48 protein-coding genes (2 of these 48 only partly in view) are annotated in these 56,948 nt (G+C 58.1%); 24 read left to right on the top strand and 24 right to left on the bottom strand.

Features of this window, described 5'->3' with window-relative positions; translation table 11 throughout:
- Positions 1–358, bottom strand: the start of a protein-coding gene (locus IEN85_RS17660) for an acetylxylan esterase (RefSeq protein ID WP_191618431.1). Its footprint begins 938 nt before the window's first position; only the first 358 of its 1,296 coding nucleotides appear in the window; it begins with the start codon at positions 356–358; its stop codon lies beyond the left edge, outside the window.
- A 94-nt stretch (positions 359–452) separates the two neighbouring features.
- Positions 453–1,481 carry a 23S rRNA (adenine(2503)-C(2))-methyltransferase RlmN gene (gene rlmN, locus IEN85_RS17655; RefSeq protein WP_191618430.1) on the bottom strand — a complete coding sequence of 343 codons (1,029 nt, stop codon included), beginning with the start codon at positions 1,479–1,481 and terminating at the stop codon, positions 453–455.
- A gap of 207 nt (positions 1,482–1,688) precedes the next feature.
- Here rlmN and IEN85_RS17650 point away from each other — a divergent pair, with 207 nt between their 5' ends.
- Complete coding sequence (locus IEN85_RS17650) at positions 1,689–2,069, top strand: SpoIIAA family protein (protein WP_191618429.1); 381 nt, start codon at positions 1,689–1,691, stop codon at positions 2,067–2,069.
- Between the two features lie 46 nt (positions 2,070–2,115).
- Here the strand turns inward: IEN85_RS17650 and IEN85_RS17645 are convergent, their stop codons facing one another.
- From IEN85_RS17645 to IEN85_RS17630, 4 genes are all read right to left on the bottom strand, one after another.
- Complete coding sequence (locus IEN85_RS17645; RefSeq protein WP_191618428.1) at positions 2,116–3,756, bottom strand: agmatine deiminase family protein; 1,641 nt, start codon at positions 3,754–3,756, stop codon at positions 2,116–2,118.
- Positions 3,757–3,903: 147 nt separating this feature from the next.
- The gene (locus IEN85_RS17640; RefSeq protein ID WP_191618427.1) at positions 3,904–8,139 is read right to left on the bottom strand and encodes an FG-GAP-like repeat-containing protein; all 4,236 of its coding nucleotides are present in this window, start codon (positions 8,137–8,139) and stop codon (positions 3,904–3,906) included.
- Positions 8,140–8,395: 256 nt separating this feature from the next.
- The gene (gene ppk2 / locus IEN85_RS17635; RefSeq protein ID WP_191618426.1) at positions 8,396–9,169 is read right to left on the bottom strand and encodes a polyphosphate kinase 2; all 774 of its coding nucleotides are present in this window, start codon (positions 9,167–9,169) and stop codon (positions 8,396–8,398) included.
- A 114-nt stretch (positions 9,170–9,283) separates the two neighbouring features.
- A complete protein-coding gene (locus IEN85_RS17630; protein WP_191618425.1) occupies positions 9,284–10,444 on the bottom strand; it encodes a glycoside hydrolase family 5 protein in 1,161 nt (386 codons plus the stop codon).
- Between the two features lie 258 nt (positions 10,445–10,702).
- On the opposite strand from IEN85_RS17630, the gene IEN85_RS17625 reads away from it, so the two are divergent.
- Positions 10,703–11,119: a YeeE/YedE family protein gene (locus tag IEN85_RS17625; RefSeq protein WP_191618424.1), complete on the top strand. Its 417-nt coding sequence runs from the start codon at positions 10,703–10,705 to the stop codon at positions 11,117–11,119.
- Positions 11,116–11,535, top strand: a complete 420-nt coding sequence (locus IEN85_RS17620; protein ID WP_191618423.1) for a DUF6691 family protein — start codon at positions 11,116–11,118, stop codon at positions 11,533–11,535. Before IEN85_RS17625 ends, IEN85_RS17620 begins: the two co-directional genes overlap by 4 nt.
- Here the strand turns inward: IEN85_RS17620 and IEN85_RS17615 are convergent.
- From IEN85_RS17615 to IEN85_RS17600, 4 genes are all read right to left on the bottom strand, one after another.
- Positions 11,519–12,511 carry a lipid A deacylase LpxR family protein gene (locus tag IEN85_RS17615; protein ID WP_191618422.1) on the bottom strand — a complete coding sequence of 331 codons (993 nt, stop codon included), beginning with the start codon at positions 12,509–12,511 and terminating at the stop codon, positions 11,519–11,521. The genes IEN85_RS17620 and IEN85_RS17615 overlap by 17 nt on opposite strands.
- Before the next feature lie 118 nt (positions 12,512–12,629).
- Positions 12,630–13,148 carry an RNA polymerase sigma factor gene (locus tag IEN85_RS17610; RefSeq protein WP_191618421.1) on the bottom strand — a complete coding sequence of 173 codons (519 nt, stop codon included), beginning with the start codon at positions 13,146–13,148 and terminating at the stop codon, positions 12,630–12,632.
- 449 nt (positions 13,149–13,597) lie between these two features.
- Complete coding sequence (locus IEN85_RS17605) at positions 13,598–14,089, bottom strand: TlpA family protein disulfide reductase (protein WP_191618420.1); 492 nt, start codon at positions 14,087–14,089, stop codon at positions 13,598–13,600.
- 6 nt (positions 14,090–14,095) lie between these two features.
- Positions 14,096–14,668: a TetR/AcrR family transcriptional regulator gene (locus IEN85_RS17600; protein ID WP_191618419.1), complete on the bottom strand. Its 573-nt coding sequence runs from the start codon at positions 14,666–14,668 to the stop codon at positions 14,096–14,098.
- Between the two features lie 192 nt (positions 14,669–14,860).
- Here IEN85_RS17600 and IEN85_RS17595 point away from each other — a divergent pair, with 192 nt between their 5' ends.
- Complete coding sequence (locus tag IEN85_RS17595) at positions 14,861–16,405, top strand: arylsulfatase (protein ID WP_191618418.1); 1,545 nt, start codon at positions 14,861–14,863, stop codon at positions 16,403–16,405.
- 527 nt (positions 16,406–16,932) lie between these two features.
- On the opposite strand, the gene IEN85_RS17590 is transcribed toward IEN85_RS17595, so the two are convergent.
- Together IEN85_RS17590 and IEN85_RS17585 are read right to left on the bottom strand one after the other, a co-directional pair.
- On the bottom strand, positions 16,933–17,589 hold the full coding sequence (locus IEN85_RS17590) for a redoxin domain-containing protein (protein WP_191618417.1): 657 nt from the start codon (positions 17,587–17,589) through the stop codon (positions 16,933–16,935).
- Between the two features lie 127 nt (positions 17,590–17,716).
- On the bottom strand, positions 17,717–19,372 hold the full coding sequence (locus IEN85_RS17585; RefSeq protein WP_191618416.1) for an ABC-F family ATP-binding cassette domain-containing protein: 1,656 nt from the start codon (positions 19,370–19,372) through the stop codon (positions 17,717–17,719).
- A 92-nt stretch (positions 19,373–19,464) separates the two neighbouring features.
- On the opposite strand from IEN85_RS17585, the gene arfB reads away from it, so the two are divergent.
- The 3 genes from arfB (at position 19,465) to IEN85_RS17570 (ending at position 26,299) form a co-directional block, all read left to right on the top strand.
- Positions 19,465–19,884, top strand: coding sequence for an alternative ribosome rescue aminoacyl-tRNA hydrolase ArfB (gene arfB, locus IEN85_RS17580; RefSeq protein WP_191618415.1), 420 nt, complete (start codon positions 19,465–19,467; stop codon positions 19,882–19,884).
- Between the two features lie 290 nt (positions 19,885–20,174).
- Positions 20,175–24,770 (top strand): glutamate synthase large subunit, encoded by a 4,596-nt coding sequence (gene gltB, locus IEN85_RS17575; RefSeq protein WP_191618414.1) that lies wholly within the window; start codon positions 20,175–20,177, stop codon positions 24,768–24,770.
- A 38-nt stretch (positions 24,771–24,808) separates the two neighbouring features.
- Positions 24,809–26,299, top strand: a complete 1,491-nt coding sequence (locus IEN85_RS17570) for a glutamate synthase subunit beta (RefSeq protein ID WP_191618413.1) — start codon at positions 24,809–24,811, stop codon at positions 26,297–26,299.
- 221 nt (positions 26,300–26,520) lie between these two features.
- Here IEN85_RS17570 and IEN85_RS17565 read toward each other — a convergent pair whose 3' ends face one another.
- Positions 26,521–27,222, bottom strand: coding sequence for a GDSL-type esterase/lipase family protein (locus tag IEN85_RS17565; RefSeq protein ID WP_191618412.1), 702 nt, complete (start codon positions 27,220–27,222; stop codon positions 26,521–26,523).
- Positions 27,223–27,362: 140 nt separating this feature from the next.
- Here IEN85_RS17565 and IEN85_RS17560 point away from each other — a divergent pair, with 140 nt between their 5' ends.
- Positions 27,363–27,914: an RNA polymerase sigma factor gene (locus IEN85_RS17560; RefSeq protein ID WP_191618411.1), complete on the top strand. Its 552-nt coding sequence runs from the start codon at positions 27,363–27,365 to the stop codon at positions 27,912–27,914.
- Positions 27,911–28,282, top strand: a complete 372-nt coding sequence (locus tag IEN85_RS17555; protein ID WP_191618410.1) for a DUF6768 family protein — start codon at positions 27,911–27,913, stop codon at positions 28,280–28,282. The genes IEN85_RS17560 and IEN85_RS17555 overlap by 4 nt, the downstream gene beginning before the upstream one ends.
- A gap of 238 nt (positions 28,283–28,520) precedes the next feature.
- Here the strand turns inward: IEN85_RS17555 and IEN85_RS17550 are convergent, their stop codons facing one another.
- The 8 genes from IEN85_RS17550 to IEN85_RS17515 form a co-directional block, all read right to left on the bottom strand.
- On the bottom strand, positions 28,521–30,014 hold the full coding sequence (locus IEN85_RS17550) for a pyruvate carboxylase subunit B (RefSeq protein WP_191618409.1): 1,494 nt from the start codon (positions 30,012–30,014) through the stop codon (positions 28,521–28,523).
- 220 nt (positions 30,015–30,234) lie between these two features.
- Complete coding sequence (locus IEN85_RS17545) at positions 30,235–31,428, bottom strand: ABC transporter permease (RefSeq protein ID WP_191618408.1); 1,194 nt, start codon at positions 31,426–31,428, stop codon at positions 30,235–30,237.
- A gap of 88 nt (positions 31,429–31,516) precedes the next feature.
- Positions 31,517–32,266: an ATP-binding cassette domain-containing protein gene (locus tag IEN85_RS17540; protein ID WP_191618407.1), complete on the bottom strand. Its 750-nt coding sequence runs from the start codon at positions 32,264–32,266 to the stop codon at positions 31,517–31,519.
- Between the two features lie 440 nt (positions 32,267–32,706).
- Positions 32,707–33,666, bottom strand: coding sequence for a calcium/sodium antiporter (locus IEN85_RS17535; protein WP_191618406.1), 960 nt, complete (start codon positions 33,664–33,666; stop codon positions 32,707–32,709).
- 141 nt (positions 33,667–33,807) lie between these two features.
- Positions 33,808–34,752, bottom strand: a complete 945-nt coding sequence (locus IEN85_RS17530; RefSeq protein ID WP_191618405.1) for an FAD:protein FMN transferase — start codon at positions 34,750–34,752, stop codon at positions 33,808–33,810.
- A 4-nt stretch (positions 34,753–34,756) separates the two neighbouring features.
- Entirely contained in the window at positions 34,757–35,548 is a 792-nt protein-coding gene (locus IEN85_RS17525) for a PepSY-associated TM helix domain-containing protein (RefSeq protein ID WP_191618404.1), read from the bottom strand.
- Positions 35,545–36,084, bottom strand: a complete 540-nt coding sequence (locus tag IEN85_RS17520) for an FMN-binding protein (RefSeq protein ID WP_191618403.1) — start codon at positions 36,082–36,084, stop codon at positions 35,545–35,547. The genes IEN85_RS17525 and IEN85_RS17520 overlap by 4 nt, the downstream gene beginning before the upstream one ends.
- 81 nt (positions 36,085–36,165) lie before the next feature.
- Positions 36,166–37,440 carry a porin family protein gene (locus tag IEN85_RS17515; protein ID WP_191618402.1) on the bottom strand — a complete coding sequence of 425 codons (1,275 nt, stop codon included), beginning with the start codon at positions 37,438–37,440 and terminating at the stop codon, positions 36,166–36,168.
- A 481-nt stretch (positions 37,441–37,921) separates the two neighbouring features.
- Here IEN85_RS17515 and IEN85_RS17510 point away from each other — a divergent pair, with 481 nt between their 5' ends.
- The 7 genes from IEN85_RS17510 to IEN85_RS17480 all read left to right on the top strand — a co-directional run bounded on the left by IEN85_RS17510 (position 37,922) and on the right by IEN85_RS17480 (position 44,134).
- Entirely contained in the window at positions 37,922–38,350 is a 429-nt protein-coding gene (locus IEN85_RS17510; RefSeq protein WP_191618401.1) for an RNA recognition motif domain-containing protein, read from the top strand.
- Between the two features lie 506 nt (positions 38,351–38,856).
- Positions 38,857–39,624, top strand: coding sequence for a DUF3450 family protein (locus IEN85_RS17505; RefSeq protein ID WP_191618400.1), 768 nt, complete (start codon positions 38,857–38,859; stop codon positions 39,622–39,624).
- Between the two features lie 13 nt (positions 39,625–39,637).
- Positions 39,638–41,026 (top strand): MotA/TolQ/ExbB proton channel family protein, encoded by a 1,389-nt coding sequence (locus tag IEN85_RS17500; RefSeq protein WP_191618399.1) that lies wholly within the window; start codon positions 39,638–39,640, stop codon positions 41,024–41,026.
- A gap of 26 nt (positions 41,027–41,052) precedes the next feature.
- A complete protein-coding gene (locus IEN85_RS17495; RefSeq protein WP_191618398.1) occupies positions 41,053–41,661 on the top strand; it encodes a MotA/TolQ/ExbB proton channel family protein in 609 nt (202 codons plus the stop codon).
- 6 nt (positions 41,662–41,667) lie between these two features.
- On the top strand, positions 41,668–42,069 hold the full coding sequence (locus tag IEN85_RS17490) for an ExbD/TolR family protein (protein ID WP_224772701.1): 402 nt from the start codon (positions 41,668–41,670) through the stop codon (positions 42,067–42,069).
- A 13-nt stretch (positions 42,070–42,082) separates the two neighbouring features.
- Positions 42,083–42,748: an energy transducer TonB gene (locus IEN85_RS17485; RefSeq protein ID WP_191618397.1), complete on the top strand. Its 666-nt coding sequence runs from the start codon at positions 42,083–42,085 to the stop codon at positions 42,746–42,748.
- Positions 42,749–42,772: 24 nt separating this feature from the next.
- Positions 42,773–44,134, top strand: coding sequence for a tetratricopeptide repeat protein (locus IEN85_RS17480; protein WP_191618396.1), 1,362 nt, complete (start codon positions 42,773–42,775; stop codon positions 44,132–44,134).
- A 54-nt stretch (positions 44,135–44,188) separates the two neighbouring features.
- On the opposite strand, the gene IEN85_RS17475 is transcribed toward IEN85_RS17480, so the two are convergent.
- On the bottom strand, positions 44,189–45,103 hold the full coding sequence (locus IEN85_RS17475) for a helix-turn-helix transcriptional regulator (protein ID WP_191618395.1): 915 nt from the start codon (positions 45,101–45,103) through the stop codon (positions 44,189–44,191).
- 118 nt (positions 45,104–45,221) lie between these two features.
- Here IEN85_RS17475 and nagB point away from each other — a divergent pair, with 118 nt between their 5' ends.
- From nagB to IEN85_RS17440, 7 genes are all read left to right on the top strand, one after another.
- A complete protein-coding gene (gene nagB, locus IEN85_RS17470) occupies positions 45,222–47,123 on the top strand; it encodes a glucosamine-6-phosphate deaminase (protein WP_191618394.1) in 1,902 nt (633 codons plus the stop codon).
- Positions 47,124–47,127: 4 nt separating this feature from the next.
- Positions 47,128–47,964 carry a PIG-L deacetylase family protein gene (locus IEN85_RS17465; RefSeq protein WP_191618393.1) on the top strand — a complete coding sequence of 279 codons (837 nt, stop codon included), beginning with the start codon at positions 47,128–47,130 and terminating at the stop codon, positions 47,962–47,964.
- Between the two features lie 29 nt (positions 47,965–47,993).
- Entirely contained in the window at positions 47,994–49,982 is a 1,989-nt protein-coding gene (locus IEN85_RS17460) for a beta-N-acetylhexosaminidase (protein WP_318186630.1), read from the top strand.
- Positions 49,983–50,060: 78 nt separating this feature from the next.
- Positions 50,061–51,842: a sodium:solute symporter family protein gene (locus tag IEN85_RS17455; RefSeq protein WP_191618391.1), complete on the top strand. Its 1,782-nt coding sequence runs from the start codon at positions 50,061–50,063 to the stop codon at positions 51,840–51,842.
- 7 nt (positions 51,843–51,849) lie between these two features.
- Entirely contained in the window at positions 51,850–53,040 is a 1,191-nt protein-coding gene (locus IEN85_RS17450) for an acyltransferase family protein (RefSeq protein ID WP_191618390.1), read from the top strand.
- Between the two features lie 105 nt (positions 53,041–53,145).
- Positions 53,146–53,499: a hypothetical protein gene (locus IEN85_RS17445; RefSeq protein ID WP_191618389.1), complete on the top strand. Its 354-nt coding sequence runs from the start codon at positions 53,146–53,148 to the stop codon at positions 53,497–53,499.
- Positions 53,500–53,589: 90 nt separating this feature from the next.
- Positions 53,590–54,657 (top strand): transporter, encoded by a 1,068-nt coding sequence (locus tag IEN85_RS17440; protein ID WP_191618388.1) that lies wholly within the window; start codon positions 53,590–53,592, stop codon positions 54,655–54,657.
- A gap of 117 nt (positions 54,658–54,774) precedes the next feature.
- On the opposite strand, the gene IEN85_RS17435 is transcribed toward IEN85_RS17440, so the two are convergent.
- A complete protein-coding gene (locus tag IEN85_RS17435; protein WP_191618387.1) occupies positions 54,775–56,253 on the bottom strand; it encodes a hypothetical protein in 1,479 nt (492 codons plus the stop codon).
- 160 nt (positions 56,254–56,413) lie between these two features.
- Between IEN85_RS17435 and IEN85_RS17430 the strand changes: the two genes are divergently transcribed.
- On the top strand, positions 56,414–56,593 hold the full coding sequence (locus IEN85_RS17430; protein ID WP_191618386.1) for a hypothetical protein: 180 nt from the start codon (positions 56,414–56,416) through the stop codon (positions 56,591–56,593).
- A 32-nt stretch (positions 56,594–56,625) separates the two neighbouring features.
- Here IEN85_RS17430 and IEN85_RS17425 read toward each other — a convergent pair whose 3' ends face one another.
- On the bottom strand, positions 56,626–56,948 hold the 3' portion of the coding sequence (locus IEN85_RS17425) for a BamA/OMP85 family outer membrane protein (RefSeq protein WP_191618385.1). Its footprint extends 1,864 nt past the window's final position; the window shows 323 of its 2,187 coding nt (coding positions 1,865–2,187); the start codon falls outside the window, past its right edge — the gene reads right to left on this strand; it ends in the stop codon at positions 56,626–56,628.

Raw genomic sequence — 56,948 nt, 5'->3', positions numbered from 1 at the left:
GCGGGCTGCCGGGTTGAAGCGTGTCGGCTGCGATCAGGATGCCTATGCTGTCGGAGGCGTCGCCGTGGCTGACTTCGAAAATGAGGCTGCCGGGGTCATTGAAGGAGTAGGAGAGGGTGTGGGTGGCGGAATCTGCGGAGAAGGCGAGTTTTTGGGAGAGGATCTCTTGGTTGTTCTTTTGGATCGTGAGCTGAAGCGGGGCCGAGGAAAGACCTTCTCCTTTAATGGTAAGAGCCACTTCCTCGCCCTTGTCGTAGAGTCCGGAGGGCTGGTTGAGACTGAGCTCGATCGAGGCAGCGGAAAGGACTGCGGGAAAGGAGAGAAGGAGGGAGCGGAGCAGGGAGTTTGGTAACTTCATAGCTGGGTGGGGCTGAAGCTAAGGCTCGGTGTCGACGGGTCAAATGGAGAGGCGAGGCCTATCGCTCTCCCTGTTTAGTGGAGCGAGCTTCAGCCTACCCTTTGTTGGCCAGCTGGCCGCAGGCGGCGGCGATGTCTTGGCCGAGGGAGAAGCGGCGCGTGACCTTGTAGCCGGCGGCTTGCAGGCGGCTCTTGAAGGCTTCGATGGTTCCGGTGTCGGAGGGGAGGTAGGACTTGTTGAGCGAGTAGTCCGGATTGTAGGGAATCAAGTTTACGTGGGCGTCGAGTCCCTGCAGGAAGGCGGCCACTTCGTCGGCGGCTTCTAGGCTGTCGTTGAGGTCCTTGAACATGATGTACTCGATCATGGCGCCGGTGCCGCGTATCTCCTCGAGCTCCTCCAGCATGGCCCGCAATTGGGACATGGGGTGGCGGTCGTTGATGGGCATTACGGCGCTGCGGCCTGCGTCGTTCGAGCCGTTGAGGCTGAGGGCGAATCCGACCTGGGGGAAGCGGCGGGCGAACTTGAGTATAAGTTCCGGTATCCCCAAAGAGGATACGGTGATGCGTTTGGGGGCGAAGTTGAAGACGTTTTGGGTGGTGAGCAGCTCGAGGGCTCCCATCAGGTTCTGGTAGTTGCGCAAGGGTTCGCCCATGCCCATGAAGACGATGTTGCGCAGGCTGCGCCCTTCCTCGGCGAGGATGCGGCCGGCCTGTACCACTTGGTCGAGGATTTCCTCGCGTTTGAGGTTGCGGAAGAATCCCAGCTCGCCGGTGGCGCAGAAGCGGCACTTCTCGGTGCAGCCGACTTGGGAGGAAACGCAGATGCTGGTGCGTCCGGTGGCGATGCGCAGGATTACGGTCTCGATCTTCTTTCCGTCTCGCGTTTCGAAGAGCAGCTTGCTGGCTCCGTCGATGTTGGAATCGATACGGGAGACGAGGGTCAGGTAGGAGGTTTCGAAGGCTCCTTTTATTTCCTCCAGAATGTCGGAATCCCAGCCGATGGCTTCGAGCGGCTTGAATTCGCGGAAGAGCAGTCGGTTGCTACGACGCAGCTCGCGATCTCCCAAGCCTTTGCGGCTGAGGTGCTTCGTGAGTTCTGGTAGGTCGTAGAGTGAGTGTTTCATGGCGTTGTCTCTTTCGCGTCGCGGTTTCGAGTGTGCTTGGGAATAGCTAGGAGGGAGTCGGGGGCAAGTTTGTTTCCCATAAGGCGTCGTTTCGCGCTTGAAGGCGGAGCTTATTTTCTCGCGGGCAAATTTGCGATTCGCCGGTGCTGCAGTTATAGTTTCAGCAATCGGAAGGAGAGGCTTTCCGGATCTAAACGAAGGATACTCATGGCAACAAATACGCATGACCTGCAAGTGCGTACCGCGGCGGACGGCAGGATCGTAGAGGTGAAGGTTTGCGGAAAGCTGACGCAAGCGGACTGCGAAAAGTTCATACCGGTCATCGACGAGGGAGTGGAGAAGTTCGGTCAAGTGCGGCTGCTGTTCGACTGCGCGGATTTCGAAGGCTGGACTTTGGATGGCATGCTGGAGGACGCGAAGTTCGGGCTGCATCACTACAACGCCATTTTCCGCATGGCGATCGTGGGGAACAAGACTTGGGAAAAGGCGATGGCGACCTTGTGCAAGCCCTTTACCAAGGCTGCGGTGAACTACTACGACGTTTCCGAAATCGATACCGCTCGGGCTTGGTTGCGCGAGGGGACTTGATTTTTGGGTTGTAGTTGAAAGTTGGTTACGTCGTTTCGCCTCCTCCCTAGGGGCGATGCTGCGGCAAGGTGAGGGTCATGCAGTGCACGGCCCCCATGCGGTCGATGATATTGCTGCAATTGATCCATTCCAGCTGGGCTTGAGGCCGCGCGATCCGGTAGGCGGCTAGAGTCTCCGCTTCCATGCGTTCGAAGACCTTCGGATCGTCTCCGGGCAGGGGATCGTAACGGGGAATGAGGATGAGCTCCTTGCCGTTGGGCAGGACGATTTGCAGGGAATTGAGGTAGCTCCGGTAGTGGGTGAGCGGTTCGGAAGTGGCGCGGCGAAGGTTCTCGTAGGGTTCGCCCATGTAGTGGGAGACAATGGTCTTTTGGTCTTGGGCGAGGGAGAGGGAGCGAACCGAAGGCAGGTCCTTGCGGATGCGTAGGGCGATGGCTTCGTGCAAGGTTCGGGTCAGCTGGCCGCGTTCGTTGCGTTTTTCCACGATAACTTCCTCCCCTTCGATCCCCGCCTCTTCGGCGAGCAGGATAAGCGCGTCGGTGAAGGCGGCTTCGAGAAGATCGGCTTCGCTGGGCAAAAGTGGCGGCGGGGTGGGGACGGGCAGGAGCCTGGCTTTGGGGAAGTGTTTTTGCAGGTAGGCCTTGTTGCGAGTCATGCGTTGGGCGGCCTCGCGCTTGAGAAGCTTGAAGCTGGTGATTTCGCGGTCCTCGAATTCGGGTGGCTTGGCGACGAGGATCGTTTGCGAATCGAGGATTTGCATGACGAAGTCCAGGTGCTCGATGGTTTCGCCGGGGAAGGGGGCGAGGTAGTGCACGTTCTGGATGCCGAGGTACTTGCGAAAGAGGGATTCCAGAAAGTCGGTGCGACCACCGTTTGCCTCCAAGGTTGATTGGGATACGAAAGCCGTACGCGAGTCGAGCAATTGGAAATCTCCGCCTGCTAGCAGGAGCGGAGGACGAACCAGCAAGGTCGGCAAGGAGCGGTTGACCTGGAGGTGTCCGGCGAGGATGGAGGGCGATATGTCCGATCCGCGAAGGTTTTCCACGTCTGCGTAGATGCCGGCTTCGATGCGTTGCACGTCGCTGGGGTCGGGAGAGGTGCGGGCGTTCAGTATATTAGAAAATTGGATACGCGGATCGATATAGGCTGTGTCGAAAAGGATGAGCTTGCCGGAGCGGTCGTAGCCGAAGAGGGGACCGTAGTCCCGTATCCAGGGAGAACCGATTTCCGAGGGCACGAACTCGATTCTTTCGACGAGGTCTCCGATCCGGCTATCCTTTTCGGCGAGGGATACGAAGCGGGAAACCAGTGGACGATCGCTGCGGTGGTAGAGGGCGATGGCGTCGGTGTGGGGAAGCACTTTGCTAAGGATCTCGATGTAGAGCTCGGCGAGCTCCGGCTCGTTCAGCATGATTTCCAGCTGCATGGAGAGAATGATGGCCTCGGAAGGCTCCCAAGGCGCAACCATGCGCTCGATACGTGGTGGCGGGGTGGCGGCGTGGAGAATGCTGTCGTTTTGGGCGGCGATCTGTTCCCAAATGCCGAGCTCGGCCTGCGAAACGAAGCGGGGCGAGCTGCTGGGGCTTGGCTCCTCCGCAAGGTTTCCCTTTTGCAGGGAGATGATGCTGACGATGGTTCCCGCGAGCAAGGCCCCAGCAAGGAATGAGAGAAGAACTTGTTTTTTCATGCGTAAACCTCGAAGGGGGGAGGCGATGCAATCAGGGCAACTTCTCAGGTTTTGCGGCCTGTTTGGGGTGCTTGATTGTGAGGGTTAGATGAAAAAATCCAACGGGTGCAGCAAGTTCATTTTTCCTTCGACTAGAGCGATAGAGCGCTACTGGTCGCGCACTAATTCCAGGCGGAGCTGGGCAGGGGCCGTTTCGCTTGATTCGCTGGCTAGGGTGAGTCGGTAGTTGCCTTGGCTGAGGATCAAGGGAAGGGCGGAATCCGTGCTTGCAAGTTCTTCGCCGGCGAGGTCTCGACGGTTGGCAAAGGTGGAGGCGAGCGAAGCGCTGGGGTGATCGATCCAAGTCTGGTTGGCGGAGTGGAACTGATAGGTGTCTCCGTCCTTGGCGTGTAGCGTCAAGCTAGCGGCATGCTCGCAGGTTCCCGTAGCGAGGAGGGCCACGGGCTCGGTGGTATCTATGCTGAAGTCGAGCGTTACGGTTTCGCTAGGGCTTACCTGGCTCAGGATTTCAATTCGCGAAAGAGCCTCTCCCCTGACGACGAACTGGATTTCCCCGTCTCCGGCGGGCGTGGCGTACACTGCTTTCTCGTCGCTTGCGAGCGCCTCTTCGAGCGTGCTGGCGAGACGGGTGAGGAGCGGCGCTGGAGCCTGATAGGAAACGAGAAGGGCATCGCCGTGGTTTGTAAGGGGCGCCTGGATACGCGTGTCAAGCACGCCTGCGGGCGCGCTTGCCCCTTGGCGTAGGGCTAAGGTCTTGAGAACGGCGTCGGCGCCGACTCGGGCACCGACCTTGCGGCCCACGAAGTCGTCGGCGGCGATGTGAACGCCGCAGTAGATACGCGCTACGCCGGTTAGGTCGGCGGCATCGTAGTAAGTGGCGACTTGGATGGTGAGGTCTTCTCGGGGGCCGTATTCAACTTGTAAATACTTGCCTGCCTCGAAGTTGAATTCCTTGAGCCCTCCGGGAAAGAAGGGCGATCCGGTCAGCAAGGCCATGACTTCGGCTCCAGCCCGTGAAAAGGTAGAGTGTCCGGAAACGTAGCCGGCGAAATTGGGGGTTGGGAAGGTGCGCAAGTGGTAGGGACCCCAGTCGGCAGCTCGTACCCAGCCGACCCCTGCGATGTCCTCGTCGGGTTTGTTGGGCACGCCTCTCCAGGAGTAAATGGCGAGCTCGTCGATGTAGTCTTTCAGGTGGGCGTGGCGTTGTCCGGCGGCGGAAGACTCGGCGGTTATCAGTTCGATGAGGCCGGGCTCGAGCGGAAGTCCGGAGGCGTGGTAGTTGGGGAGTTGGGGATCGCTGGATTGGCCGAGGGAGGCGAGGTAGCGGATCATGGAAATCGGGCGGATCGAGTCGTACTTTGACTTGATGGTCCAAGCGGCGATGGCGGCGTCGTGCAGAGCGCCGTTTAGGGCGAGGTAGGCGTGCACGTCCCATTCGAGCGGAGAGAGCTCGGGGCCGACTCCGCCTAGCTTGCGCGTGAAACGCGGATCGTCGGTGGTTTGGTTGTGCAGCATGTTCCAGACGCCGGGAGGGCCTTCGATGCCAGGTCCGTCGGACCAGAACTCTGCGGTGAGGCGGAAGTAGTCGCCTTGATTGACGGGGTTGGGAGCGTAGGGCTGGCCGGTGAAGGGGTTGAGGGCGTGGCCTTGGCCGTCTTGCGTCAGCCAGGGATTGTTTTGCTGCAACCCGCCGGGCGAGGCGTCGATGATGACCTCTTGGGTGGGGTCCATGATGGAAGAGGCACGAATGACCTCGACCATTTCGGAGATGAGCTGAGCCTCCGTTTCCGTACCGAATAGGGGCTGAGGGCCGGGATCGATCAGGATGGTGCTGTCGGTCGGCTTTTCCAAAGCGAAGGGCGTGACCCAGTTCCAGCCGGGGGTGAGGAACTGTTGCACTTCCGGCCCGAGGTCGATGCCGTTTTTGGTGATGGAGCGGGCGAGGTTGAGTGGTTGCCAGCGATTGGGGTCGCTCAGGGTGACGCCGGAATTGCCATAGATGAGCGGCTCGTTGACGGGGGCGTAGCCGGTGGTGTCGGCGTAGCCGTTGGCCTCGTTTGAGCCGTCCTCGAGGCTGATGCTAAGGATGGCTTTGCCGATGCGGTTGCCTACGGCGGCCGGACTGCTACCTTCTATGCTGAGGTCGTCGGGGTCGTAGCCGTTGTCCGTCATGAAGTCGCGTAGGGCGAGCAGGATGGCTTCGTGGTTGAAAGCTTTGCGGTAGCGTTCGGTGGCGACGGTGAATACGGCGTGGGAGAGAGCTTCCGCTTGCTGGGCGGCGCGGGTGGCTTCGTCGGCGGGCAGGTTGGGCGTCTCTTTTTGGAAGAGGGCTTGCGCGTGGCTCCAACCTTCGGGCTGGTAGGCCCAATAGGCATCCCACATGGCTGCGGAGCAGTGAAAGAAGGTACGGGCTACGATGGGGGGATCCGGAAAGTTGATACGGGCTGAGTCGAGCACGAGTTCGTTCCAGCGTCGGGCGATATTGCGATTGGAGAAGTCGGAACGAACCCCCACCACGAAGCTGCTCGTCTCGGTGGAGCCTGCCGCGTTGGTGGCGACGGCGTGGTAAGTGCCTGCCTTGTTTGGCTGCATGTCGGGCAAGGTGATTTCGAGTCCCTCGTATCCAGCCAGCAATACGCCGTTGCGGAACCAAGTGATGGTGGGGCGGAAGCCGCCTTCAATTTCTACGGAGAGGGTGAGGGGCTGACCGCGGGTAGCAACTTGGTCTTGGGGTACCTTGGAGAAGACGGGGATGGTGTTTCCTGCGAGAAGGGATTCGTCCTCGACGATGGTTAGTAGTTGGCTGGGTGATACGTCGTGGAGCTCTTGGACGATGGAGCTTGGCCAGCGAACGGTGACTTTGTGTAGTTTGGTGGCTGCGGGAAAGCCGAAGTGGAGGTAGGGACTGAGCTGGGCGAGGTAGGCGTTGGTGGGGTTGAACTCGCGAACGTAGCTCTGGCCGTTGGGGTTGGGTTGCACGGTGACGAACGCCCCGATGCCAGCTGGGTTGGAGAGGGTGCCTTCCAGCTTTATCTTCAGCCATGCGTTGGCCCGCGTTTTTTCGTTCTTGAGCAGCGTGGGCCGGGAATGCTGGTTGACGTAAAAGAGGTCGAGCGCGCCGTCGTTGTTGTAGTCGAAGTTGACGAGTCCGGCGCCGCGGGAGAGCTCGTAGGCGTTCTCCTCTTGGGAGACGTCGGTGAACTTGAGGTCGCGGTCGTTGCGCCAGAGGAACATGTGGCCTTCGTTGACCGGCCCTTCCGGAGTGACGTCTTCCTGGTTGACGTCTACGATGTCGAGGTCGCCGTCCAGATCGTAGTCGAACATGTTGGTACCCCAGCCCCAGCCGGAAAAGGCGACGCCGGCGGCGACGGACTTGTTGTCGAAGAGGCGGTTGCCTTGGTTGATGTAGAGGGGGTTGACCTCGCCGTTTATGTCGCGGGTATTGGCGATAGTGGTGACGAACCAATCGAGGTCTCCGTCGTTGTCGATATCGCCGATGGCTGTACCCATGGCGTGGTTTGCGAGGCCTACGCCGGAGGCTGCGGTGGCGTTGGTGAAGGTGCCGTCTGCATCGTTCCAATGCAAGGCGGAGTCGCCGAAGTCGACGGTGGTGGCGATGTCCGGCCAACCGTCCTGGTCGAGGTCGGTGATGGCGGGCGAGAAGATGTTGATGCCAAGGCCGAAGAAGAGGTACTCGGCGGTTTGCGTGACGTTGGTGAAGTGGCCGGGATTGCTGGCTCCTTGGTTCAGGAACAGGGCGTAGTGCTCATAGCGGGTTTCGTCGGTGAGATCGACGCCCCAGCTGCCGGTGATGACGTCGAGGTAGCCGTCTCGGTTGATGTCGCCCACCGTGACGGCCGTGGATTGGTGGTCCTCCAGGGTCGCGGTGAGGTCGAGACCGCGGGCGGCGGCGGACTCGGTGAAGGTGCCGTCACCGTTGTTGAGGTAGAGGAGGTTGGATTTGGCGTCGGCGACGCCCACGATCATGTCGTTGTCTCCGTCGTTGTCGATGTCTGCCCAAGCTCCCACGTTTCCGCCGTTTTTCGTATCGAGGCCGAGGGGGTTGACGGTCTTGGTGAAGACGCCGTCTTGGTTGAGGTAGATGATGTCGTCGAGCTGGTAGCGGATGATGTAGAGGTCGAGCCAACCGTTGCCGTCGAAGTCCATGACGATGGGCGTGCCGCCGCGCACCACGAAGTCGGAAAAGAGTCGGGTGACCCGCTCGTATTCGTCGATGCCGACGCTTTCGGTTACGTCGGTAAACTTTCCGCGCAAGGCGGGGCTCGCCAAGCAAAAGGCCCAGAGCGTCATCAGGAACGCTAATGGTAAACGACCGAAGGGAAGTGCCCGGGGAAGCACTTCCGAAGAAGTTTGGGTGTTCATTGTTTGCGGTAGCTAGGCTTGGCTCAAAGGGGGTGGCCAAGGGGCAGCTGGCGCGATGGATGTCAGGACTCGCGGTCCTTCGATGGCAGCCATCTGGCCGCCGTCACCATCGCTCTACGTGGTGTAGGGGTCAATCTAGTTGTCCAGATATACAGGAAATCCCTAGTTCAAATGGGCGAACTAGCGGAAGGAATCTCCCCCTGTCGGCCAGGGAGGAGGGGCTCGAACCAGCAAAGAGCTGACCTAAAGACACTCCTTAGAGCTTGTCCGACTCTCGCTTGGCTACGAGGTATTCCTGGTCGTAGGGACGGACGACCTTGCTGTTGGGGTGGAGGCGGGTGCTGGTTTTCCCTTTGCCTGCGTACTCTGTTTGGGAAAGCACGTAGCGAATGGATTCGAGACGGGCACGAGGCTTGTCGTTTCCGTTTACGATGACCCATGGGGAGCTGAGCGTATGGGTGCGCTCGAACATCTTTTCCTTGTAGTACGTAAAGTCGTCCCACTTTTCCTGAGCGAGGGCGTCGACTGTGCTGAGCTTCCACTGCTTCAGGATATCAGACTTGCGAGCCTCGAAGCGGTTCTGTTGGGCGGTGCGGTTGATGGAGAACCAGAACTTTATGATTTGGATGCCGTCGTCGATGAGCATCTTCTCGATGTTGTTCACTTGGCCCATGAATTCCTCGTATTGTTCGGGAGTGCAAAAGCCCATCACGGGTTCGACCACGGCTCGGTTGTACCAGCTACGGTCGAAAAAAATGATTTCGCCGGGATTGGGCAGGCCGAGGAAGTAGCGTTGGAAGAACCATTGCCCGACTTCCTTTTCGGTTGGTTTGGGCAAGGCGATGACCCTCATGGCCCGCGGGTTGAGGTGGCGGGTGAAGTGTCGGATGGCGCCGCCTTTTCCGGCGGCGTCTCGTCCCTCGAAGATGATCAGGAGCCGCTTGTCGTTTTGCACGACGTGCTGCTGCAGGAGGACGAGCTCGCGTTGCAGGTCTTTGAGTTCGGCTTCGTATTCGGGCGTGTACTTCATGGGCGAATGGCCTTGCAGTAGATTTCGCTGCTACGCGACTGGCAACATCGCAATGAGGTTGCGAGTGACAGTTTCGCGCCGACAGGAAATGCGGAATCGCCTTGCAAGCCGCGGTTACACGCGTTGCAGGAGCTCCAGGAGCTTGCGGTCGAGCTTGTGCCCGTACCAGTCCTCGTAGTCCACGTCGCTTCGACCCGAGTCAAGGATGCCGAAGCTGCCATGCATTTCCCAGAGTCCGAAGCCGATGTTTCGTTCGGCCAGCACCTCCAGCACGTCGCCGAACCAGGCGAGAAAGACCTCGTGTGGAGTCTTGTTGTAGCAACCGCATTCGCCGCAATGGACGCCTACTCCCTGGTCCTGCAAGTCGAACCAAGGTTGGTAGAACTTTTTGAGGGATTCGCGATTGGCTTCTGGTCCGTCGGGCCATTTGGGGGGCGGCAGGCTTTCGGGGTCCTTGTAGACCCATGGCGCCTTGTGATGGGAGATGTTGAAAGGCACGTAGCCACGGCAGCTCTGAGCGATATCGAGATCCGCTAGCTCCGGCACGGCGATGTGTCCGCCGTTGTTGCCGTCGGCGACGATGAGGTGCTCGGGAGCGTGCTGGCGGATGCTTTCCACGGCGGCTTTGGCCACGCGGTGGTAGGTCGCGCCCGGAACGGCTTCCCGCTTGCCGTGTTGGTCGTTCATGTCCTCACGCAAGGAAGGCTCGTTTAGCAAGTCGAAGCTGATGAGCTCTTTCGGCAAGCCGCTGTAGCGCTTGCTCCACATGGCCCAGTGATGGCAAAAGGCGTCCAAGGCGTCTTGGTCGGACCAGAGGTTGTAGGGCTCGTGGAAGCCGGCGTTGATGCAGTAGCCCGGGGCTCGGTGGAGGTTTAGGCTTACGTGCAGGCCGTAGTTGTGGGCCTTTTCGATGATGGCGTCGACCTCAGCGACTTTCTTTTCCGAGAATTTGTAAACTTCCTCGGGGGTGATGTCCTTGCTGTAGTCGATGTCGAGGAAATATGGATACGCCATGGGGATGCGTACGAAGTCGAAGCCCCAGTCGCGCATCCACTTGAAGCTCTCCTCTGAGGTGTGGATCCGCGCCTCCGCAGGGTTGGGCACGAAAAAGTCTAGGAAGTTGAATCCCTTCCATTTGGGAAGGGATTGGTGCATTGGTTTCATGGCTTGGGGTGAAGGCTGGGAGGAGATTGCTCGTGGAGCAAGGCCGGCTGCGGCGAGGCCGAGGGCTGACTTTTTAATAAACTCTCTTCTTGGGTAGCGTGGGATATCCATGGTTAGTAGGGGACAATGGTTTCCTAAGTCTCGCAGGTCTCGGCCCAAAGGCAAACGGCATCCCGGATTGCAGGTGGGCAAAGGGGGCGTTTATGGGCTCGATTTCGCTCTACCAAATGAGTAGTTTGCGGTAGATTCGTCCTACTTGTCATTTTCTGATGAATACGGTCTGCGAATAAACGAATTCGCGAGCAGACTGGCTGGGCGAAGCGCGAGCGAGGGTTGACCTCGCAGCCTTGTCGGCTTTGTTAGCCGCTCATGGACCAATACCTTAGCGCTCTGATGGGCGGAATTTTGCTAGGCGCGGCAGCTTTCTTCCTGAGGCTCGCTCTCGGCTTCCCTCTGGGGATTTCGGGTTTTCTTAGCAAAGCGTTGAGCTTCAAGCTTGAGGTGGCAGGCTGGCGTCTCAGTTTTTTGGCTGGCATGCTTGCAACGGCGGTCGCCTTGGCCGTGTTCAATCCGGCAAGTATCTCCGAGCCTTTGAGCGCGGACCTTTGGCTGATCGCGGTTGCGGCGTTGCTCGTTGGCGGTGGCGCGAGAATCGCGGGCGGCTGTACCAGCGGTCACAGTTTGTGCGGAATGGGTAGCCTTGATTTGGACTCGGTCGTGGCGACCTTGATCTTCATCGCCTCCGGCGCTCTGACGGTCTTTTTCATGGAAGGGTTCTTTGCATGAAACGAAATCTTTATGCGTTTTTAGCCGGGGCGGTTTTTGCGTTCGGATTGGCTCTCTCGGGAATGTCCCAGCCTTCGAAGGTGAGAGGGTTTCTCGACTTCTTTGGGGAGTGGGACATGACCTTGCTTTTCGTGCTTGGCCCTGCCGTCGGTATCTACGTATTGGGTACGCGACTTGCCGATAAGTTATCTCCCAAGCGCTTCGTTTGCGACTCGGAACCTGAGCGGATGGATACGCGATTCTTCGTCGGCTGCGTTCTGTTCGGGATCGGTTGGGGCATGGTTGGAATCTGCCCTGGCCCCTCGATCGTGATCTTAGGGCAAGGGACGCTTCCTGTCTTTCTCTTCTTCGGCTTCCTGCTGGTTGGCATCTTTTCGGCCGACAGGTTGCTGGAGCGCTTTAGCGGCGGAAAGTGAAGGAGAGCGATCCGAAGCTCTGCCCGCCGACCTGCTCGCGAAACTCTTCGCTACGATAGACCATCAGGAAGGATAGCTTGAATCCAGGTTTCGAATACGCGAATCCGGCTTCGGCTTCGTGTACCCATGGGTTGCGGGTGACGCTATGGCTCTTTCCGTTACGGTTTCCGTCGAGAAAAAGGTTCTGCGCGACGTAGCTGGATTTTCCGCCGAGGATCCAGTAGAACCGCTTCGGTCGCAGTTCTTGGGGAAGATGCCGGTACTTCGCTCTGCTGTCGACATATCGAGCGGGCGAACCAAGCCGATCGGGCGAAGGCCCGCCGAGCTGACGTTTGCCGAGGCGGATTTGGAAGCCTTGGCTGAGGCTGCTGTCGATGTTACCGAGGGAGACCCGAGTGTTTTCGGAGAACTGCAGGCTCCGTTCGTTGCCGAACTGCCAGGTGTATCGCGTCTTGTTGCGACTGCGCTCTAGGGCGTATCCAAATTCGTCCGACAGCTGGTTGTGCCAGCCAAGCGGCATACGGTCGTCTATGAGTTCGTGTACGGCGCGTTGAATGTCCTCGGCGAAGGAGCTCGGACCTACGAGACCCAAGGTAAGCTGCCAAGAGTGCGTTGAGTCCGCTGTGCTGCGATGCTGCCCGTAGCGAAGGTAGCTCCAGCCTGCGTAGGGACGGTCATCTTCCACCACGTTGATCGCGTCAAGGTCGTCGGGGGTGAAAATGAGCTGTCCCAAGGCGAGGGTGTTGTGAAAGCGGGCATTGTCGTCCGTTTTGCTCCACGGCTTGTAGGCGAATTCGAATTCGGTGCCGGCGGTGTAGCGGGAGTCGGTTCCGCCCGGAGCGTCGTTCTCCAAGCGCAGGGTGAAGGAGTCGATCTCTCGGCTCGCTTGGAGCGTCGATGCGAACAGGGCCGCTTGCAGGAAGACGGTTCCGCGCAGGAAATACCGCTTCATCAGCCTGACTGCGTTCTTAGTCATCTGAGTGATTCGTTTGGCCCGCTGAGGGGCGGAGCGAGTGTATAGGCAAGGCTCCGCCCCAGCAGCAGGATTTGCTGTTTCCTCTCCTAAAAAGAAGTGTGTTTGCCGTGCGGCGGCCTTAAACCGCTACTGCCAATTCGGCTTCTTGCTCGGCCGTGTCGTTGAACTCGGACTCGAAGTGCTTGTGCAGCTTCTTGCGAGCCCGATGCGTGTGGCTGAGGATGGTTCCGCGCGGCACGCCAGTGCGCTCCGCGATTTCGGAAGCGGTGTAGCCTTCGACTACGTTCATCCTGAGATAGGTGCGTTCGTTGTCGCTGAGCACGCTGAGCAGGGAGTCGATGTCGGTGTTGGCGCCGAAGCTTTGCTCGCGTCCAATGGCGAAGTCGCGGTCCTCGAGCGAGTCGAATTGCACGATCTTGGAGCGGCGTACGCCGTCGATGAAAAGGTTGCGGATCGCCCGGTAGAGCAGGCGGCGGTCGGTGACTTCGCCGTACTTCTGCACGAGCTTGAGCCAGGCTTGCTGGGCGAGGTCCTCGGCGTCGTGGCTGTTGCGCGTAAAGCCGTAGGCGTAGTTGCGGCCTTGGCGGATCAGCTCCGATGCGGCTTGGACGGGGGAGGACTCAATATTGGATTTCATGGCGATCTGAAAGGTTAGTGTTTGCTGTTGTAACACATAAAGCGACCGGTCGGTCGGTTTGATTGCCGATAGTTTCCGAATTCTGGAAAAAGTTCTAGGAAAAAGTTTGGTATGATCGGGATGCGAACGGATAAGGCTTTGATGATCAGAAGATAAAGTCCGGTTTGCGGGTTCTCTCCTAGGGGGATGGATTGCTAATCAGGAGCGCCGCGAGACTCAGGACCTCAAAATGCTTGGGGGTACAAAAAGCATCACCATATTGCGGGGAGACTCTCTCGAAGGTGGGGCTGGCGCTCGCGCCACGCCGCAACTTCCAAATCCTGCAACGCGGCGCGTCGCAAGCGACGGCCCCCACAGGTAATTAGCGATTCCACTGCTTTGGGTGATGAACCAAGAAAAGCGGCAACCGGATAGGGATGCCGCTGGGCGACTCTTTGAATTGGCCACTCCTAGTTGGCGGAGAGCAATTCCTCGAGCTTTTCCTCGGTGAGGTAGGCGGGGTGCCCTTTGTACAGCACGATGCCGTTGGGATCCATGAGGGCGACTTGAGGGATGCTGCGGATCTGGAAGAAGTCGGCCATGCGGTCCTGAGGGTCGATGGCGCTGTAGTATTCCATGCGAGGCGATTTCATGGACTCCACCTTTTGGCGCGACTCGCGGGAGACGCCTACGACGGTGAGCCGGTCCTGATAGGTGGCGTGCAGCTCGTTCATGTGAGGGATCGCTCGGATACAGGGCCCGCACCAAGTGGCCCAAAAGTCGATGAGCAAGTACTTGCCTTCTCGTTGGGGGGGCTCGGAAATCCATTCCGCAACCTCGAAAGCTGGGCCCGGCTTGCCGACGAACAGGTCGGCGTCGTTGGCGGGGCGGGGCTTGTTTTGCCAGTAGGCAAAGCCGACGAGGGCGACGACGAGCAAGAGGGAGGGGAGGGCTTTTTTCACGGCAGCCTATTCCGCAAGAATCTTTTCCACCTGCTTCTTGGCGATCTCGATGGGGCCGGTCTTGCAAAAGCTCTGGGCCGCGACGGTGGCTCCCTCGGAAAGCAGGTAGATGGCTCCGGCGCGTTGCTCGCGGTCGGCGTCGGAGGCGTTCGGTAGATGCTGGTCGACGAGGCTGCGTATGAAGGCCAGGAAGTCTTTCTTGTAGCCGCGGATGGCTTGTCGCATGGGGCAGCCGAGGTCCGGAGATTCGGCAAGCATGTTGAGCATGGCGCATCCGCGGTAGCTGCAGGCAGCGGCCCCTTTGGCCTGGTAGTCGAAAAGCGCGACCAGTTTGCGGGCCGGCTCGTCGCCGAATTGCTCGAGGTAGGCGTTGCGGCAGGCGATCCACTTTTCGCTGCCGCGGCGCAGCCATTCCAGGCCGAGCTCTTCCTTCGACTTAAAATGGCAATAGAAAGTCCCTTTGGCGATGTCAGCAGCTTCGATGATCTGCTTGATGCCAGTCACGTGGTAGCCTTGCTCGAAGAAGAGCTTGGAGGCGACCTCGATGATTTGGTTCTTTCTGTTGGTCTTTTCGGTCATGCGTGAAGCTTTTGGTTCTCTCGTGTCCGCGAGAGGCGGTCAAGTTCCATGTAGACTCCACGAGAATTGGGGCCGAATGACTGCGTGCGTGGGGCTCGGACGCCGCCGGAAGGGGGTTGCGCCCTGCTTCCAGGCTGGTTTGCTGGTAGGGCGATTTCCAACAGACCGCTATCCCCTTCATCCCATCCCTTCATGTCCTTCCTCAAAAATCTGCTGACTGTATTTGCCCTTTCATGCCTTTGCTTTGGCTCCAGCCTTTGGGCGGAGGAGAGGCCTAACATCGTTTTCGTCTTGGTCGACGACATGGGGTACTCGGACCTCGGCTGCTACGGAGGCGAGATTCAAACGCCCAACATCGATCGGCTGGCCGAGCGAGGCGTTCGTTTCTCCCAAATGTACAACACGGCGAAGTGCTTTCCATCGCGGGCTTGCTTGCTGACGGGAATTTACGCGCAGCAGAGCGGCATGGACAAGAAGCACGGTGAGATGAAGAACGCGGTCACGCTGGGCGAGGTCCTGCGTGAGGCCGGGTACCGTACGCTCGCCTCGGGCAAGCATCATGGAACGGAGAATCTTTACGACCGCGGTTTCGACCATTACTACGGCTTGCGAGACGGATGCTGCAATTTCTGGAATCCGGGCGAGCGGCGACCCGGCGAACCTGAGCCCGGTCGCAAGCGGGCCCGTCACTGGTGCATCGACGAGCAAACGTTCTATCCTTACACGCCGGAGGATCCTGACTTTTACGCGACCGATGCCTTTACGGATCGCGCCTTGGAGTGGTTGGAGGAACCGGAAACGCAGCAGAAGCCCTTCTTTCTCTACCTCGCTTACACGGCGCCTCACTACCCGCTGCATGCTTGGCCGGAGGATATCGCGAAGTACAAGGGCGTTTACGACGAGGGCTATCACGTCATCCAGCGGCGCCGTTACCAGCGGCAAGTGGAGATGGGCTTGGTCGATCCCGAGACGACGCCTTTCACCCAAGAGCCCAAGCCCGGGGCTTGGGAAACTCTGAGCCGTGACGAAAGAGCGAAGGAGGCGCAGCGCATGGAGATTTATGCGGCGATGCTGGATCGCGTGGACCAGAACATCGGGCGCTTGGTGGACAAGTTGCAGGCTCACGGACGGTTGGAAAACACCATCATCATGTTTGCGTCTGACAACGGCGGCTGCGCGGAGGGAACCGGAGCGGTCGTCTTTTCGGAGGATCCCAATGATGCCGGCACACTCGCCAGCTACGATACGGTAGGCGAGAATTGGGCGATCGTGCAGAACACCCCGTTTCGATTTTATAAGAACTACAGCCACGAAGGCGGGATCTGCACGCCTTTCATCGTTTCATGGCCTGACGGGATTAAGGAGAAGGGCGCGATGAACGACCAGGTTTCCCATTTCATAGACATTATGCCGACGCTCGTCGAAATAGGAGAGACGACGTATCCGAAAAGTTATTACGGAGAGAAAATCGTACCAATGCAGGGTGTCAGTTTGTTGCCGGCTTTCAGCGGCGGTAAGGTCGCGCGCCCTGAACCGCTTTTCTGGCAATGGAAGCAAGGAGGAGCGGTGCGGCTAGGAGACTTGAAAGCTGTTAAGTGGGGGCCTCAGTGGGAACTCTACGACCTGTCTAAGGATCGCAACGAAACGGAGAATCTAGCCGCGAGCCATGCCGAGGAACTGAGCGGTTTGGTCGCTCGCTGGGAGCAGTGGATGGCGAGTTTCGATCCGGAAGAGTGAGCGAATTGTCGCTCGCCGAAAAGAGGGAAACGAAAGTGGGTCGCTGCCTGCGTCTCTCGTTTTCGTCTCCCTCGCTTTGGTGGCGTTTTTAGGCGTATCCAAAATATGGAACGTCGAGTTCTAGCCGCGGAGCAGGTCTTGGATAGTGAGGTAGACGAGAGAGCTGAGAACGAGGACGGAATATACGATTACTGTGATCATGGTGTGTATGGTTTTAAGGTTGAACTGCGTTCGATTGAACGTGCTTACCTTTTATCATACCCCGCGCCAAAGCTGGTCGGCTTTACCTAAGTCGCTTTGACTCAATGAAATAAAAAACCGAGGAAAACTTCCTCGGTTTTGGCGGATGGGATACGTCCCATTTTTGGAACGGGTGAAATCCCGTTTGCGAAGCGTTGAGCGAACGAGCGCTCCTAGAGGCATGACATGGATCAAACGTAGTGCCGCGCATTAGCCGGCGGCCGCGCTGCAGGATCTGTCCTCAGCGGTCGCTGCGTCGCATGCGATGTTCGACCCGTGACAGAGAGCTAGGCTTCCTTGTGTTGGGAGATCAATTCCTGCAGGGCGCTGGCGCTGAGTCGCGCGGGGTGTCCTTTCCAGAGCACGGTGCCTTCGGGGCTCATGAGAACCATGTGGGGGATGCCGCGAATTTGGAAGAAGCTGGACATGCGGCCCTCGGGATCGATGGCGCTGTAGTAGTCCATTTTTGGAGACGACATGGATTCGACCTTGGCGCGGGATTCTCGGGAGAGGCCAACCAAGGTGACCTCTTCCTTGAAGGAGGCGTGCAGATCGTTGACGTGCGGGATGCTTTGGATACAGGGGCCGCACCAGGTGGCCCAGAAGTCGATGAGCAGGAACTTGCCTTCCATTTCCGGCTTTTCGGAGATCCATTCCTTTACGTGGAATTCGGGTCCGGGCTTGCCGATGAAGTCGGTCTCGCTGGGCGCGGCGGACGGGCCGCGAAACCGGATTTTTTCCAAGTCCACGTTCTTGCTCTTGAGGTCGGATACTAGTTTTTGGAATTTCTCTTCGTCGACCGGGAGTCCGGCTTCTTCCAGCTTGGCTCGAAGGGTCTCTTCGTAGGCTGGGTTGTCGGGCAGCATCGGATCGGCCATTAGGGTTTGGAGGCCGAGCATGGATGCGGCGGATATCACGCTTAACAGCAGGCGTTTCGTTTTCATAGGGTGTCGGGGTTGGATGTTGATTTAGATTCGGAAGGGTAGAACTGAGACGAGGAGATTGGTTCCTTGGTTAAGTAGCCGACAGGTAATCGCGTGACAAGCACGCTCCCACTTGTGAGAAGCGGGTTTACTGTGCTGTGGCGGCTTCGAGCTGGTCGAGGTGGTTGAGGTAGTCGCTGACGTTGCCGGGGAAGAGGGTGAGCCCGTCTTTGCGCACTTCGAGGACCTTGGTGGCGATGGGGTCAATGAAGGAGCGGTTGTGGGTGACGATGAGGTAGGCGCCGGTGTATTCCTTGAGGGCCTTTTGCAGGGCGTCCTGGGAGCGCATGTCCAAGTGGTTGGTCGGCTCGTCGAGGATGAGGAAGTTGGCGGGCTGGGCCAGCATCTTGGCCAAGGCGAGGCGGTTGCGTTCGCCGCCGGAGAGGACTTTTACCTTCTTGAAGACGTCGTCGCCGCGGAAGAGGAAGGTGCCGAGGATGCCGCGGATGGAGGTGCCGTTTTTGCCGGCGGAGACTTCCTCCATGGTTTCCAGCACGGTGAGGTTGGGGTCGAGCTCGTCGGCCTGATGCTGGGCGAAGTAGGAGAGCTGGGTGGCCCCGCCGAGCTCGCGTTCGCCGGACTGGAAAGGCTCCACGCCGGCGATGATCTTGGCGATGGTGGTCTTGCCGGCGCCGTTGACGCCAACGACTGCGATGCGGTCGCCGCGCTCGATGCGCAGGTCGGCGTCTTTGATGACTTGGTGTTCGCCGTAGGCCTTGCTGAGCTTGTCCAGCTTGATGACGGTTTGGCTGGAGTGAGGCGGCGGGGCGAAGGAGAAGGAGACCCAGTCTTCTTCCTTTTCGATGACGATGCGTTCGATCTTGTCGAGCTGCTTGATGCGGGACTGGGCTTGGCGGGCTTTGGAGGCCTTGGCCTTGAAGCGGTTGATGAACTGCTCGGCTTGGGCGATTTCCTTTTGCTGGCTCTTGAAGGCCTTGAGCTGGAGCTCCTTGCGCTCGGCGCTTTGGCGTTCGTAGACGCTGTAGTTTCCGCTGTAGGTATAGAGGTTGCCGAGGGAGAGCTCGAAGGTGCGGTTGCAAATCTCGTCGAGGAAGCCGCGGTCGTGCGAGATCATGAGCAGCGAGCCCTCGTAGGACTTGAGGTAGGTTTCCAGCCAGTGCTGGGAGGTGACGTCCAAGTGGTTGGTCGGTTCGTCGAGCAGCAGCAGCGAAGGTTGGGCGAGGATGAGCTTGGCGAGGGCGATGCGCATCTGCCAGCCGCCGGAGAATTCCTCGGTCTTGCGCTTCATGTCCTTGGTGGAGAAGCCGAGGCCGAGCAGGACGGACTCGATGCGGGAGGGCAGCTTGCCGACGTCGAGGTCTTCAAGGCGGTGCTCCCAGCTGCCGATGAGCTCGAGGGTTTCGTAGAATTCTTCGGAAGATGTATCCATTTCGTCGAGACGGGCTTCCGCTTCCTCGATCTTGGCCTTGAGGCCGAGGATGTCGGCGAAGGCGGTCTCGGTTTCCTCGAAAAGGGTTTTGCTGTGCATCTCGATGCCGTCCTGGGGGAGGTAGCCGAAGGTGACGTAGTTGGCCTTGTCTACCTTGCCGCTGTCGAATTCCTCCAGACCGCAGAGGACTTTGAGCAGGGTGCTCTTGCCGGCGCCGTTGCTGCCTACCAAGCCGATGCGGTCGTGGGAGGTTATGGTGGCGTTGATCTCCTTGTAGAGATAGCGTTCTCCGTACTGGAGGGTGATGTTTTGCAGAGCGATCATGGCGAGCGGCGTTGGCGAAATGGCGGCCACTTGTGCGTGAGAGCGGGTCGCCCGTCAATGACGGAGCGCGTGCAGCATTATTAGAGTGGCAAGTGGGAGCGCTCTTGGCGTAGCGTGGCGGGATGCTGCGTGTTTCGGCCAGAGTAGGGATCCCATTGCAGGAGATTGAGATAAAGGCGGTGCGTTCGCAGGGGTCCGGCGGCCAGCACGTGAACAAGGTTTCCACGGCGATCCAGCTTTTCTTCGATATCCGGGCCTCGTCCCTGCCGGAAGCCGTCAAAGCCCGCCTGCTGGAGCGAAAGGACCATCGGATCAACGAGGACGGCTTGGTAGTGATCAAGTCGCAGGAGTCGCGCTCGCAGGAGGCGAACAAGGAGGCGGCTTTGGCCCGCTTGAAGGAATTGGTGGCGGGAGCTCTGGTGGTCCCCAAGAAGCGGCGTCCCTCCAAGCCGACGCGGGCTGCCAAGGAGCGTCGCCTGAAGGGGAAAGCTATCCGCGGCAGGACCAAGAGCTTACGCGGCCGCCCCAGCTCCTCCGATTAATTTTGCCTTGAAAGCTCGCCCCGGAATGGCTCTTGTGCTCGCTCCCCGTAGGCTACGGTCCGCTGGGAAAGGCTCGTTTCGGTAAGATCCGCGCTCCGCCTCCGCGAAAATTGGGGGCATCCATATTTTGGCTTGTGGGAGCGGCCTTATCGAATAGAACTTTATATAACTATAATTTATAGTTTTTAACTCGCAGAACAACGACTACTAATAGTAGCCGTTTTTTTGTCGTGTTAACTCCACGTAATCAGCGACTTAGATTTTTTAGAGAACACCGAAATTTTAGGCATATGATCGATAACCAGGAAGAAAAGAAGGGGCTCTACTGCCCAGAATTGGAGCGCGATAGTTGTGGTATCGGTTTTGTGGCGAATTTGAAGGGCCGCAAGTCGCACGACGTGATCGAGAACGCGCTGGTGATGTTGACCAACATGGAGCACCGTGGCGGCACGGGCTACGACGTATGCTGTGGTGACGGCGCGGGTCTCTTGATCCAGGTTCCCCACGCCTTCCTCAAGGAAGACTTGGCCAAACGCGACATCAGCCTCCCCCAAGCCGGCGACTACGGCGTGGGCATGATTTTCTTCCCCAAGGACGAAGCGAAGCGCGAAGAGTGCCGCGAGCTGCTCAACCGCAACCTCGAAACCCTCGGCCTGGAGGTCATCTGCTACCGCGAGGTTCCTCGCGACAACTCCGGCCTCGGCCAGGCGTCCCTCGACACTGAGCCAAACGTGGAGCAAGTCTTCGTGGCCAAGCCCGAGGATCTCGACGCGGAAGGCTTCGAGCGCAAGCTGTACGTCGCTCGCAACTACTCGATCCACCTCGCTCGCGAAACCGTGAGCGGCATCGGCGACGACTTCTACATCATTTCGATGTCGGCTCGCACCATCACCTACAAGGGCCAGCTCACCACGGCTCAGGTGCGCGAGTACTACCTCGACCTGCAGAACGAGAAGGTGGTTTCCGCTTTGGCGATGTTCCACTCCCGCTTCTCGACCAACACTTTCCCGGCGTGGCGTTTGGCGCAGCCCTTCCGTTTTCTCTCCCACAACGGTGAGATCAACACGGTTCGCGGCAACATCAACTGGATGCGCGCTCGCGAAGTGCTGCTCGAGACCAGCAACTTCACCAAGGAGGAGCTCAAGATGCTCCACCCGATCTGCGACAGCCACATGTCCGACTCGGCCAACCTCGACATGGTGATCGAGCTGCTCGTGCTCAGCGGTCGTCCGCTCGCCCACGTCATGATGATGGCAATTCCAGAGGCGTGGCAGAAGCAAGAAGACATGGACCCCATCAAGCGTGCCTTCTACGAGTACCACTCCTGCATCATGGAGCCATGGGACGGTCCAGCCTCCATCTCTTTCACCGATGGCAACGTCATCGGCGCGACCCTCGACCGCAACGGTCTGCGTCCTTCCCGCTTCCTGGTTACCGACGACGACATGCTCGTCATGGGCTCCGAGACCGGCAGCTTGAAGGTCGACCAGTCCAAGGTCGTTCGCAAGGGACGCCTCCAGCCCGGCAAGATCTTTATCGCTGACCTCGCCCAAGGCCGCATCATTTCCGACGAAGAGGTCAAGCAGGACATCAGCTCCCGTCAGCCTTACGGCGAGTGGCTCAAGGATCACAAGATCACCCTTGAAGAGCTACCCGAGGCAGAGATTACGGTGACTCCCAAAAGCAAGTACAAGCTGCAAAACCGCCAGAAGGCCTTTGGCTACACCGAGGAAGATCTCAACCTCATTCTCGCCGGCATGGTGGGCACTGCCAAGGAACCGCTTGGCTCCATGGGTGCCGACAACCCGTTGGCTGTCCTTTCCGACAAGCCGCAGCACCTCTCCAACTACTTCAAGCAACTCTTCGCCCAGGTAACCAATCCTCCGATCGACCCGATCCGCGAAGAGATGGTCATGTCGCTGCAGAGCTACATCGGCGGTTCGGTCAATCTCCTCTCCGAGACGCCTCGCCATTGCCATAAGATCGAGATCCGCCAGCCCGTCCTCTCCAGCGAGGACCTGCTCAAGATCAAGTATATCGACCATGACCATTTTCAGGCTCGCGCTATCGACTGTACCTTCCCGGCCAACGGCAAGGAAGGCGCCCTCGAGCATGCCCTCGAACGCATTTGCCGCGATGCCGCGGACGCGGCCATCGAAGGCTATCAGATCATCATCCTTTCGCACCGCAGCATAGACAGCGACCACGCTCCCGTGCCTTCGCTGCTCGCGACCGGCGCCGTACACCACCACCTCATTCGCAAGGGTCTCCGCGCGGACGCGGAAATCGTGGTCGAAGCCGGTGACGTTTGGGAAACCCACCACGTTGCAACCCTCGTTGGTTACGGCGCGGCAGCGGTTAATCCTTACCTCGCCCTCGAAACCCTCGCCGCCCTGCGCGACGAAGGCGTAGTGGACGCGACATTCGACGACGAGACCCTCTACAAGCGTTACTGCAAGGCGGTGAACAGCGGTCTGCTCAAGATCTTCTCCAAGATGGGGATCTCGACCCTGCAGTCTTACCAAGGCGCCCAGATCTTCGAAGCGCTCGGCATCAACAAGAAGGTCATCGACAAGTACTTCGCCGGCACCGTTAGCCGTATCGAAGGTATCGGCATGGACCAAATCGCAGCGGAAGCGCTTGCCAAGCACCGCGCCGGTTTCCCGAAGGACAACGACATCTTCGACGAAGACGAGCTCGAGTCCGGCGGCAGCTACGCATGGCGTAAGGACGGAGAGCGTCACCTCTTCAACCCGACCACCATCCGCCTGCTCCAGCAAGCGACTGCGACCAACAACGTGGACGTCTTCCGCGAATACGCTCGCAACATCGACGACCAGTCCAAGGAAGCTTACACCTTGCGCGGCTTGATGAAGTTCAAGTCGGACCGCCGCAGCATCCCGCTCGACGAAGTCGAACCCGCAGAAAAGATCTTCAAGCGCTTCGCGACTGGAGCGATGTCCTTCGGATCGATCTCTTGGGAAGCGCACACCACGCTCGCGATCGCGATGAACCGTCTCGGCGGCAAGTCCAACTCCGGCGAAGGGGGCGAAGACCCAATCCGTTTCACGCCAGAGGCCAACGGCGACTCCATGCGTTCCGCTATCAAGCAGGTCGCTTCCGGACGTTTCGGCGTTAACTCCTACTACCTCACCAACGCGGACGAGCTGCAGATCAAGATGGCTCAGGGCGCGAAGCCAGGTGAAGGCGGTCAGCTGCCCGGCCACAAGGTCGACGCGTGGATCGGCAAGACGCGTGGCTCCACTCCAGGTGTGGGCCTCATTTCTCCACCGCCTCACCACGACATCTACTCGATCGAGGACTTGGCCCAGCTCATCTACGACTTGAAGAACGCCAACCGCGATGCGCGTATCAACGTGAAGCTCGTTTCCGAAGCGGGCGTTGGCACGATCGCTGCCGGTGTTTGCAAGGGATATGCGGACGTTGTATTGATCGCTGGATACGACGGTGGTACGGGCGCTTCGCCGCTCAGCTCCATCAAGCACGCTGGTCTTCCATGGGAACTCGGCCTTGCCGAAACCCACCAGACGCTCGTTCGCAACCGTCTCCGTAGCCGTATCGTCGTACAGACGGATGGTCAGCTCAAGACGCCTCGCGACTTGGCGATCGCTACGCTCCTCGGCGCGGAAGAATGGGGAAGCGCCACAGCGGCCCTCATCGTTGAAGGTTGTATCATGATGCGTAAGTGTCACTTGAATACATGTCCGGTCGGCGTTGCTACGCAGAACCGCGAGCTCCGCAGCCGTTACCGCGGCAAGGTTGAGCACGTTGTCAACTTCTTCACCATGATGGCTGAAGGTCTCCGCGAAATCATGGCTGAGCTCGGTTTCCGCACCGTTGACGAAATGGTCGGCCAGAGCCAGTGCCTCGAGTTCCGCGAAGACGTCGACCACTGGAAGTACAAGAACGTCGACCTCTCGCCGATCCTCTTCAAGCAGGAAGCCTACGAAGGCGACAGCTTGTACCAGACGATCGAGCAGAAGCACCTCATCCACGACATCATCGACCGCAAGCTCATCAAGGACGCGGCCGCTTCCTTGGCGGACTGCGAGCCGGTTAAGCTATCGTATGAGATTGTGAATACAGACCGTTCGGTGGGCGCCATGCTCTCCAACGAGATTTCCAAGATCTACAAGGGCGACGGTTTGCCGGAAGGCACCATCGACGTGAAGTTCCACGGCTCCGCTGGTCAGAGTTTCGGCGTATTCACCGCGAAGGGTGTTCGCTTCGAGCTTGAGGGCGACTCCAACGACTACTTCGGCAAGGGCCTCTCGGGCGGAACGCTGGTCGTCTACCCAGACAAGGCAGCTCCGTTCAAGGCGCGTGAAAACGTGATCATCGGTAACGTCGCTTTCTTCGGCGGTACGGATGGCCAAGCCTTCATCCGCGGTATGGCGGGCGAGCGCTTCTGCGTTCGTAACTCCGGCGTGACGGCGGTTGTGGAAGGCGTCGGCGATCACGGTTGTGAATACATGACCGGTGGCCGCGCGGTGATCCTCGGCGAAACGGGCCGTAACTTCGCAGCCGGTATGTCCGGCGGCGTGGCTTACGTTCTCGACCGCGACGGAAGCTTCCCAGCCAAGTGCAACATGGAGATGGTTCGCCTCGGCTCCGTCGAAAAGGAAGAGCACAAGGCGGAACTGAAGGGCCTCGTCGAGCGTCACCTCAAGGAAACCGATTCCGACGTAGCTCGCGAGCTGCTGGAAGATTGGGACGCCTCGCTGGCCAAGTTCGTTCTCGTGATGCCAACCGACTACGAGCGCATGCTCGAGCTCATGGACAAGGCCCGCGCCACGAACAAGTTCGATAACGAATACGACGTCGCGGTGGAAGCCTTCGACATGCACCTCGCCTCCATGGCATAACCCGAAGCTAACAAGACACCCGAAGGAGAATACAGACCATGGGAAAACCTACAGGATTTCTAGAACAAGACCGCCAGAACGCGACCGATCGTGACCCAATCCTTCGCCTCGGCGACTGGAACGAAGTGCACGAAGAAATGCCGGAAAACGAGATCAAGGCCCAGGCTGCTCGTTGTATGGATTGCGGTGTACCGTTTTGCCACGCAGGCGATTCGCAGCACTTCACCGGCATCGCTGGCTGCCCCGTCAACAACCTGATCCCCGAGTGGAATCACTTGGTGTACAAGGGCCGTTGGAAGGACGCTTTCGGGCGTCTCATGAAGACCAACAACTTCCCCGAGTTCACCGGCCGCGTTTGTCCGGCTCCGTGTGAAAGCTCGTGCGTGCTCGGCATCAACCAGAAGCCGGTCACCATCAAGCACCACGAAGTTTCCATTATCGACCGTGCTTTCGAAATGGGTTGGGTGGAAGCCAAGCCGCCAGCCAAGCGCACAGGCAAGAAGGTGGCCGTAGTTGGTTCCGGTCCTGCAGGCCTCGCTTGCGCTGACCAGCTGAACCAAGCGGGTCACACGGTTGTCGTTTACGAGCGTGCCGATCGTCCGGGCGGACTTCTCATGTACGGCATCCCGAACATGAAGCTCGAGAAGGACGTGGTCCTGCGCCGCATCAAGTTGCTGGAAGACGAAGGTATCCAATTCCGTTGCGGAGTGGAGATCGGCAAGGACATCACCGCGACTCGCCTGAAGGACGACTACGATTCCGTGGTCATCTGTACGGGCGCCACCAAGCCACGTGACCTTCCCGTTCCCGGCCGCGAGCTCAAGGGCGTTCACTTCGCCATGGAGTTCCTCGGAGCAAACACCAAGAGCTTGCTCGATTCCAAGCACGCCGACGGCAACTACATTTCCGCCAAGGGCAAGAACGTCGTCGTCATCGGCGGCGGTGACACCGGTACTGACTGTGTGGGTACGTCCCTACGCCACGAGTGCGAGAGCGTTATCCAGCTCGAAATCATGCCTCGCCCCAGCGAAGAACGCGCTCCTGGCAACGAGTGGCCGCAGTACGCACGCGTGCTCAAGGTCGACTACGGCCAAGAAGAAGCGATCGCCAAGCAAGGCGAAGATCCTCGCCAGTACTTGGTCATGACCAAGGAATTCCTCGGTGACGCAGACGGCAACCTCCGCGCTCTCAAGACGGTAGAAGTCGAGTGGAAGAAGAATCCAGAAGGACGCTTCATCCCGGCTGAAGTTCCCGGTAGCGAAAAGGAAGTGCCAGCTCAGCTCGCTCTTCTCGCCATGGGCTTCCTCGGACCAGAGCAAACCATCATCGAGCAGCTCGGCGTCGAAACCGACGAGCGCAGCAACGCCAAGGCAGCTTACGGCAAGTACGCCACCAGCGTCGACGGCATCTTCGCAGCGGGTGACGCCCGTCGCGGTCAGAGCCTCATCGTTTGGGCGATCAACGAAGGTCGCGGCGCGGCACGCGCGGTGGACATGCACCTCATGGGCGAAACCACGCTCCCGCTCTAAGCGAGCAACGCGAAGGTTTACAAACTTCAAAAGGCGTATCGATTTGTTCGATACGCTTTTTGTGGTTGTGGGAAGCGACCTTGCGTCGCGATTGATCAGGCAGGAAATCGCGACGCAAGGTCGCTTCCCACAGGAGCTTTTATTTGTAGGGCCGTCGCTTGCGACGCGCCGCATTGCAGGATTTGGAAGTTGCGGCGTGGCGCGAGCGCCAGCCCTACGCGTTACTCTTTCTCGTGTGCCCGTTCCAAGGGTACGATCACGTTGCGGATGGCTCGAGCCCAGACGTCGTAGCCGGCTTGGTTGAGGTGTACGCCGTCTTCCACGTAGTAGTCGGCGATCAGCTCTCCTTGCGGGCCGAGCAGGGGTGTCATGACGTCTACGAAGACGAAGCGCGGGTCCTGCAGGCAGAGGGTCTCGATGATGGAGTTGGCCTTGAGCGAGTCGGCCAGCACGCCCGCCCGTTTGGTGCTGGGCTTGATGGAGATGACGTAGATGCGGATGGCGGGATCTTGCTCGTGTACCTTCGTCGCGAAGGTGAGGAAGTCGCGGGCAACTTCGAAGGGGGTCATGCCGCTGTTGATGTCGTTGTCGCCTTCGTAGAGCAGGATGGCTCGCGGATTGTAAGGGGCGACGAGGGAGTCGAAGTGAGCGATGGCGTCCTTGAACTTGCTGCCGCCGAAGCCGAGCTTCACGAGGGAGAGCGGGGCGAGGTCTGCATCCATGCGGTCGGCCCACATGCGCATGGAGGAGCTGCCGATGCAGAGGATGGAGCCGTCGGCGGGCGGCGATTCCTGGCGGCGGGTTTCGAAGGCGGCGATCTCTTTAGCGAAGGGGAGCGGTTCCGCGGTTGCCTTCCAGCTTGGCAGGGCTATGAGGGTGGAAACTGCGAGAATCGCTGTAGCGAGGGTAGGGATGCGTAGCATAGGGTTGGTTCTTGGGGTTATCGATCTCTGCAAGGCTTGCGCATGCGAGGCGGTTTGTCGTTTCAAAACTATTTAGTCAGGCTTAGAACACTTTTTCCGAACCTAAAAGGGGTTTGTTGCGACTTTTAGGGCAACGGACCATGCAGCGAGACGCGAAACAGGTATTGACGGAGTTGCTCGTCCTCAAAGCCCAAGGAGGCGAGGAGGAAGCCTTTTCCGAACTCTACGAGCTTTGGAAGTTGGATCTTTTCCGCTTGATCCGATTCGCGGTTAGGGACGGACAAGCGGCGGAAGAGATCGCCCAGGAGACATGGATCTCCATCGCCAAGGCTTTGCGGGGGGTGGAAGATCCCTCGGCTTTTCGCGCCTGGGCTTTGAGGATCGCTCGTCGCCGCAGCGTGGATTGGATACGCAAGCAGGAGAGCGAGCGATGGGTGCGTCGAAAGTTGGAAGCAGAACGGCCTTCCGCCGCGGATCCTCCAACTGCGGATTCAGCGGAATCCGCGGCTCTTTCGGAGGCGATCCAAAAGTTGGATACGGACTCTCGATTGTTGATCCATTTGTTTTACGAGACAGGACTGACCGTCGAGGAGGTTGGCTTAGCTCTTGAATTGCCTGCGGGCACCGTGAAGTCGCGACTCTTCGCTCTTCGCGAAAAACTTAAACGAGAAATTGAAAGGACACTGAAATGAATGACTTGGACGAAAAGATTAGGAAAGCTCTTGCCGGTACGCGCGAGGGCGAGGAGCTCTTCGTGGAGCAGGGCTTGATGGCCGAGGCGGTGGCGCCGTTTCGCGGCAAGCGTCGCTGGGTGAATGTGGTGGGGCTTTGCTATGGCTTTGCCGGCTTTGCTATCGCCCTTTGGGGCGGGGTGCGCTTCTTCGAGGCGGAAGATACGCGAGCGCAGATCCTATGGGCGGTGGTGTGCTTGATCGGTATTTTGCTGAACGCCTTCCTGAAGGTTTTCTTCTGGATGGAGATGCACACGAATCGCGTCTTGCGGGAAGTGAAACGGGTAGAGTTGCTGTTGGTGAAGAAACGGTCGGAGAGGCAGGGGTAAAGCGCCGACCCTATAATAAGGGGTCAGTTGGTGATGATACTTTTGGCAGGCTCTTGCACTGCGGACCGGGTGGTGCCGAGCGAAGCGACACGTTCACCGGTCCCTCCTGAGCGAGTAAAAATGGAGGGACGACCTCCGTGTCGTCCGTGCTGCAGGAGCAATTTCACTGCATTTGCGGATGACCTTACAAAAAGGCCCGCTCGCGAGCGGGCCTTGGGGAGGTGTATTGGAAAAATGATTACATTTCTTCGACGGCGACGCTGTACTTCTTGCCTTCGACCGCGATGTTGTAGCGGCGGGCGGATGCGCTGAGTTCGATAGTTTCGCGTTTTTGAGGAGCGGGTGCTGCAGGGGAGGCCGCAGCCGCTTGCGAAGCCGCGGTAGCGGTGGGCTTGTCCTTGCTTTTGTAATACGCGTCGAGCTCTTGCGGGAACATGGCTTGGATGACGCAGTGCTCGTCGTCGGTGGGTAGGTTCTTGGCTGCCAGGGCTTTTCTCAATGCGTCCATGCCGGGGTCCTTGAGGTCGGCGGGGCGAACGGTGATGGGGTCTTTGCCGGACTTTTGGGCGGCGATCTTCTGTACCTCGGGATCGACGGGCGCGGGGGTGCGGCCGTAGTAGCCGAGGGCGATGTCGGTGGCTTGGGGAGAGAAGTTCTTCCAGCGGCCGAACTTGACGTTGAGCATGGCTTGCACGCCCACGATTTGGGAAGTGGGGGTGACGAGCGGGATCCAGCCGAGGGCCTTGCGCACGACGGGGATTTCTTTGAAGACGTCCTCGAACTTGTCTTCCATCTTCTGCTCTTTGAGCTGGTTGCGGAAGTTGGAGAGCATGCCACCGGGGACCTGGTACTTGAGAGCGTCCGAGTCGACGCGCTCGTTGGAGAAACTGGTGAAGTCCTTGAGCTCCTCGTAGACCTTGGTGAAGTGTTCTCGCAGGAACTGAAGGGCGTCGAGGTCGTACTTGGGGCAGCGCGGGTGGTTTTCCAGCAGGGAGAGCATGCGGGCTGTATCCGGTTGGCCAGTACCGTTGGCGAAGGGGATAATGGAGGTGTCGATGTAGTCGACTCCGGCTTCGACGCCGGCGTAGTAAGTGGTGGCTCCCAGTCCGGCGGTGTCGTGGGTGTGCAGGACGACGGGGATTTTGACGCGGTCCTTGAGTCCCTTGATGATGTCGTAGGCTTGCTGCGGCGGTACGAGTCCGGCCATGTCCTTTAAGCAAAGGGAGGCGCAGCCGGCTTCTTCGAGCTCTTGGCCCAGCTTGACGAAGGCTTCGGTGTTGTGAACGGGTGAGGTCGTGTAGCAGATGACGCCTTGGGCTTCCTTGCCGGCGGCCTTGGCTGCCTTGATGGCGGTGCCCATGTTGCGCGGGTCGTTGAGGGCGTCGAAGATGCGGAAGATGTCCATGCCGTGCTTGGCGGACGTCTTGATGAAGGTTTCCACGATGTCGTCGGGGAAGTGGGCGTACTGGACGATGTTTTGCCCGCGCAGCAGCATCATGTGCTTGGACTTGGTGCGGGAGCGGATGGCGTCGAGCCGGTCGAAGGGGAACTCTTTGAGGAAGCGAAGTCCGGCGTCGATGGTGGCTCCGCCCCAGGTTTCGAGGCAGCCGAAGCCTAGGCCGTCGAGGACTTCGAGGGCGGGGAGCATTTGCTCGGTGCGCATGCGGGTGGCCGCGAGGGATTGGTGCCCGTCGCGCAGGACGGTGTTGTTGAATATGACTGGTTTGCTCATGGCTGCTGGGGGTCTTCGGAAACGCTTTCGATTAGAAATTGTTTAAGCGTGGAGAAGCGTAAGCTCTAAGAGTGTAATTGCAAATTCTTATTCTAAGAAATGTCAGAATAAGGTAGGCTTATTAAAAGCATGAGCGTTGGAAACCGCCCGCTTCGCTCGAGATCGCAGAGGGGTGGAATTCTGGCCTTCTTGCAGTGCGGTCGCCGGCTAAAGCTCGGCGCTACGAGCGGAAGAGAATGGTTTCGCGTTGGAAGAAGGAGGCGACGAGGCGGATGGAGATCCAGGCGTAGGCGAGGGAGCTGCCGAGGGTAACGCTGAAGAATGGCAGGTTGAAGGCGTCGCTGAGAAGCTGCTTCATGGAGAGGGCGATATTCAGTACGGGGATGAAGCCGACGTAGAGGGGGCTTTCCGCGTCGAAGACGAAGGAGAGGGCGGCGGGAAAGAGGAAGATGACGATGAAGGGGAAGATGTAGGCTTGGGCTTCCTTGGGGTTGCGGGCGAAGGTGGAGACCAGCAGGAGGGCGGCGGAGCTGAGCAGGGCCAGCGGGACGACGATGGCCACGAGTGCTGCGAGGTTGAGGTAAGAGATTGAGAAGGCTTCGCCGAAGAGGCTGGTGACGATTTGCTGGCCGAAACTGATGGCGGCCACGATGCCGAGAATGGAACAGATGGCGGAGAGGAGGCTGACTACGAAGATGGTATAGAGCTTCCCGCGCACGATGTCGCTGCGGGAGGCGGGGGAGACGAGCAAGGTCTCCATGGTGCCGCGTTCCTTTTCGCCGGCGCAAAGGTCGAAGGCGGTGTTGAGGCCTCCGAAGGCGGCTCCCATGATGACGATGTAGGGCAGGAAGATGGAGAGCACGAAGCCGGAAACGGCAGTGTCCTCGGCGATGTTGGTGGAGGTGACGTGAGTGGGCTTGATGAAGCTTTCTTCAAGTTGGGCGGAATCGAGGCGGGCCTTGATTTGCTCCGCGTTGAAGTCGTTGAGGATGCCTCGCAGGCGGCCGTTGGCGTTGCTGGAGTTTTCGTTGGCTTGGTCGTAGAGGATTTCTATGGGGGCGGTGCCGTGGCTCTGGAAGACTTCGCGGGCGTTTTGGGGAATGACGACGACGGCTCGGGTTTCGAAGGATTGGATAGCTGCGATCGCGCTTTCGCGGCTATCGAATCGGGTGACTTCAATGGTTTCGTTCGCTTCGATGGCATCGGTGAGTTCGGGGAACTCCGCTTCTTGGTAGATGCCGACCTCCAGGGTGGCGTTTTGTTTTTCCACTGCCTTTTTGCTGCCGAAGAACATGACGGCTCCCATGAGGGCGGGGGTGAGCAGCAGGGGGGAGACGATGACGCCGAGGATGACCCGCTTGTCGCGCAGGGTTTCGCGGAGCTCCTTGAGGAAAATGACTTTGGTGAGGGACATTCGAGTTATGAAATGTGGAGGGTGAAGGCTGTTGGGATCGCGTTGGATGGGGAGCGCTGGACTAGCGGACGCTACCCTCTTGCGGGGGCTACCTTTGGGCGTCGTCGAGTTGGTGGGCGATTTTAAGGAAGGCGTTTTCGAGGACCTGTTCGCCGGTTTGCTGTTTGATTTCGGATACGGTGCCTTCGGTGGCGATTTTGCCATGGTGCACGATGGCGACTTGGTCGCAGAGGCGTTCCACTTCGCTCATGATGTGGGTGGAGAAGACGACGGTAAGCCCCTCGTCGCGACACTGCTCGATGAAGCTCATGATGGTTTGGGAGGTCATGACGTCGAGGCCGGTGGTGGGCTCGTCGAAGATCATGACGGGCGGGCGGTGGATAATGGAACGGGCGATGGAGACGCGTTGCTTCTGTCCGGTGGAAAGCTTGTCGCAGCGCCCGTTCTGGTATTCTCCGATTTCCAATTGCTCGATCAGCTCGTTCACCCGAACTCTGAGGGCGGCGCCGTCGATACCGTTGAGGCGACCGAAGTATTCGAGCATTTCGCGGGCGGTGAGGCGGCCGTAGAGAGCGGTGCCGTTGGAGAGGAAGCCGATGGAGCGGCGCACGTCTTCGGGCTGTTTGACGGCGTCGAAGCCGGCGACGGTGGCCGAGCCTTGGGTCGGCTCCAGGAGGGTGCCCAGCATGCGCAGGGTCGTGGTCTTGCCGGCGCCGTTGGCTCCGAGCAATCCGAAGATCTGGCCCGGCTGGCAGGTGAAGGATACGCGGTCGACGGCCCGCACGAGTCCGCGTTTTCGGTCGCGGAAGGTTTTGGTGAGCTTTTTTGCTTCTATCACGGCTGAGGGAGCTGGAAGAGGTGAGGAAGGGTGCTAGTGAAAGGCATGGGATGAGGCTTGGAAATGGTTTTTGCCCAGAACTTAGCAGCTAAATGTTACCTATCGGTGACCGCGGGGGGAAATGGTGCGGTTTTTCGGCGAAAACTGAAATGGGAGCCAGGTCGCGCTGTGGAGCTCCTCTACGGCGTTTCTATGAGGTGAGCGGCCATGGGGCGTGAGCGCTTTTCTCCATGCCTTCGGCGGAATTGCCTAAAGGCTTGGCGTTGGAAGCCGTTGTTTAGAGGCCCGCTTGTTGGATTCGGGATTTTTGTAACGTAGATATTGTTCCTACAAAAGATGGATTCTGCGAGGCGAGGCTGCTTTAGCGGCCTCGCTTCTTGGTATCCGGGAGTGGCGCGATAGGGCTTCAGCGACCGAGGTCGCTGCCGGAGCAATCCTCATTAGCTGAGGAAGACCCAGCTGTTGTAGGCGGCGAAGGCGATGACGAGCAGGCCACCCTCGAGTCGAGTGACGCGGCCGGAGCCTCCTTTGCGGAAACAAATCAGGAACAGGGCAAGGGTGAGGCCGGCGACGCTGGGCAAGTCGCGGCTGAGGACCTCGGAAACGGTTTCGAAAGGGCTGATCACGGCGGCAATCCCCACGACCGCGAGGGTGTTGAACATGTTGGAGCCGATTATGTTGCCGATCACGATGTCGTGTTCCCCTTTGCGGGCAGCGGCGATGGAGGAGGCAAGCTCTGGGAGGGAGGTGCCGACGGCGACGATGGTCAATCCGATCACGAGATCGCTCACCCCGAGCAAGGTGGCTATTTCGACGGCGCCCCAGACCATGGAGCGCGAGCTGGCCAGAAGGATGGCCAGTCCAAGGAACAACCAAAAGAAGGACATGCCGAGCGAGGTTTTCTTGCTTTGCAGCTCTTCGGTGAATTCTTCGGCCAGGATGTCGCTCTCTCCCTTCATGCCCTCGTAGGTGGTCCATGCCATGATGGCGGCAAAGACGATCAGCATGACGATCCCGTCGAGGCGGGAGATATCGAGGTTCCAGACGAGGTAGCCGACGAGCACGGTGGCGGCGGAAAGGATGGGCAGCTCCTTCTTCAGGATGCTGGAGCGTACGGTGATGGGCACCACCAGGGTGGTGATTCCGAGAATGAGGGCGATGTTGGCGATGTTGGAGCCGAAGGCGTTGCCGAGAGCGAGCCCGGGATTGTTTTGGGCGGCGGCGATGGCGGAGACGATGAGTTCGGGGGCGGAGGTGCCGAAGCCGACGATGAGGATGCCGATGAGGAGGGGCGGCATGCCGAAGTGTCCTGCCACGCCGGAGGCTCCGTCAATGAAGCGGTCGGCGCTCCAAATGAGGGCGACGAGGCCGATTACGAGTGCAAGGATAGGAAGTAGCATCAGTAGGAGTGAGTGTGCAAAGCGCGGTGCCGGTTCAAGGATTCTTTGAATCGCTTTACGGGTTAGCCAAGAGTCAGGCTGCAGCGAATCGAGCCGGGCTCGAAGTGTTTTTTACCTAACAGATAAGAGGGCGTTCCGCCTTCAGGACCTGAATACGGTCGCTGCTGGGAACTTGGCCTCCAGCTGCTTAGCCTCCTCTCGGCTGCAGGTAGCGAGGGCGGTGGACAGCGCGTCGGCGAGGGTTGCGTCGCTCGCAAGCACGTGAACGGAAGCGTGGTGGTTGGCCGAAAGGCCGTTGCGGGGGTCGATCAAGTGATGGTGCTGTCCGCTTTTGTCGAAAGTCGTTCCGTATCCGCCGGATGAGGACAGCGCTTGATTGTTGAGCTCTGCCACGTCGTGTATGCCGAAACCGTTCGCGAGTCCGAGCTGCCAGTTGCGGCCGCTTGGATGAGAATCCAAGGCGCGTTTTTCTCCGAGGTCGATAAGGGTGTGGCCGAAGCCTTCCTCTCGCAGCAAGGCCGCTATCTTATCTGTAATGTATCCTTGGGCGACGCCGTTCAGCGTGATGGATACGGTAGCCGGGATTTCTATGGTGTCGGCTGTGATACGGATCTTGCGGTAGTCGACCGACTTGAGCGCTTGAGAAAGGTTAGCGGGAAGGCCGGAGTCGTGGCGGGCGAAGTGCTCGCGATAGGCCTGAATTACGGGTTGGATGGTAACGTCGAAGATGCCTTGGCTCTGGGCTCCGAATTCTTGGGCGAATCGAAGGAGCTCGAGAAGTTCGGCAGGGGCTTGCTTGAGTCGTTTCTCTTTATTGAGCTGGGATAGGCTGGAGCGTTCGTCGTAGAGGCTGAAGATCGTTTCCAGTCGTTGGATTTCGGATACGCAGGTCTTGAGGACTCGTTTGGCTCTCTTTTCGCTGTCGCAATTCAGCTGGATGCTGGCCTCGGCTCCGAGTACGATCCCTCTCCAAGGGTGCAGGGCTTTCGAATGGGCCGTACCGAACACGCTCGCTTGGCTGGCTGCGGCAAGGGCAGCGGATTGAACGGCGGCGATCTTGATGAAGCGGCGGCGGGTAGGTGTCATGGCGTTATCGGGACAAGGAACGTTCGCGGGCCTTCTTCAGGTACCTCATGGTATAGAAAACGCCGGTGAGGGTGAGCAGGATGAGGGCGATGCCGCTTAGGTCGGCAATCCATTTTCCAGCGCTGCCGAAGAAGCGGCCTGTGTGGATGTCGAGCAGCACGCGTCCCCAAGTTATGCCTTCCCCGCGGAAGGCGCGGAGCAGGTGTTGGGTGAGTTCGTCTGGTGCCGGGCTCGCGGCAATGGTTTCGAGTTTACGGTTGGGTTCAGCGATAGGGGACCAGTCGATGATCGACTCGTCGGACCGGTAGGGACCAGCGTCCGTATCGATAATCAGGGTACGCTGGTCGTCGGTGACGATTTGGGAAATGGTATCGCCGGGCAGGGAGGCCGGGGGGATCGTTTCTATGATTTCCCCCTCTCTCGTGAGGAGAAGCATGCTTTTCGGAAAGGCGACCGCGATCAGGTTTTCGAGAGGAGCTGCTCCGATAGGGGGCGGAAAGTGGCCGAGGCTCCTTTTATCGAGGAAGAGCTGCCCGTCGAGCGAGGCCAGGCTGTGCTGGCCGAGCGAGTAGTGAATGACCTCTCCGGCGGGCTGGAGACCGTACCAATCGTAGATCCAGTCGGCTTCCACGGTGCGGCTTTGGAAGTCGAGGTCGTCGCTATGGTTGAGCAGGATGCCGGTGACGCAGATTAGGATGAAGATGGCCGAGAGGGCTACGCCTACCCGACGGTGAAGGCGGAGCAAGGCCCGTCCGGGACCGCGTCGCTTTTTTTGTTTGGGGAGCGTTTTACTCATCGAAGGGCTTGCTGATGCAGGAACAGGGCGAGCCGTCCGAGTCGCTTAAGGGCGTTGACGGACAGGGTTGCGCCTGAAATTCCGTCGATGTTCTTGTTGAGTCGAAGCTTTTCTGTGAGCTCCGCATCGGTGAATTGGTTGGTGAAGAAGCTGTGCTTCACTTCCCAGCCGTGGCTCTCGCGGTAGATGAGGACCTTCAAGCGAGTGATCCGACCGTCCTCTACCACGATACCGACGGTGATGGGCTTGACCTTGCCGATCTCTTCGAGGATCCAGGCGGTGCGCTCTTTGTCTTTCCAGTAGCGAACCCGCAGGGCGGGGTAGTCGTGCCCGAGTATCTTTTGTATGTCGGGCTTGAGTTCGTTGGTGATCCAGAGGACGGAAGGTTTAGGCGAGGCGCCGTCGAATGATTCCGCCACGAAGCTCTCGGGGGCGAGGTAAACTTCCTCGTCCGGAGTGTCGCCAAAAGTCGAATACGCGAAAGCCATCGCGGCGGCGAGGGCGAGGCTGGTCAATCTTGGCGTATTCAAGTTCATGGAATTGGTGTGCTTTTTGACCGGAAAAGCCGAAGGGGCGCAATCCCCTTCGGCTTTCTGTTCTAGTGTTTACCGAAAATCTTAGAAGTGGTAGCCAACTCCGATGTTGATGATTTCCTCGTCCTTGGCGGAGTTCGCGTAGTCGGTGAACTGCACGTCCCACTTGAAGACTACGTTCTCGATGGGCCAGTAGTTCATGCCGATATCGAAGAAGGCGTCTTCCGTGTTGGAGGCGCTGCCGGCGTAGTTGTCGTATACGCTGTAGCGAGCGAAGAAGCCGACGTCGCCTGCTTCCGTTGCGAAGCGGTAGGACGGTTCGATGTAGTAGCCGAATTGCTCGTCCGCTCCGTTGATTCCCGGAGCGGCGCCGCCGAGATCCCAGCGAGCGTAGAGGGCGCGAAGTCCGAAGCCGCCGCGTTGGTAGTCGGCGTGAGCGGAAACCAGTGTCGCGTCGATGGACTCTGCCAGAGTGCCTTGGGCGATGTCAGTCTGGTACTGGGCGGAGAATCCGACTTGCAGGCCGGGAGTGCCGGAGTAGGTGGCGCGAGTGGTGATGGCGCCGTCGGAGGCTTCTGCGGAGCCGACCTTTTGGCGGCCGCTGCGAATGTTGAAAGCCTTGCTGCCGGAGGTTGGAGCGAAGAGGCCGGTGTGGGCCGCCGCGTCGAAAGCCCAACCAGAGTCGTTGGTGTGGCGGTAGGCGACGCCACCTTCCCACCAGGTGGTAGGGATGATGTTCTTCTCAACGTTGTTGCGCTCGACGCCGTAGAAGGTCGCGGGCTCGTGGGTCTCGTTGAGGATGCCTACCGGGACGAGGAAGATTCCTGCCTTGGCGGTGTCGGTGTCGTTGAGGTCGAACTCGACGTAGGCTTGCTCGAGCTCGATTTCGCCCGGTTGGCCGTCGCCTGCGATGGAGTGCTCCAGTTCCACCTCGGAAACGAAGCGAATGTCGTCATTGAACGCGTGGTCGAGGAAGAGGACCCAGCGGTGGAAGTCGGCGGAGTCGGCCTTGCCGAAATTGTAGTGAAGCTCGCCGTAGCCGCCGAGGTGGGTGCGTTCCGCAGCCGAGGCGCTGCCGCCGGATGCAGCGCCGGAGGAAACGTAGCCCTCTACGAAGCTGGCAGTGGTTTCCACCTTGCCGGCGGTAACCTCGATCTCTTGCTCCGTCTCGACCAGCTTGGTCTCGGTCGTGTCGACGCGTTCGAGCAGGGCGTTGATCTGCTCCTGCTGCTTTTGGATGATCGCCCACATCTCTTCGCGAGAGGGGAGCTCGTCTTGGGCGGCGAGGGAGCTGCCGAAAACGGTGAGGCTAGCGATGCCTGCAGCTGCGAGGCGTTTCCAATTCTGGTTCTTGGTCATGGCTTTGTCAGTTAAAAGGTCCTGCGAACACTCCGTTTCGAATCGTTCTTGAAACTCAGTATCAACAAGTCGTCAGGAGTCGGGATGAAACTGTGTCTCAATAGCGAGTCAAGCGTTCAGTGAGAGAAAGTCTCGGCTTGGGCAGGCGGCGGGGAGGGAGGTAGCTCAGTCGAAGCTGGCGGGGGCGACGAATGGGGAAATCGGGCGGTCGGGGGATTGCTTTGAATTGCGGAAGCGGGAATCGCTCGTCTTTAAGTGGCTCCGGAGCGTGCGGTGGCTGTCCCGTTTTGTTACGGGGGTGAAACGGTGTGAAACCGTTTTTGGGGCTTCATCTTTTCAGCTCGCTTGTTTGCAGATTTTCTGCTGCCTGTTTAGCTTCGTTTTAGTTAGACCATCTTTTGATGGTTCGAGGTGTTTTCCGGTTGTAGCGTCGCTGTTTGAAACTGCCTATTCTCAATACGACGCTCAAAATATCAGATAAATGGAAATATACGTAGGAAACATCTCCTTCGGGCTATCGGAAGGAGACCTGCAAGACGCGTTCGAGCAATTCGGCGCGGTCTCACAGCTCAAAATCATCACTGACCGCGAAACCGGTCGCTCCCGTGGTTTTGGGTTCATCACAATGGACAATGCCGAAGAAGGCCAAGCAGCAATCGCTGGATTGAACGGGCAAGAGCTCGACGGACGTGAACTTTCCGTCCGCGAAGCGACCCCACGCGCTCCACGCGCCCCTCGCGGCGGAGGCGGTGGCTTCCGTGGCGGTGACCGTCCACGTGGCGGCGGCGGTGGTGGTTACCGTGGCGGCAGTGGCGGCGGAGATCGTCGCGGCGGAGGTGGCGGCTACCGTGGAAACGATCGTCGTGGCGGCGGAGATCGCCGTGGCGGTGGTTATCAAGACGGTTACTAAGCCACTGGCCGTATTAATCTTTTGGAGACCTGCTCGATTCGAGCAGGTCTTTTTTTTTGTTCATCGCTAAGAGCAGTGGGATTGCAGTTTACCTTCAGGGCCGTCCCTCGCGACGTGCCTAAAATCTCCGCTCTAATATCCTGCATTACGGCGTGGCGCCTTTCGGCTTCGCTCAAGATCCATGACGAGCGTCAGCCCCACGCTCGTGAGCGTCTCCCCGCAAAATGTGATGAAGCTTGTGTCCGAGTATTGCCTTGGGTGGCTGGCGTTCGGCTCGCGGACTTGGCGTGTAACCGTTTCGTATCGCTGGCGATCGTTCGGTATTCTCTGTAGTTGTGTTACAGGAGGGCTTCGAATGACAGGGCTCTGCGCCGAAACGGTCACGATTGCGTGACGCTAGGGTTCAGCCGTTGACCTTTCGATTTTTGCTGCAGGATCACTGCGCTTCCAACGGGCTGGTGAATTCGAATGTGTCAGTAGCGTTGCGAACTATTTGTATTCAAAATATGAAACACATTAAATTTGCAGCAATCATAGGTGTGTCGGTGAGCACTTTGTCGGCTGGAGCGGCGCCTGAGAACGCACTCTACGAAGAGGCGAAGGCTACTGTTACCCAATGGGCGGAAACGGAGAGTCTCATTTCCAAGGAGCTCAACGATTGGAAGGCGGACAAGGCCGTTCTCGAAGACCTAGCTCGCATGCTCGAGTCCGAAAAGGAAGGCCTCTCGGAGAAGATCGAAAAGGCAAAGGAGTCTGCGACTGAGGCTGACAAGCGTCGCGAAGAGATTGCAGCTCGCAAAGAGTCTCTGGAAGAGGCTTCAGCCGTTGTTCGCGAAAACCTGGAATCGTTGGAAGATGGGATTCGGGAGTTGATTCCGTATTTACCCGCCAACTACGTCGACAGCATCAAGCCTTTGATTCGCCAGATTCCGGAGAAGGGAAAACCCTCTCAGCTCTCGCTATCGGTGCGTCTCAGAAATGTCGTAGGGATTCTCAGCCAAGCGAACAAGTTCGACAACGTCATCAGCTTGGAAACGGAGACTCGCGAGTTTGCGGATGGTCCCAGCAAGCAGGTGAACACTTTGTACTTTGGTTTTTCGATTGCGTACTATTCGGACGCCAGCGGCGAGAAGGCGGGATACGGATATCCGACGCAAGAAGGTTGGAAGTGGCAAGAGGCTCCGGAGTACGGGCCCTCCATCCTCAGCATGATTTCCATGTATGAAAAGGGGAAGCAAGCAGAGTTCGTTAAGCTTCCTGTAGTAATAAAATAACTACCGTACGATAATGAAGACTTACAAGAAATGGGCAACGTTCGCCGTTGCGTCTTTGCTTTCAGTTGGAGCTCTCGCTCAATCGGATTTGCAGTCCGTAAATGACGGTGCTCGCAAGGATCTCGAAGCCTCGCTGGCTCGACTCAGCGAGGTCCGCAAGGAGATCCGCGAAGAAAGCGTTCCGCTCTCGCGTCGGATCAACGAACTGAAGCTGCAGACGCGCGGATTGGGTGCGACGCTTGAGCGGGCCCAGCGGGCGCAGGACACTCGCACTATCGGTTTGGAAGCTTTGGAAGGTCGCGTTCAAGCGATCCAGGATGAAAACGAATACCTTGGCGGTCTCATGAGTCAGTTCTTGCAAGAACTGCAGACACAGATGACCGCTGCGGAGCAGCAGGTCCACGAAGCGCGGATGGAGTCGATCCGTGAGTCCCTAGAGTCTGCGGACGTTTCCGAGAAGGATAAGTTCGCTTCCCAGGTGGATGCGGTACAGCTCGGAATCGACCGCATCAAGGAGCGGCTCGGAGGAGCGGTCTACGCGGGCCAAGCCATCGATGCGGCGGGGAATTTGCAGTCGGGCAAGTTTGTGGAACTGGGACCGGTAAGCGTTTTCGCGAGCGATTCGGGTACCGAAGGCGGAATTATCGAGTCGCATCAAGTATCGGTCCCCAATGCGACGGAGCTCTCTCCCGAATTCTCCAGTAGCGTCGCTCAGATTGCGGCCAGCTCGCAAGGAGCCATGGAGCTGGACGTTACCTTGGGGGCCGCATTGGCGATCGAGGGGGCGAAGGAGAGCGTTGCAGAACACGTTCTCAAGGGTGGGCTTTGGGTCTGGCCGATCATCATCTTCGCTCTGCTGGCGGCCTTGCTGGCGATCTACAAGATGGTTGCCATTTACACGATCAAGCAGCCAAACGCGTCCCACCTCGGCTCCATTGTACGGAAGGTACGTTCCGGAGAGAAGGAGGCCGCCTTGGAGGAGGCCCGCTCGCTTCCTTGGGAATTTGGTCCGATGATCGAGGAAGCCGTCAAGTGCAGCGACCAGGAGAAGGAGCTCGTGGAAGAAGTGATGTACGAGAAGATGCTCGAAGCGCAGCCCAAGGTGGAGCGTTTCTTGTCAGTCATCGCGATCACCGCAGCGGTTGCTCCGCTCTTGGGTCTCTTGGGAACGGTGACCGGCATGATCAACACTTTCAAGATGATCACGCTCTTCGGTACCGGAGACGCCAGCTCGCTCTCTGGAGGTATCTCCGAAGCCTTGATCACTACCGAGCTCGGACTTGTGGTGGCCATTCCATCGCTGGTTGCTCACGCCATGCTGAACCGCAAGGCGCAGTCGATTATGGCAAATATGGAAAAGTTGGCCGTTGTATTCGTGAACGGACTACCGAGTCGCAAATAGGCGAACCGAACAAGAGGTACCCAAGTATGACGGATTTTTTCCAGGAGAGCTTCTTGCCTATTTGGAACGCGGGCGGAACGCTAATGTATCCGCTGGTTGGATTAGCGTTGCTCATCTTTTTCACGGGCATGGAGATCGTTGTCTACCTCAACGAGCTTAGAGGCAAGCCAGCCAGCGATCGGACGATCGAGGATTGGGTTAATACGCCCAGCCATGCGGGTGGTGAGATCCAGAGTATGATCGAATACGGCAAAGCCGCTTTGCCCGACCAGCGAGATGTAATAAACCGGTTCAGCGAGATGCGAAACGAGCACATTGCCCGAATCGACCGTCGCCGTACGATGCTTGCTGTTTTCGTGAGCGCGGCTCCATTGACCGGCTTGTTGGGTACGGTGATTGGAATGCTTAGCACTTTCAAGGGCCTTGCCATCAGCTCTGGCGGGCAAACCGTGAACATGGTCGCCGACGGTATTTCGGAGGCTCTGATCACGACGCAGCTGGGGCTCGTTATAGCGATTCCAGGATATATTTTGATGATGCTTATCGAAAAGCGTCAGAACGCTTTGGATACGCTGATCACGCGTATCGAAGCCACCATCGCGCGAAAGGCGCGGCAAGCGAATTGGGAGATTTAGTAGGAGATGAAAAACAGACGAATGTTCGCCGAGAAGAAGAGCACTGAGGAGATCAACATGTCTCCTCTGATCGACATGGTTTTCATTTTGTTGATCTTCTTCATCGTAACCACGGTCTTCGTGGAAGAGACCGGTGTGGAAGTAAACAAGCCTCAGGCGGCCTCCGCTTCCGATCTGGAAAAGAATAGCATCTTGATCGCGATTACGGAGAACGGAAACGTTGTCTACGGTGGCAAGGATGTTGGCGTGAGCGGAGTTCGACCTATCATTCGTCGCCTCTACCAGAAGGAAAAGATGCCAGTCATTATCCAGGCGGATCGTAAGTCGATTACGGATACGCTGGTGAGGGTGATCGATGAAGCCAAGTTGGCGGGGGCGATTTCCGTAAGCCTCTCTACCGAGGACTAAAAGCGTCTCTGTAATGAACGATCATTACCAATCGAAAGGCGTCAAGCGAGGTCCGGCCCGTTTTGCCCGGATCTTCGTCTACTCGGTGTTGCTGGTGGCTGTCTTTGTTTTCGTTCTTCCCTTCACGCAGCACTTGCTGAGCGTCAAGGAGCGAAGAACGGTGCGAACGGTCGACGTTGCTTTGCCACCGCCTCCTCCTCCGCCACCCGAACCGCCACCTCCTCCGGAGGAAAAGGTCGAGCAACCGTCGCCCGAGTTGCAAAGCCAACCCAAGCCTTTGAGCTTGAGCCAGCTGCAGCTCGCGATGAATCCCGGAACTGGGAATGCCTTGGGGGCTGCTTTCGGTATGGGCTCTTTCGATGTCGATACCAACGCTCTGGATGAGATCCAAACCTTCAGCATGGCTGAGCTCGACGAGAAGCCTCGGTTGGTGCGTCAACCGCAGTGGTCGCCGCCTCGAAATCTGATGGGTCGCGTCAAGGGCGACATCACGGTTACGATCCTCTACGAGATCGACACGGAAGGTCGCGTCGAAGTTCAGCGAATCGAACGGATCAGCCATGAGATCGCGTCCGACACGGCGACTGAGTACTTCGAGTCCTTGAGGTATACCGTTCCGAAGAAGGACGGTGTGGCCGTTCGCATGCGGAGCCGCACGACTTTTACTTTAGCGCTTTAGTACATAGAAACTGGATACAATACGATGAAACTTTCAACAAGCTTACTAGGGGCCCTTTTCCTCGCTTCTGCTTCCCTCTCTGCCCAGACCTATCCTCTGAGCGAAAACTTCTGGTCGAATCCTGAGTTCAAGGACCGTGTGATGGGTAGCTATGGTACGCACAGTGAACTCGAGCCGCGCTTGAACGACGAGGAGGGACAGTTTTTCAAAACTTTGATTGTGGTGCTTGAAGCGAATCTGGAGCAGGGCGCGATCTTACTGGAAGAGCGTGTCACTAGCGAGTCGAGCGCCGCTCTTGACTTCATGTTAGGAACGATTCGCATGCAGTTGGGGCAGATGGACAAAGCTGTTTCCAGCTACGAAACTGCGATCAAGAAGTTTCCCAACTTCATGCGAGCCTATAAGAATCTGGGGATCGCCTACGTGCAAAGCGGAGAACTCGAGAAGGGGACCGAAACTATCATCAAGGGGATGGAGCTTGGTGGAGCGGACGGCTTGTCGTACGGATTGCTTGGATACAGCTATTTGAACCAAGGCAACTATTCCTCCGCCTTGAACGCTTACAGCCTAGCCCTTGCCTTCCAGCCGGCATCGAAAGACTGGAAGCTGGGAAAGATTCGTTGCTTGATGGAATTGGGTTCCTATGGCGAAGCAGCCGGATTGGTTTCGGAGCTGATAACCAAGGATTCCTCGAACCACGAACTTTACTTGCATCAAGCGAACATTGCCCTGGCCCAGGACCGTATCGAAGCGGCTCTCGCCAACTTGGAGATTTCCCGCCGCCTCGGGAAGGGCGACGAAAACAGCTTGTTCTTGCTCGCGGACATCTACGCCAACCGGAGCATGTTTGACCTCGCCATCGACGCCTACCGGGATGCGCTTGAGGCGACCCAGAACAAGACGAGCCGTTTCAAGAGCTTCAATCGAGCGATATCGGCCTTCATTGACAACCAAGCTTGGGAAGAGGCTTTGCGACTCAATCGTATCGCCATGGAGGGCTTCGGTGCCGATCTCGACGAAGAGCAACGCTTGTCGCTGCTCAACCTGAAGGCAGAGATCGAGCTGGGCTCGAACGACAGCGATGCGGCGGCGAGAACGCTTGAAGAGATCATTGAGGCGAACCCCATGAACGGTAGGGCGATCGTACTGCTTGCGAAGCACTCCTGGAAGAACAAGGACTACGAGGAGGCCGCTTTCCTGTACCAGCGAGCGGAAAACATCGAAGCGGTTTCGGCTCAAGCGTTTTTGCAGTACGGTCAAATGCTCGTGGAGCAAAAGGACTACGCGGAAGCGGCCAAGAAACTGCGTCGGTCCCTAGACTTGAACTACGAATCGAACGTAGCCGACTATTTGCGAGCGGTCGAAGAAGCCGCTTCGCGCAGCTGATCGATTCGTTCCGTTTTTCACGATCTATCAGGCGTCTCTTGTTTGCGGGGGCGCCTATTTTTTTAACCTGTCGAAACGCTCGCTGGTTCGGTAGCGTGAGGGCGAGATCCCCAGCTGCTTCTTGAAGCTGCGGCTGAAGGCAGCCAAGGATTCGTATCCGCAATCCAGTGCGATTTGGGTGAGGGAGTCGTCGGAGTGAACGAGCAGCTTGACGGCTCGGTTGAGCTTGTAGTGGACGAGGTAGCTGCCGAGGCTGACCCCGGTCAGCGTTTTGAAGCGTTTGCGCAGGTGGCTTTCCGAGAGCGAGAGAGCGGTGGCGATTTGCGTGATGCTCGTGCTTTCCTCCGATTGCATCTCTAGGAAGGTGTTTATCTTTTCCACGAGTTCGTAGCCAGCTGTTGGATACTTCGGGGAAGCGATCAGCTTGCGGGAACGGTTGAGCGAGTAGGCGCGTAGCTTGTTCAGGAGGCTGGAGGCGGCAAAGGTTGTCATGTCGAGGCTGACCTCGTCGAGCGTTTCCCTTTGGGTGTAGCGTGTGGCGATGTCGACGGCGTCTTGGCAGAGGGCTTGGCTGAGCGGTATGGGGGTGTTGGCAAAAACTTCGAAAGGTTTCGGGTTTCGGGTCTCGAAAGTGAGGAAGAGCCAGTTCATGCGCTCGTTTTGCACCTCCATGTAGAAGTGGAACTGGTAGGGCTTCACGAGGAAGGCGTCGCCAGGGTGCAGGTGGAAGACGCGCCCGTCGACGTTGATCGCTCCCTCCGTCTCGAAGCAGGCGATGAGGACGAAGCGGTGGTGCGGCCGGCTTTCGAAGGTGCGACGCTGCAGCTCTCGCTTGCGGGTGCGGTGGAAGAGCACGATGTTGTCGACGTAGCAGAGGTTGCGGGCTTTCACGCCGTGGAAATAGTCGTCCGGCGCTTGCATCCGAAGTGCGGCCAGTTGGGAGGCGGCTTGGGAGTATGGGGTCTGCATGTGATCGGAAATATCAAAGGATAGATCAAATTTGCAAATATTTGCCACCGTTCTAGGTGTTATCCTTTTAGACAGCTTACCTCATTTCGCCCTCATCCCAACTCTACCCCTGATTTATATGAGTGAACCAAGCGGACAGGAATTGTACGAAAGGATCCCTACCAAGGTCTTCGAAGACGCGAGCCTCGCGGTGTGCGAGGTGGCGAAGGAAATCGCGGAGGCGATTCGAGCGCGGCAAGCGGAGGGGAAGTCTTTTGTGCTCGGTCTGGCGACGGGTTCGACTCCAGTGCCTCTCTATCGGGAGTTAGTGAGGATGCATCGGGAAGAGGGGCTGAGCTTTGCGAATGTGACCAGCTTCAACCTAGACGAGTATTTTGGAATCGAGAGCCGCCATCCAGAGAGCTACCACCGCTTCATGCGCGAGCAGTTGTTTGACCATATCGACATGCCGGAGGCGCAGATCAATATCCCTCAGGGCGCGGTCGCTCGCGAGGAGGTATTCGAGGCATGCCAAGCGTACGAGGAGAAGATCGAGGCCTGCGGAGGCATCGACGTGCAGATTCTGGGCATTGGGCGAACCGGCCACATTGGATTCAACGAACCCGGTTCTGGACCGCACTCGAGGACGCGCTTGGTGACCTTAGACCGCTTGACCCGCTTGGATGCTGCCCGCGATTTCCAAGGTGAGCACAATGTGCCGCGCTACGCCGTGACCATGGGGGTAGGGACCATCATGGATGCTCGGAAAGTGTACCTGCTCGCTTGGGGACGCTCCAAAGCAGAGGTGATCAAGGCAGCGGTGGAAGACGCTCCGGTCGAGAGCCTGCCGGCCAGCTTCCTGCAGGCCCACAGCAATGCGTATTTTATATTGGATACAGCTTCGGCGTCGGAGTTGACTCGCAACAAGTACCCGTGGCTGGTCGGCTTTCCGGAATGGACGCCCGAGCTAGCGAGGGAATCGGTGACGCACCTTTCGCTCAAGCTGGGCAAGCCCTTGCTCAAGCTCGTCGACAAGGACTATCAGGAGAACGGTCTTTCGGAGCTGGTTACGGAGCAGGGGCCGGCCTATGGATTGAACATTCGCGTTTTCAACGAGGTGCAGCACACCATCACGGGATGGCCGGGCGGCAAGCCGGACGCGGACGACACCTACCGGCCCGAGCGAGCTTTGCCCGCTCGCAAGCGTGTGTTGGTACTGAGTCCGGAGCCGCAGGATGACGTGCTGGCGATGGCGGCGACGCTGAGTCGCTTGGTTGCTCATGGTCACGAGGTCACGGTTGCTTACCTGACTTCGGGTAGTTTAGGAGTGCCGGACGAGGAAGCGAATTGGGCTGCGGACTTGATGCTGGAGGCGGGGGATTCCGCAATTGCATCGGACGTATTGCGGGAACTGGAGGAAAAAGGCGCCTTTTCGGAAGATTCTCCAAGGCTTCGTACTTTCAAGTCCTACCTGCGGCGCAACGAGGCTAGAGCGTCCCTAGAAATGTGCGGCTTGTCGAAAAGCTGTATCCGATTTTTGGATTTGCCTTTTTACGAAAAGGGACGCTACCGCCGTTTTGAAGTCGGGGAGGAGGATGTGGCTGCCATGTCTAGGTTGATTGACGAAATCAAGCCGCATCAAATCTTCGTAACTGGAGAGGCTGCGGATCCCAGTTCGGTGCAGGCCAAGAGCTTCTCAGTATTCGAGAACGCGATACGGAGCTTTTCTTCGGAACCTTGGTACAAGGATTGTTATGTTTGGTTGTATCGAAGCGATGGCCGAGAATGGGATATTCATCAAGTAGAGATGGCAGTTCCTTGCAGTCCGGACGAGGTTAAGGCCAAAGCTCAAGCGATCTACCAGCACCGCTCCCAACGCAGCCAACTGCCTTCCATGAATGCGGACCAAAGCGAGGCGTGGGAGCAGGCCGTTGAAAGAAATCGAGGCACGGCGGTTCTCTACGACAAGCTGGGACTCGCGGAATACGAGGCGATCGAATGTTTTGTTCGCTGGAGCACGGTGAAAGGCGCAAGCAAGTAGTTCTATGGAAAAGCACTTTATACCGGATGGCGTGAGCCTGCAGGCCGCCCAATCGCGCGTCACTCACATGGGCATTGGGGCCCACCAGGACGATCTGGAAATCTTCGCCTACCATGGGATCGCAACCTGCTATCGTTCCGCTTCGAACTGGTTCGCAGGTGTTACGGTGACGGATGGTGGCGGGAGCGCTCGAGAGGGAGCGTATCGAGATTACACGGACGACCAGATGAAGGAAGTGCGCCATCGCGAGCAGAATCGGGCGGCTAAAATGGGAGGTTATTCTTTCCAGGCTCAGCTGGGGATTCCGAGCCGGGTGGTGAAAGACGCGGAGGCTGCGACTGGCTTAGTAGACGAGCTCTATGAGTTGCTCGATGCCTGCCGACCGCACACTTTGTACCTCCATAATCCAGCCGACAAGCACGACACCCATATCGCGGTGCTGGCCCGTTGTTTGGAAGCCTTGAGACGCTTGCCTGTGGAAGCTCGTCCAGAACGTGTCTATGGCTGCGAAGTATGGCGCGACTTGGATTGGCTGGACGACGAGCGCAAAATCGCATTGCCTGTCGACGCCCACCCAATTCTCGCTCGGGACTTGGTCGCGATATTCGAGTCGCAAGTTGCGGGAGGGAAAGATTATGTGAACGCCACGCTGGGGCGTCGCCATGCCAACGCGACCTTTTATCAGTCCCACTCCGTCGACGAAGTGAGCGGCTACACTTTCGCCATGGACCTTAGTCCATTGCTGGAAAACGAAAACCTGAGTGTCGCCGACTTTGTCAGTGGGCATTTGGATCGATTCAAATCGGATGTGCTCGAGCGTATCCAAAAAATGGTTAGGTAACTATGAAGGCTAAGCGAATTTTTCAAATAGTGGCAGCAGTAACGATCATGGGAGGGAACATTACGGGGACGGCAAGCGTGTTGGAGAGCGAAGAGGCCTTCTCCCGTTTGCTGCCGATTCCCCAGAAGGTAATGGTAGGAGAGGGCCGCTTTCGCATCGAAAAATCGTTCGCCGTGAAGGTTAGTGGCCAACCTGACGATCGGTTGTACGGAGCGGCCAGTCGCTTCCTGCGCCGCTTGGACCAACGGACGGGTTTGTTCCTGCCCCAAGACTACGTCGAGAAAGGTGAGACCTTGGAGTCGGTTGGCCTCGAAATCTCTGTCAAACGTCCGGGGGAGGTCAAGCTGGGCGAGGACGAGACTTACTTCCTCTCCGTGGAAGCGGGGATTGTGCGCTTGAGCGCGGAGACGGATCTAGGTGCGATGCACGGTTTGGAAACGCTGTTGCAGCTCTTGTCGGCCGACGAGCAAGGTTATTACTTTCCCGTTTCCAGAATCGAAGATTCCCCTCGATTCCCCTGGAGGGGCTTGATGATCGACTCGGCTCGTCACTTCATGCCGCTGGATTTGATCAAGCGCAACTTGGATGGAATGGCTGCGGTGAAGATGAATGTAATGCATTGGCACTTGACCGAGGACCAGGGGTTCCGAGCTGAGATCAAGAGCTTCCCGAAATTGCATGAAATGGGATCGGATGGAATGTACTACACGCAAGATGAGATGCGCGAGATCGTTGCCTACGCTGCAGACAGGGGAATTCGCGTGTATCCAGAATTTGATGTTCCTGGGCACGCGACTGCTTGGTTGGTTGGGCATCCGGAGCTGGCAAGCTTGCCAGGGCCTTATGAGATCGAGCGGGGCTGGGGGATTTTCGACCCGACTTTGGATCCGACCAAGGAACGGGTATACGAAGTGTTGGAGGCAGTCTTTACGGAGATGGCAGCTATCTTTCCGGATGAGTACTTCCATATCGGTGGCGATGAAAACGAGGGCCACCACTGGGACCAGGCTGAACACATTCAGGCTTTCATGAAGGAACGCGGCATCGCGGACAACCACGAGCTGCAGAGCTTTTTCAACAAGCGTCTGCTGACCATCCTGGAGAAGCTCGACAAGAAAATGGTTGGCTGGGACGAGATTTTGCAGCCGACCATGCCGACCAATATAATGATCCACTCTTGGAGGGGACGCGACTCGATGGAGGCGGCCGCTAAGCAAGGATACGCGAGTATCTTGTCCAATGGCTACTATATCGACTTGATGCAGCCGGCTAGTGAACACTACTTGGTAGATCCGCTCCCTTCCGATATCGACCTGGACGAAGAGGAACGCGCCCGTGTCTACGGTGGGGAAGCGACGATGTGGAGCGAGCACGTGACCTTGGAAACAGTGGATTCGCGCATTTGGCCGCGCACGGCTGCCATTGCCGAACGGCTTTGGTCGGACGCTTCGATTCGAGATGTTGAGGATATGTACCGAAGGTTGGATACTATTGCTCTGCAGCTCGAAGAATTGGGCCTGACCCATATCAAGAACCGCGACATGATGATGCGCCGTTTGGCGGGTGGCTACGATATAGAGGCTCTACGAGTTCTAGCGGATGTGGTCGAGCCGCTCAAGATCTACCGCCGCAATGCGGATTTGAGCTACCGTTCTTTTTCGCCCTATACCTTGTTGCCTGACGTCGCGGTGGCTGACGCGAAAGATGCTCGCCGCTTCAGAGCGCTGGTCGATGCCTACCTCGAGACAGGGCATGCCGCGGACAAGGCCGCGGTTGAAAGCATGTTGAATGTTTGGCGTACGAACCATGCCTCCTTTGCCCGTTTGGCCGATCGTTCCCCTGCGCTTCGCGAAGCGTTACCCTTGTCGGAAGCGTTGAGAGACCTGGCGACGCTAGGCCTTGCGGCGATGGGCGGCGAGTCGCCAGACGCTGCACCGGTCCTAGAGCGAGCTCGCGAACCGGTCGCAAAAGTAGAGCTGCAAGTCGTAGATGGGGTCGAGCGATTACTTGAGAAGTGAAGTCTTGATTTTGCATCGCGGGCGACGTGGCAGTCGTCCTACCGTTTTCCTACCTCCAAAACCTGCCCCTAAAAGCTTATGTCCCTATCCCCACTTGATTGGATTATTATCGTCCTTTTCTTTGTTATATCCCTGTCGATTGGCCTCGTTGTTTCGCGGCGAGCGGGAAAGTCCTCCTCCGAGTACTTCCTGTCCGGCCGCAGCATGCCCTGGTGGCTCTTGGGTGTATCCATGGTGGCCACCACCTTTGCGATCGATACGCCGAACCTCGTTACCGGGATCGTGCGGCAAGATGGAGTCGCGGGGAACTGGGTTTGGTGGGCTTTTCTGCTGACGGGGATGCTTACCGTTTTCGTTTACGCCCGGCTGTGGCGTCGCTCCAAGGTCTCTACTGACTTGGAGTTTTACGAGCTTCGCTACAGCGGGAAGTCGGCAGCGTTCTTGCGTGGATTTCGCGCGGTCTATCTCGGTGTCTTCTTCAATGTCATGATCATGGCCAACGTCTGCTTGGCAGGCATCAAGCTAGGGGGAGTCGCCTTGGGGCTCTCACCGATTGAGACGCTGCTGGTCGCGTCCTCGATCACCGTTGTCTACAGTTCTCTAGGAGGGCTGCGAGGCGTTTTGATAACGGACTTTATCCAGTTTGGCATCGCGATGCTGGGGTCGATTTGGGCGACTTCTCTGATTGTGGGGATGCCGGAAGTGGGAGGTTTGAGCGGATTGCTGACGCATCCAAATGTCGTCGATAAGCTAAACCTTTTCCCGGACTTCTCGAATTCCACCATGGTCGTATCCGTTTTTATCGTACCGCTTGCGGTGCAATGGTGGAGCGTTTGGTATCCCGGTTCGGAGCCTGGGGGCGGTGGCTACGTGGCCCAGCGTATGCTGTCAGCCAAGAACGAACGGCATGCGATCGGCGCTACTTTCTTCTTTAATCTAGCCCATTACGGTCTACGTCCGTGGCCTTGGATATTGATGGGATTGGCGTCGCTCATCGTGTATCCGAATCTTGAATCGCTACAAGCGGCCTTTCCCGCACTCGACGAAAACTTCATTCGTGACGACCTCGCTTATCCGGCGATGCTGGCCTTCTTGCCAGCCGGGATTTTGGGGCTGGTGGTGGCGTCCTTGGTGGCGGCCTTCATGTCTACTATTTCAACCCACTTGAATTGGGGGTCTTCCTATGTCGTGAACGACGTGTACAAGCGGTTCGTGAAGCCGGAAGCAAGCGAGAAGGAGTTGGTGCGGATCGGGCGTTTGTCGACGGTGGTGCTGATGGTTTTGGCAGGAGTGGTCGCCCTTTTTCTGGAGAGCGCGATGCAGAGCTTCAACATCCTCTTGTCGATTGGGGCCGGCACAGGGTTGATTTTCATCCTACGTTGGTTTTGGTGGAGGGTGAATGCGGCCACCGAGATTTCGGGAATGGTCGTTTCGTTCTTCGTGGCCCTGTTCTTCGAATTTGGATACGAACGCCTCGGGTTCGAGCCATTGGCAGGCTACGTGCAGCTGATTGCCAGCGTTTCGCTTACGACAGTGGTGTGGCTGCTGGTGACTTTCCTCACGCCTGCTAGTTCCGACGAGGTACTCGAACGCTTCTACCTTGCGATCCGCCCAGTGGGCCCTGGTTGGGAAAGGGTGCGCCGTTCTTTGGTCGAGAAGGGGATTGCCGTTCCGGAGACAGCGGAAGGCGAAAGCCTGACGCGAGGCATCGCCGGATTTTTGGTGGGTAGCTTTTCGGTGTACTTTTTCCTGTTTGGAGTGGGTTACCTGATTTATGGGAATCTCTTGTTAGGCATTGCTTTGCTCGCCTTGGCGACAGGGGGCATCGCCTATATCTTAAAGAGAGTAATTGCTAACTGAATACACAATGAACCGTAGTCGAGAACGTCTCCTCTCTCTGGATGCCCTGCGCGGATTCACCATAATCGGGATGATCGTAGTGAACAGCCCCGGATCTTGGGGGCATGTCTACGCGCCCTTGCTGCATGCCCCTTGGCATGGCGTGACAGTCACGGATATGGTTTTCCCTTTCTTCCTGTTCTTCGTAGGCGTATCGATCGCATTGGCGTATGTGGGGAAGTCTCAGCGGAAGGCGGAGCGTCGTTCCGCTTACGGAAAAATCCTTTGGCGAGTGGTTAAGATCTTTGCTTTGGGCGTTTTCCTGAATCTCTGGCCGCAATTCAATTTCGAGGAGGTTCGGGTCGTGGGGGTGCTGCAGCGGATCGCTATCGTCTTTGGCGTTTGCGCTATCCTGTTTTTGAATACGAGTTGGCGGCAGCAGTTTTGCTTGGGAGCTGGAGTCTTGCTGGCATACTGGGGCTTGCTCCAATGGGTGCCGGTGCCGCTTGACGAGGTGAACCGTGGAGCTTTGGAATCGGGTATCGTTGAACGAGCTCTGGGGGCGTCTCAGGCGGTGTCGGTAGAGGCGGCGAGCGAAGGCGCCTTAGCCCCAAACCTGGAGCCCGGCACCAACTTGCAGGCCTGGCTGGATCGAAAGTTCGTTCCCGGAAGCATGTGGGAACGGACCTGGGACCCGGAGGGAGTTTTGAGCACCTTGCCTGCGGTGGGCACGGGGATTTTTGGCATGCTGGTTGGAGCTATGATTTTGGGGATTGGAGATCCTTACCGCCGCGTGAGTTGGCTGTTTTTCGTGGGAGTGGTAACGGTGCTGGCAGGTGAGGTCTGGAGCTGGGTTTTTCCTCTCAACAAGAACTTGTGGAGCAGTTCGTTCGTTCTTTTTTCCGGGGGCTGGTCGACGCTCTGTTTGGCAGCCTGCTTGTTGCTAGTAGATATCCAGCGTCATCGCGGCTGGGCGCAAGTGGGTGTGATTTTCGGTTCCAATCCCGTTGTCGCCTACGCCCTCTCGGGCATGCTGACCCTGTTCTTCTACGCTTCCACCAGCTACTGGCCGAGTCTGAGCAAGCGCTTCATGGACGGTGCGATCGGACTTGGAATGTCTGGTGAATTGGCCTCTTTGCTCTATGCGTTGCTTTACGTGGGCGTGTTGTTCTTGCCGGTTTATTGGCTCTGGAAGCGCCGGATTTTCGTGAAGCTCTAGTGTAAATCTCAGGGGTGATTGGGATTGACCGAAGCGGCGCTCGGTCTATGGGTTTCGACCGTGCCTTTTCCTTTACTGTCCAGAGCTATCTGCATAGCGGTCTGTTTGAGTCTTTCGAACAGCGTGCTATTGTTGGGGCAGTTTGCTGCATGGTCGAGCATGACCAAGGAGCGCTTGGATGACCGTGGTGTGGGCGCGGCCTTGCTCTCCAGCATCGAAGGGCAAGACCTCTGTGAGGTGTGCTTGGTCGTTCGCGAGGAAAATAGGAAGCAAAGCGAGAGCGGGACTCTGAAGGAGTCGGCCGGTATCGCAAAGCTTCTGGTGATGGCGGACGACTGCGAACTTGCCCTAAACATAAGGCCAAGTGATAGCTTTTGTTGTATACAACAAATGGGCACAAATTTGCTCGCTGGGCGTTCTGACGAGGTGTCGAAGCCGCCTCCGAGAGTGGAAGTATAGATCGTTTCAAGGGCCTTATTCGCCCGCCTCCGCCATTCAGAAGATGCTGCGGAGACAGAGTTCCTATCTTTACTTCAACTTTCAGATTAAATGAATAACACTTTTTCTCGTGTATCCACGCGTACCTTCGCGTCCGTAACTTTGGCCTTGAGCCTTTCTGCAACTGCGTTTCCCCAAGCGCAAATGTCCGCTGCCAAGAGTGGCCGAGCCGACAGTCATGCGCCAATCGGCGTAATGGGCGACCACCTCCACAGAGGGGGGGAGTACATGCTCTCCGTACGTCACATGACGATGAGCATGGAAGGGCATCGTCAAGGCGAGAACTCCTTGACTTCCCACGAGGTGTTTGCGGCGGGGTTCTCCTCGGCCGCGACTCGCATGGACATGGACATGAGCATGGTCGGCTTCATGTACGCTCCGAGCGATTCCGTGACGCTGATGCTGATGACGAACTATCTGGAGATGGACATGGATATGGTCATGAATCCGCACGCCGACATGGGAGGCATGCATGACGACCACGGGGGGCACGGCATGGACATGAGCCACTCGACCTCCGGCTGGGGCGACACCTCGCTGACTGCTCTCGTCAAGGGCTGGGAATACGGAAAGCAGAAGATGCACTGGAATCTCGGATTGAGCGCTCCGACCGGTTCTGTGGCGGAGATGATGCACGCTTCCTTTCAACCTTATGGCATGCAGCTCGGATCGGGGACTTGGGACGCGAAGGTGGGCGCGACCTATTCAGGCCTCGGAGAAGGCTTTGGCTGGGGAGCTCAAGTATTGGGAACGATTCGCCTAGAAGACGAGGGCGAGTCTGGCTTCGGCCGATCCGATGCCCTCGATGCCTCGGTTTGGGGAAGCTGGTTGGTGGACGCTTCCTGGAGCCTCTCCGGTCGCTTGAAGTATTCTGCGGAAGGGCCGCTTGACGGACATTACAATGGACCGCATGCCCACTCCGCTCCGCCGCATTTCCAAGCAAATTACGGTGGGGATATTTTGGAGGCGATTGTCGGCCTTAATTATCTGTGGACTGATGGAGCCTTGCGCGGTCACCGCCTGGCTTTGGAATACGGACAGCCGATCTACCAGCAGCTCAATGGAGTTGGCATGAACCGCGAAGACACGCTGACGCTTGGTTGGCAGTATGCTTGGTAGTTGTTTCACGACTACAGGCCCTTTTTTTGGGAAAGGGCTCCCTCGGCGGGAGCCCTGCTAATCGCGAGTTCCTCTGTCTTTGCGGAATCGCTTTTCTGGCGCTGCCAAGCGATCGCTCTAGCCGTCGAAAGGCTGTATGGCGACGAGCAGCTCCGCGGTTTCTTCGGGATCAAGGATTTCTTGCCGTTCCAGGTAGTAACCCACGGTTTCTGGGTCTGATTTGGCCCAAGCCTGGGCGATAGATTGATAGTGTGACTTAATATTGGATACGGAAATGTCGAGATGGTCCTTGGTGGTCGAGGCGGCGAATTGCAGCGCGTTAACCTGGTCGGCGTCTTGCCAGCGTTTGTACAAGTAGTAGGCAGCTTTGTCGGGGTCGGTGGTCTGCAGCCTGTCGATTGCTCCTTGCTTGATCGCTTCGCGATCGGCCTCGCTGAGGTTGGAGGCGGTATCCAGGTAGGCGAAGGCGGCATCCTCGTCGGAAGCGGCCCATCGGTTGACCATCTCGACATAAGATTGATTGGAAACTTGGTAGGGGGCGTGGGTGAGGCCTTCGCTCGCGGCGGCCAGGGTTTGGGCTTCGACGCGTTTGATATAGGGGGCTGCTGCGGCGGGAGCCTTGTGCATGACGTTATCCAAAGCCATGGCGAGGTGCCCGCGCATGCGGTAGGGATCCTCTTCGTTCGCGGGATCGTTTTCGATGAACTCGAAGGCTACCTGCGGGTTGACGTGGGCTACCAGATGAGCGTTTTGGGAGAGGACTTTCTTAATCGATTCGTCCGGCTTTTGACTGAAGATCCAGTAACCCGCCTTGGTTGCATCTCTCTGTACCCATTCGTCGAAGGCTGCGAGCAGAGCGTTGTCGCGAGTCCGGCCGGGTGGAAGGGATTGCGCCCAGGATGATGCCGTGGCGGGCGACTTCTTGGCCCATGCCTTGGCGTATCCGCTGAGGGCTCGGTTCTGTTCGCGGGGAGAGAGGGAGGACTCGTTCGCTTCGATCCAGCGGGAAGCGGCGGCGAGGTCTTGGGAAGCCCAGTTTTCGATGGCGCGTTGCAGGAGGGCGGGCCGAGCTTTTGCTTCGGTGCTGAGCGCTAGCTCGATGGATTCTTCGGGCCGATCGATATCACCAAGTCCGTCGATCAGGGCTGCGTAAAATGGCGTGGCAAGTTGAGGAGCGATGTTGCTCTGGATCCAGACTCGAGCAGCGAGGAAATCGCCGCTTTGGGCCCATCCACGCAGGACAGCCTTAGCGAAGCGTTGTTTCCCTTTGGGAGCTTGTTCGAGGTATGCCATGGCGGCATGCGGGTCGGCTGCTCCCCACTCGAGGAAGAGGGAAGACAGCGTCTCGTAGGCGGCGCTGCCTTTCTTGAGTTCGCCGTGGAAGAGCGAGTCGGCAAGTTGGGTGAACGGGTTCGCTGGTAGCGGGTCTGGCCGCGATGGGGGAATCTCAGCGGGGATTGATGGAGCCGAAGTCTTTGCCTCTTTTGTGGGAGCGTTCTTATGGGAAAGCGTGCGAGAGTCCTCGACGATCATTGAGCGAGTCGCGAGGAAGCAGAATACAGCGAGGCAGAAGACTGCGAGTGGGAATTTCGGCATGGAAAAGCGAGGGTTGGCTCGCTAAGTAACGGAGTTTCGGGAGCGATGTTGAGGAATCGGGAAAGGTTAGCGCGCCGCTGGCTCTGTGACTTGGGTGCGTTTGCGTACTTATTAAAAAAATACAGTTTTAGCAAACGTAGCCGATAGAATTAACAAATTTATGAAATTCGCAAACCCAAACGAGGAAATCGCTGCAGCTCGCGACCAGGAGTGCCTGCGCAAGTTTCTAGCTGGAAACAAAACTGCGTTTGCCCAGGCATTCTGGGAGAACGCCGCCCGCGAGGCATGCGTTAGCGAAAATTCGGAGCCGCTCGTGGTTTCCGATTCGAGCGACGTTTAGCGCTCTCAGCGAAGCTGCCGCAAGGCGGCTTGTCAGAAAGGAAAGCCGATCGAGAGGTGCACGGTGCCTCTGGGGTCTTCCGGCCGTGGGTCGATGTTGTGGCCGTATTCGAGTCGCACCGGACCGACGATGGTGTTGTAGCGAAAGCCGAGGCCTACGCTCGCGAGGTCTTCGTAGACGTCGGTGGTATCTGTCCGTTCCCAAACGCGGGCGGCGTCGGTGAAGAGCACGATGTTGAGGCGATCGAAGATGGGATATTCCAGCTCGAGGTTGATCAGAGCGTAGGCCTCGACGCGGGTAGGTTTTCCTTCTTCGGCTAGCGGAACGGCTTCGCCGCGACGGTAGCCGCGCACTG

The sequence above is a fragment of the Pelagicoccus enzymogenes genome, assembly GCF_014803405.1.
GTDB lineage: Bacteria > Verrucomicrobiota > Verrucomicrobiia > Opitutales > Opitutaceae > Pelagicoccus > Pelagicoccus enzymogenes.
This window is presented reverse-complemented; position numbering and strand designations above follow the sequence as displayed.

What these genes read in the sequence shown, in the direction of transcription:
- rlmN (WP_191618430.1), bottom strand. Translation starts at nt 1,481, where the DNA reads ATGAAACACTCACTCTACGACCTACCAGAACTCACGAAGCACCTCAGC.
- IEN85_RS17650 (WP_191618429.1), top strand. Translation starts at nt 1,689, where the DNA reads ATGGCAACAAATACGCATGACCTGCAAGTGCGTACCGCGGCGGACGGC.
- IEN85_RS17645 (WP_191618428.1), bottom strand. Translation starts at nt 3,756, where the DNA reads ATGAAAAAACAAGTTCTTCTCTCATTCCTTGCTGGGGCCTTGCTCGCG.
- IEN85_RS17640 (WP_191618427.1), bottom strand. Translation starts at nt 8,139, where the DNA reads ATGAACACCCAAACTTCTTCGGAAGTGCTTCCCCGGGCACTTCCCTTC.
- ppk2 (WP_191618426.1), bottom strand. Translation starts at nt 9,169, where the DNA reads ATGAAGTACACGCCCGAATACGAAGCCGAACTCAAAGACCTGCAACGC.
- IEN85_RS17630 (WP_191618425.1), bottom strand. Translation starts at nt 10,444, where the DNA reads ATGGATATCCCACGCTACCCAAGAAGAGAGTTTATTAAAAAGTCAGCC.
- IEN85_RS17625 (WP_191618424.1), top strand. Translation starts at nt 10,703, where the DNA reads ATGGACCAATACCTTAGCGCTCTGATGGGCGGAATTTTGCTAGGCGCG.
- IEN85_RS17620 (WP_191618423.1), top strand. Translation starts at nt 11,116, where the DNA reads ATGAAACGAAATCTTTATGCGTTTTTAGCCGGGGCGGTTTTTGCGTTC.
- IEN85_RS17615 (WP_191618422.1), bottom strand. Translation starts at nt 12,511, where the DNA reads ATGACTAAGAACGCAGTCAGGCTGATGAAGCGGTATTTCCTGCGCGGA.
- IEN85_RS17610 (WP_191618421.1), bottom strand. Translation starts at nt 13,148, where the DNA reads ATGAAATCCAATATTGAGTCCTCCCCCGTCCAAGCCGCATCGGAGCTG.
- IEN85_RS17600 (WP_191618419.1), bottom strand. Translation starts at nt 14,668, where the DNA reads ATGACCGAAAAGACCAACAGAAAGAACCAAATCATCGAGGTCGCCTCC.
- IEN85_RS17595 (WP_191618418.1), top strand. Translation starts at nt 14,861, where the DNA reads ATGTCCTTCCTCAAAAATCTGCTGACTGTATTTGCCCTTTCATGCCTT.
- IEN85_RS17590 (WP_191618417.1), bottom strand. Translation starts at nt 17,589, where the DNA reads ATGAAAACGAAACGCCTGCTGTTAAGCGTGATATCCGCCGCATCCATG.
- arfB (WP_191618415.1), top strand. Translation starts at nt 19,465, where the DNA reads ATGCTGCGTGTTTCGGCCAGAGTAGGGATCCCATTGCAGGAGATTGAG.
- gltB (WP_191618414.1), top strand. Translation starts at nt 20,175, where the DNA reads ATGATCGATAACCAGGAAGAAAAGAAGGGGCTCTACTGCCCAGAATTG.
- IEN85_RS17570 (WP_191618413.1), top strand. Translation starts at nt 24,809, where the DNA reads ATGGGAAAACCTACAGGATTTCTAGAACAAGACCGCCAGAACGCGACC.
- IEN85_RS17565 (WP_191618412.1), bottom strand. Translation starts at nt 27,222, where the DNA reads ATGCTACGCATCCCTACCCTCGCTACAGCGATTCTCGCAGTTTCCACC.
- IEN85_RS17560 (WP_191618411.1), top strand. Translation starts at nt 27,363, where the DNA reads ATGCAGCGAGACGCGAAACAGGTATTGACGGAGTTGCTCGTCCTCAAA.
- IEN85_RS17555 (WP_191618410.1), top strand. Translation starts at nt 27,911, where the DNA reads ATGAATGACTTGGACGAAAAGATTAGGAAAGCTCTTGCCGGTACGCGC.
- IEN85_RS17550 (WP_191618409.1), bottom strand. Translation starts at nt 30,014, where the DNA reads ATGAGCAAACCAGTCATATTCAACAACACCGTCCTGCGCGACGGGCAC.
- IEN85_RS17545 (WP_191618408.1), bottom strand. Translation starts at nt 31,428, where the DNA reads ATGTCCCTCACCAAAGTCATTTTCCTCAAGGAGCTCCGCGAAACCCTG.
- IEN85_RS17535 (WP_191618406.1), bottom strand. Translation starts at nt 33,666, where the DNA reads ATGCTACTTCCTATCCTTGCACTCGTAATCGGCCTCGTCGCCCTCATT.
- IEN85_RS17530 (WP_191618405.1), bottom strand. Translation starts at nt 34,752, where the DNA reads ATGACACCTACCCGCCGCCGCTTCATCAAGATCGCCGCCGTTCAATCC.
- IEN85_RS17525 (WP_191618404.1), bottom strand. Translation starts at nt 35,548, where the DNA reads ATGAGTAAAACGCTCCCCAAACAAAAAAAGCGACGCGGTCCCGGACGG.
- IEN85_RS17520 (WP_191618403.1), bottom strand. Translation starts at nt 36,084, where the DNA reads ATGAACTTGAATACGCCAAGATTGACCAGCCTCGCCCTCGCCGCCGCG.
- IEN85_RS17515 (WP_191618402.1), bottom strand. Translation starts at nt 37,440, where the DNA reads ATGACCAAGAACCAGAATTGGAAACGCCTCGCAGCTGCAGGCATCGCT.
- IEN85_RS17510 (WP_191618401.1), top strand. Translation starts at nt 37,922, where the DNA reads ATGGAAATATACGTAGGAAACATCTCCTTCGGGCTATCGGAAGGAGAC.
- IEN85_RS17505 (WP_191618400.1), top strand. Translation starts at nt 38,857, where the DNA reads ATGAAACACATTAAATTTGCAGCAATCATAGGTGTGTCGGTGAGCACT.
- IEN85_RS17500 (WP_191618399.1), top strand. Translation starts at nt 39,638, where the DNA reads ATGAAGACTTACAAGAAATGGGCAACGTTCGCCGTTGCGTCTTTGCTT.
- IEN85_RS17495 (WP_191618398.1), top strand. Translation starts at nt 41,053, where the DNA reads ATGACGGATTTTTTCCAGGAGAGCTTCTTGCCTATTTGGAACGCGGGC.
- IEN85_RS17490 (WP_224772701.1), top strand. Translation starts at nt 41,668, where the DNA reads ATGAAAAACAGACGAATGTTCGCCGAGAAGAAGAGCACTGAGGAGATC.
- IEN85_RS17485 (WP_191618397.1), top strand. Translation starts at nt 42,083, where the DNA reads ATGAACGATCATTACCAATCGAAAGGCGTCAAGCGAGGTCCGGCCCGT.
- IEN85_RS17480 (WP_191618396.1), top strand. Translation starts at nt 42,773, where the DNA reads ATGAAACTTTCAACAAGCTTACTAGGGGCCCTTTTCCTCGCTTCTGCT.
- IEN85_RS17475 (WP_191618395.1), bottom strand. Translation starts at nt 45,103, where the DNA reads ATGCAGACCCCATACTCCCAAGCCGCCTCCCAACTGGCCGCACTTCGG.
- nagB (WP_191618394.1), top strand. Translation starts at nt 45,222, where the DNA reads ATGAGTGAACCAAGCGGACAGGAATTGTACGAAAGGATCCCTACCAAG.
- IEN85_RS17465 (WP_191618393.1), top strand. Translation starts at nt 47,128, where the DNA reads ATGGAAAAGCACTTTATACCGGATGGCGTGAGCCTGCAGGCCGCCCAA.
- IEN85_RS17455 (WP_191618391.1), top strand. Translation starts at nt 50,061, where the DNA reads ATGTCCCTATCCCCACTTGATTGGATTATTATCGTCCTTTTCTTTGTT.
- IEN85_RS17450 (WP_191618390.1), top strand. Translation starts at nt 51,850, where the DNA reads ATGAACCGTAGTCGAGAACGTCTCCTCTCTCTGGATGCCCTGCGCGGA.
- IEN85_RS17440 (WP_191618388.1), top strand. Translation starts at nt 53,590, where the DNA reads ATGAATAACACTTTTTCTCGTGTATCCACGCGTACCTTCGCGTCCGTA.
- IEN85_RS17435 (WP_191618387.1), bottom strand. Translation starts at nt 56,253, where the DNA reads ATGCCGAAATTCCCACTCGCAGTCTTCTGCCTCGCTGTATTCTGCTTC.
- IEN85_RS17430 (WP_191618386.1), top strand. Translation starts at nt 56,414, where the DNA reads ATGAAATTCGCAAACCCAAACGAGGAAATCGCTGCAGCTCGCGACCAG.